The sequence below is a fragment of the Clostridioides sp. ZZV15-6383 genome, assembly GCF_020657735.1.
In the GTDB taxonomy this organism is placed as follows: Bacteria; Bacillota; Clostridia; order Peptostreptococcales; family Peptostreptococcaceae; genus Clostridioides; species Clostridioides difficile_D.
In genome coordinates, this window is record NZ_JAGWCV010000001.1 from 57,672 (window position 1) to 115,342 (window position 57,671).

Here is a 57,671-nt window from a genome sequence, read left to right on the forward strand (position 1 = left end):
ATATGATTGAAAAAATAAAGTCTTGGGAGCTTATATCTAATGATACTTATAGACAACTAAAAGCAGGCACATTAGTTATTAGAAAGGCTGTAAGTAACCCTGAAGCTAAGAAAAGACAAGAAATTGTTTTAAAGAAAATGTTAGAATTGAAATATATAAAACAAAGTGAATATGATGAAGCAATCAAAGCTAAAATAGAAATAAAATTGCCTAAATCATCAGATAAAGTTTCTTCATCTGTAGAAGACCTTATCGAAAGTGAAGTTATAAATGCTTTAATGGAACAAGGACATACAAATGATGAAGCTCAAAACTTATTCTATAATGGTGGTTTAATTGTAAATACAACTATAGACCCTAAAATGCAAGATGCTTTAGAAGAAGAATTTGATAGAAACAGCAATTTCCCAGGACATATGGTCGGCTCTGATGGAGTTAGTCAACCACAAGCTGCAATGGTAATCTTAGATTATAAAAACGGCGAAATAAGAGCACTAGCTGGAGGAAGAAATATAAGCGGTAGAAAAACTTTAAATCGTGCTACTAACCCTCATCAGCCGGGTTCTTCTATAAAACCTCTAGCAATATATACACCAGCTATTGATACTTTAAAAATCACACAATCAACTGCTCTAAGTGATTCTAGAGGAGGGTATAAGTTTGAAGAAAATAATAAATGGAATCCAAGAACTACTACTGCTGGTCATGGTTCTATGAGTTTACGTAGAGCACTTGCTAAATCTTCAAACACAATAGCTGTCAAGACTGCTGAAATGCTTGGAGATTCTTATGATGAATGTGTAGATATAATGATGGATTACTTAAAGAACTTTGGTATAACAACTTTAAAAAATAATCACTCAGGTTCATCTGAAGCAAGTGATAGAAAATTCCCATCATTGACACTAGGTGGTATGGCGAATGGTATTACTCCACTTCAAATGGCTGCTGCTTACGGTACATTGGCAAATCAAGGTGTTTATGTAGAACCTTCTATCTTTACTACTATAACTACTTTTGATGGTCAATTATTAGTTAAAAACGCTCCTGAAGAACATAAAGTTGTAGAACCTGAAGTAGCGTATGTTGTTACAGATATGTTAGAAAGTGTAATTACTGAAGGTACTGGTGGTGTCGCAACACTTCCAAATGGAATGCCTGTAGCAGGTAAAACAGGTACTACAAATAGTGCATATGATGCTTGGTTTGTTGGTTACACTCCTTATTATGTTGGTGCAACTTATATTGGAGATGACGCTGGTAGAAAAGATGATTCTGGTAATACTATAAAACGTAGAGAAGTATCACGTGGAAGTACTACTACTGCAAAGTTATGGAAAAAAATTATGGAAAAAATACATGCTAATTTGACGGTTACTGAATTTGAAGTTCCTAAAAATGTATATTTTACAAAAATTAATTTGGAAGATGGAGGAAAGCAATCTTCTGGCTCTAAAGCAGCATTTATTGAAGGTACTGCTCCTACTAGAGTAAGTGCTCAACCATCATCTGAAGATACAAAAAAACCAGATAATAATCAACAAGAAGAAAATAACAACAACAATAATTCAGGTAATAATGGTGGTGGTTCCACTCCTCCTGACAATGGTGGTAACAACAATAATGGTGGTGGCTCTACTAATACTCCTGATAATGGTGGCAACAACAATGGTGGTGCCTCTCCACCTCCTGATAATGGTGGCAATAACAACGGTGGTGCCTCTCCACCTCCTGATAATGGTGGTAATAACAACGGTGGTGCCTCTCCACCTCCTGATGCTGTTGAAACTCCAACACCTTAGCTTAACAAAAATCGAAATTTAAATAAAAATATAAGAAGTTGTCTCAAAGTGATTTTTAAAAATCATTTATGAGACACTTCTTTTTTTGTAATTACATCATATTATTTGTTTTCGTAAAAAAGAGAATCCTGATAAACAGAATCCTCCTTTCTTATATAAACAAATAAATATTTTATTTTTAAAGTTTTTAACTAAATATTTTATTCCTAGTTGTTTATATATTATAGATAGTTGTATCACAAAATTATATAAACTTAATATTTTTCTAACTACTGTATACCAAATGTCTGAAATCTATTTAATTTTCCATATCTTTTAATAAGCTCTTCCCACTCTTCTTTATCATAGAAGTTGCACTTATTTCTACCAAATAGCTTGGCAACTTCAATTGCAAATCTACCAGCTGAATCTAAGTCACTAAAATTAGTTGCACCTGTAGCACATCCAGCTACAGGCATCTCTGTAGTAATCGCTACTCCTACTACTGGTGCATCTATAGCAACTGCTGGCTGTAAAATACTATTTAAGTGATACAGATTATTTCCATATGGTGTTATATCTTGAATTGATAAAGGGAATACAAATGGAGATTTTCCAGTTACAGTCTGCATAATATCCAAAAGGTCGTCACTAGTTCTTAATATGTAGCCTTCTTTAACAGTTGGCGATATTGCAAATCCTCTATTGTTGATTATTCTATTTCCTTTAGTAGTATCTATAGAAAGTATTGCATCACAGCTATTATCAACTTCATTTTCATTCATAGTCATCATATCAATTGGAGAATCCATAAAAGGTGTAGGATAATGTTCTTTAGTTGGAGCATCTGGACAAATATGAGTTGAAATTACAACATCACCATCTAATACATCTCCTTTTTGTTGCATATCTAAAAGTTTAGCAGCAATTGCAATTGCTACCAATGCTCCATCACCATCTGAAACAAAACCTATTACTTCTGGTCTTGCTCCAATACCTCCTAGTCTACCTAAAATACCAAGAGTAGGAGCATCTCCACCTTTTGATTTTCCATTCTTGCCAGGAATTGTAAGCTTGACTAAATCTGTTGAACCCTTACTTGAGGACAATTCTTTTACAGTTATATCTACCTCCCCATAACCTTGTAAATAAGTTTTTACTTCTTCTCCATTAGCAGTTGCTTTATCTAAAATGTCATAAACCTCTATTACTTGTTTTAATATCATGTCTAATCTAATTTCCTTTCTTAATACATTTTAAAATTATATATTATTTACTATACAAAACATCTACTCCACACATTGCTAGCACCTTAATTGCTTTTATAAGTGCTACTCTACCTTCTTCACCACCAGCTGCAACAGCAGAGCTTGTACCTATAATAATGATGCCTTTTTCTCTTCAGATAATGACTTTATTTCCTCTTTAATTTTTCAACTTTAGGTCCTGCATTGATTCCAAACATTATTCCTAATGGATATAGTGTTAAAGATAACAAATATGGAGACACATTTATTTCATTATCCCTTATAAACTTTTTTAAGGCTGGTATAACTCTCCCTAATAAATGAGGAGAAACGGCCATCCCTATAAATATAGCCCATAATATATTAAGTAAAGTTACATTAATTCCCATAACTTTAAATGAAATAGGACCAATTAATTCTGTTGTAATTATAAAAGATGCTATTATGGCGTTTCTAATCCCTACTTTTTCTTTCGTTTCTATACCTCCTTGTAATTTTTATAATTTTCTTATAATATAATTGTTAGTGATTTTATTATATAACCTATCATTAATAATGTATAATATATATTTATTCATCATTTTTATATACTTTTAGTTATTAATCAAAAGAATATTCTGTAGATTCATGATATAAAATGCAAGCAGTTTATTGATTTATATTATTTAGATAATAAATTTTGAACCATTGGATAAAATTATTTATTCATTTTATAAAGATTTTTTCAATAAATAAAGTAGTACAATGTACTGACATACACTTACTCCTTTTTATTTTGATTTATATTATTTTCTAGATTACTCCGTAGAAACTATAATATCTTTAATACAGTTTCTACACCTAAAAACTTGCTATTTTATTCTTTTAACACTATTTCGTATTATTAATCTTGGATATAGTTTTCTTGGAATATGTTCTGTGCTCTTTTTATTTATTATATTTACCAAACTATCTACTCCATTTTTTATAACTTGTTCTCTTGGGTCATCTATTGTTGATAAATGTGACCTAAAGTATGATATTAATTCAATATTATTATACCCTATTATAGAAATATCTTCTGGTACATTTGTACCATAAGTAGTTTTTAACTCTTGTATTATAGAAATCGCTGGTACATCTTGTTGTACAAATATAGCTGAAGCTTTTTTTATTTTATCAATATATTTTTCTAAAAATTCAACTTGAGATTCAAAATCCATTTTAGATTTAATAACTTCAGTATTTAAATTTGCCTCTTCCATAGCATTCAAATATCCCTTAGTTCTATCTTCATGCATTTTTGAACTCTTATCATCTGAGGTTACTGTTATTATATCTTTATGACCATGGTCAATTAAATGTTTAGTAGCTATATAGCCTCCATATACATTATCGTCCCAAAAGAAATTGTCTACTTCCCCTATAAAAGATGGTTTAAAATATATAAATACATGTGGAAAATTATTGTCTTTTAAAAAGTCATACTCTTCTTTTTTTATTGATTGAGACACAATTACTAATCCGTCAACCATTTGTCCATTTACCATTTTATATACATTACTATCCCCACTAATATTATTATTAGGTTGTATTATAAAATCGTATTTATTAGTCTCAATAGAATTTATAGAACTGTCCATTATATCACTAAAAAATTTTCTAGTATCTTGGTGATTAAAATTATTTGAAAAGATTACCCCTATTCTGTTGGTTTCTTTTTTTGCTAAATTTCTTGCATTTACATTAAAATGGAACCCTAGCCTATTTGCCTCTTCTACTACTTTCTTTTTTGTTTTTTCAGATACATTAGGATTATTGTTTAAGCACCTAGAAACGGTTGAATAACTGATACCTAGATTCCTTGCAATATCTTTAATAGTTACCATTTTTATCCCCTACTTCACTTCATTATATTTTGATAATATAATACTACACTATGTTGTAAATAATTGTCAACTTCAATTATGTAAACGTTTCTTTATATAAAAAATGGAGATGATTAAAAATAAAAAATCGATTGTCATATGTTATAGCTTAATAGTTTATTAGATTCATTTTTTATTCAAACACAGCTAATATTACCATCTAATTTAATATAGTAAAAATATTATTTAAATAAAAATCCTGTATCATAATAACACAGGATTTTTAAACATCTAAATTTTAATATTAATTAGATAAATCATTTTTTATCAAAGATGTACTTTACCACCTATACCATCATTATCAAAGTAATATCTAATACCATCAATAACGAAATATCCTCCAGCTGCAGCTATAGCAGTCTCTGGTATAAAGTAATATAGATTACCATTGATAGCTTGCCATCCAGTAAATGCTTTTGAATTATTACCAAAGTAATATTTTTTACCATTTAAAATTAAAAATTTATTTTGATAACGTATAGACTGACCTTCTATGTTATTGTTAGAAGTATTAGCAGGTGCAAAGTATTCAAATCCATTAGGTCCTTTAAACACACCTATCTGAGGTAAACCATTTTCAAAGTAAAAGTTTTTATTATCAATAATTTTATAACCATTTGCACCTATAGCTGTATTAGGCTCAAAGTAATACTTCTTACCATCAATAGTTTGCCATCCAGTTACTGCAACAGCAGTATTAGGATTAAAATAATATTTTTTACTATCAACAGTTTTCCATCCAGTTACTGCTTTTGAGTTACTTTCAAAGTAATATTTTTTACCATCTAAAGTTAAAAATTTATTTGCGTAAAATATAGCTTGACCTTCTAAGTTATTATTAGAAGTATTAGCAGGTGCAAAGTATTCAAATCCATCAGGTCCTTTAAACACACCTGTCTGCATAATACCATCATTATTAAAATAAAAATGTTTACCATCTATAATTGTATAACCAGTTGAAACTATGAAAGTGTTAGGATTAAAGTAATACTTCTTACCATCAATTGTTTGCCATCCAGTTACTGCAACAGCAGTGTTAGGATTAAAATAATATTTTTTACTATCAATAGTTTTCCATCCAGTTACTGCTTTTGAGTTACTTTCAAAATAATATTTTTTACCATTTATAGTTAAAAATTTATTTTGGTAAAGTATAGCTTGACCTTCTAGGTTATTATTAGAAGTATTAGCAGGTGCAAAGTACTCAAATCCATCAGGTCCTTTAAATACTCCTGATTGTATAATGCCATCATTATTAAAATAAAAATGTTTACCACCTATAATTGTATAACCAGTTGAAATTACAGCAGTGTTAGGATTAAAGTAGTGTTTTTTTCCGTCAATAGTTTGCCATCCAGTTACTGCAACAGCAGTACTAGTATTAAAGTAATACTTCTTATCATCAATAGTTTGCCATCCAGTTACTGCAGCAGCAGTATTAGGATTAAAGTAATACTTTTTGCCATCAATAGTTTTCCACTCAGTAACTGCTTTTGAGTTATTGTTAAAGTAATATTTTTTACCATTCAAATTTAAGAATTTATTTTGGTAAACTATAGCCTGACCTTCTATGTTATTATTATAAGTATTAGCAGGTGCAAAATACTCAAATCCATTAGGTCCTTTAAATACTCCTGTTACCATTTTAGAATTGTTATTAACATCAAAATAGAAATTATTTCTTTCAATCGTAATATATCCATTTTGAAGAACTCCATCATGGCTAAAATAATACTTGTCATTATTAATAGTATATAGATGAGTTGTAGCAGTAGCATTATTCGGATTAAAGTAATATTTTTTACCATCAATAGTTTGCCATCCAGTTACTGCTTTTGAGTTGCTACCAAAGTAATATATATTACCATCAAAATTTAAAAATTTATTTTGATAAAGTATAGCTCGACCTTCTATGTTATTGTTAGAAGTATTCGCAGGGGCAAAGTATTCAAATCCATTAGGTCCTTTAAACACACCTAACTGTATAATACCACTATCATTAAAATAAAAATGGTCACTATTAATAATAGTATAACCAATTGAGGCTATGGAAGTGTTAGGATTAAAATAATATTTTTTACTATCAATAGTTTGCCATCCAGTTACTGCAACAGCAGTATTAGGATTAAAGTAATACTTTTTACCATCAATTGTTTGCCATCCAGTAGCTGCAATAGCAGTATTAGGATTAAAGTAATATTTTTTACCATCAATTGTTTGCCATCCAGTTACTGCTTTTGAGTTATTATCAAAGTAATATTTTTTGCCATTTATAGTTAAAAATTTATTTTGGTAAACTATAGCCTGACCTTCTAGGTTATTATTATAAGTATTAGCAGGTGCAAAATATTCAAATCCATTAGAGCCACTAAATACACCTATTTTCATTATACAATCACTATCAAAATAAAAATGTTTACCATCAATAGTTTTATAACCAGTAAAAGCAATAGCTGTATCAGTATCAAAATAGTATCTACTACCATTAATAGTCTGCCAACCTTTTGAGATGATAGCAGTGTCAGGATTGAAATAATACTTATTGTTATCAATTACTTGTAATCCGACTACAGCAATGCTGGTACTAGGGCTAAAGTAGTATTTCTTACCATCAATAGTTTGCCATCCAGTTACTGCTTTTGAACTAGAGTTGAAATAGTGTAGATTTCCATTAAAAGTTAAGAATTTATTTTGATAATTTATAGCTTGACCTTCTGTGTTACTAGCCGTATTAGCAGGAGCAAAATACTCAAATCCGTTTGGTCCTTTAAATACACCTATCTTCATTACACCATCACTACCAAAATAATTGTGTCTACCACTAATGGTTTTATAACCAGTATAAGCTGCACCGCTATTGATATCAAAATAATATTTTTTACCACTTATAGTTTTCCATCCAGTTACTAAGTTAGATTCTATAGGATCAAAGTAGAATAATGAATTATTTATATTGATTAATCCTTTAACCAATTTACTAACTTCATTATAGTAATAAGTTTTATTACCTATTGTTTTAAACCCTAAATGGTCTCTATCTAATTCATTTTCAGAATTAAATGATTTAAAATTACTCATTATATATTCTAAAGATAAGTCTTTAATATCTTTAAAATCTATACTCATTTTATTAAATGACTGAACGTTAGATAAAATATCTTTAAGTCTTATTTTTTGTAATATTTTTTTATTACTTTCTTCTAAATATCTAGATAAAATAAAGTCACATCCTTCTGTAGACCATTCATACTCAAAAGAAGAACTATCCAAATTTATATTTACTTTTTTGTGGAATGTATTAGGGTTAAGAACTATAATCTCAGGGTAGTAATCATTTGAATAATAATTAGTTTTAATATTTATTAAACTTGTATATAAATTAGGGGCAATCAATATTTTATTGATGTATCTATCTATTCCATATAGAGGTTCATAAGAAAAATCTAGTGAAGTAGATATATCTTCACCTGTATCAATATTGTATATAGGTTCTACTACAAGGTTTTTACCATTTCCACTAAATATAGAGCTTTTAGATGCTGCTGTTTTCCATTGCCCAAAATATATGTCTATATTTTTATTATTGTCACAAATAAATTCTACATATCCAAGATTAGTTTTTCCATTAAGAACAAAGTATTTATCAACTACAAAGTTTATATTCTTAACTCCAAATAATTTCCAGAACTGTATCTTATCCAAAAATAAGTTCATAAAATTAGAAGTATTGTAGTTTCCATCTGAATTTTTTACAAAATCAAGGAAAGATAAGTATACAGATTCATCTAAATATAATCCATTTACTTTTACTTTATTTTTACCTATTAAGGAAATAGAGAACTCTATACTTTTATCAGTATTATTATCAACATAGTATTTTCCTGTTATAGTATTAATATCATCTTTTATAAATACATTTATATTCTCTGCAACAAAGTCTTTACTGTTAAACTCTAGTGTACTGCCATTATAAGATTCTAATATATTTTTATTGTCTTTTTTATAATGTATTATGCTTTTTTGGCTTGTTCTAGATATAGCTCCAAAATATTTATTATTAGATTCATCAGTGTAATTGTACGCTATATTCTTAACATCTAGACCTAGAATATTAATTTTCTCAATAGTATTAGATAAATTAGATATCAAATAATCTTTATCTCCAGACAATAATAAACTATAAGATTTTGCAACAAGGTTTACTTCTATCATTAAGCTAATTTTATCGTCTAACTCACAAGTCAAGAATATATATCTCTCTTTATTGTCTATATCCCCTGAAAAATCTATTGTTTGATTACCTATAATAAGTTTATTTTTATTTATATCAATTTTACTTAAAACATCTTTTCTTAAGTTTCCTTTTTTAATAGTTCCGTTTTCTATAGATATTTCTCTTACTTCATTATCAATATTAAATATCCATAAATCATCTTTAGATAAATTTATATTCGTTGATATTGGATATGAAGATAATAATAAAGAGTAAGTTCCTCCTGCTCCCTCAAATGAATAAGATAATTTGTTTCTAATTTCGTCAGTAGTTATAGTTGGCATTATGAAGTTTCTAGTATCTTTATCTAATTTAATTTTAACATTTGTATCTTCATACACTGGTTTTAATGTAGTTATTGCAAAATCGAAAAATGCATAGAATCTCCAGTAAAATTTGCCTGGATTTAAATCTCTTATTGAATCAAGTAATTTAGTTCCATTATTTTCTAATGACCTTAAACCTGGAACTGCTCCAGTTTCCCACCAAAATAATCTTGAAGGAGCATTAGGTAACATCATTAATTTTTTTGAAAAATCTAAATTTTCTGTTTGCATACCTATTGCAGAATAAACTGATAATGGAGGAATATAAGAATTTATATATGGAGATGAGAAAAAGTGGTCTATATTACCAGTTACTGTGTGTCCTGAGCCACCCTCCATTGATAATATATTACATGTTCCTAATTTTATTGCATTAGTATTAAAATCTACTTCTGATATTACTAAATCATCAATAGGAACTAAAATTTTATCATCTTCTGTTTTAAAAGGACCATATTTTTTAGATTCAGCCAAATGGTTAAAATAGTTTACTACTGAAGTTGCCTTATCATGTAATATTAATTCATTATTAACTAATGAAGGTATTCCTGCAGATATACCAGCTATAGGTAATAAGAAAATAGTAAATTCAGCACCTATTCCAATAATTGAAGATATTGTTGCAGCAATAGATAGTGACATATTTACTGCCAAAACACCTACCTTAGCCTCTAGCTCTTTTTTTAGCAATGGGTCATGTTCGTCTAATAATTCCTTAATTGCTGCACCTAGGTTTACTCCATCTAATATAGTAGATACAATAGGTATCCCCTCTGTTATAGTAGGTAGTACATTTATAGTCTCATTTACTGCATTTGATATTAAGTTTAATAATTGGATAGAGTCATATATAGTGTTTAACCCTGTACTAAATAGTTGAGCATAGAGTTGAACCTTAACTGAAGTACTTAAACCATTTAATACATCTTTATTACTACTATAATCTATTAATGATTGAATAAAAAATGCTGCATTTAATGTATTAACTTGAGATACATGGTCTAATTCTACATTATATATTAAATTACCATTAACATCTGCAACTATACTATTTTTTATAGTACTTATCTCTTTTGTAATATGCTCGCTATATTCTGAAAAAATTTCTTTTTCTGTCTGTACATAAACTGATTCACCATTACTTTTGTTAATAAATCTTACAGAGTAAGTTGAATTATTTTTTAAGATATCTTCAAAAGATATTAAATACCTATCATCTAAATTATTTAATTTTTTTAATTCATGTAATTCATCAGATACATTTTCAAGTAGATTGAACTCATTTATTAAATCATCTATAGAGTTGTGAATTATATTTCTAACAGGTTCTAATTTTTCATAATAAATATGATCTCCAATAGAGGACTCAACATCAAGTTTAAGATTACTTAAGATAGATTTCACATCAGGATTAATACTTGTATCAAGTAACAATGTTTTTATATCCTCTGATATTGATGCTAATTTTGGAATATTTTTAGATTTTGCTTTTAGTTTATTATCTATCGGATCTAGGAAGATATATTCTTTACTAGATAAATCCCTCATAATAGCTTCCTCTTTATTTACCCATTTACCTGAATGAGCCAGTAGTTCTTTCCTTCCCTTGCTATTAATCCTTACTTCATATTGATTTGCTCCTATAGTAATAGAATCTTTATTTACACTAGGTAAAGTGGAAGTAATTTTGTCCATGATTCTTAATAGTAATTTGCCAGGATAAGTTTCTCCAATATTAACATCATAACTAAACATATTACATCCAAGCAGGTTTACTTCTACACTTTTAGGCGATATATCTAATTTTATGATATCTAAAAATGAACTTATCTCATTAGAAAGTGAATCCACACTTAATTTAGCAAATTCGTTTGTGTTAAATTCGTCTTTACCATGTCCAATAAAGGTTACTTTTATTTTTTCCTTATTTTTTAACCTTTCAGGTATTCTATATTTATTTAATTCTAAAATAGATTTTCCATCATCACTTAAAAAGTAACTTTTTGCACTTTCATTCATATTTCGTTGTATTATAATGCTATTTTCAGGATTTTTAGAAAATAGATTACATGCTGATTCGTAACTTATATCATCTCCTTGTAGTTGTATGATATAGTGAACATAATTTTTACTTCCAGTTTCTTTTATATTATTTGATGGAATTTTATCATTTAATAAATAGCTTTTGTTAATAATAGTATTTTTATTAAAATCTATTCCACTATCTTCAGAAAGAGAGCCTTGAGTATAATCTCTTACATATTTCTCAAATTCATATTTTACATCTGCATGCTTAAGTCTCCATAAACTATCTGTTTCCTGTTCTGTAAGTTGGGATATACTATCTGCTGGGAATTTAAATTCCATTATGCCTGGTTTTAATACACCTGCTTCTACAGTGTTTTCTTGGAATTCCATAAAATCATAGTAAGCTGTTACGTAAGCTCCTGGACCACTTAAACTTATTGTAGAGGTAGCACCTGGCATAAAACCTACTTCTAAATATCTTGATATTTTATTTAAAAATGTATAGTTTTTTTGAAGCTCTGAATTAGCTAATGACTTATTGAAAATTGTATTCGTCTCAGAGAAGTTAGTGCCAGATTCTATAGCTGGGTTAAGGTGTTTATTTAAAATTTGATATCTGTTTTTTATTTGTTCTATTACTAGGTTGGTAAGATATGAATCTTTTTTTGATATCAATCCTTGATTTATAACACTGCTGAAAACGAAAGTTGCTTTAAGGTCAATATCAGATAAATTTAAATTTCCTAACTTGGAAAATATCTCTGATTTTTCACTTTTACTTTCTATAATGATTTTAAATTTATCTTTTAATTGTTGATCAAGTTTATCAAAATTTGCTGATGTATAATTATTTATATATTTCTTATACTTCATAATAGCCTCTAATTTTATCTGTTCCCAAGTGTCTGATGCTATAGAATCAGGTCTAGATATTGTCTGAAATAAATCAGATTGTATACCTGGAAGCATATCAACATCTAAATATACTCCTCCAAATTTCTTTAAGACTAATAATCTTACTACATCAGATGCTGCAGCTAGATTTCCATGATTTAACAATTCCTGATTATAAATACTTAATAACTCTTGTTCTGTAAACAAGTTATTAGATCTGATATCTATCCCATTGTTACTATTTATTTTTTTCAAAGAATTTGTTCTATAGGATTCTAGTACACCTGCGTCTTTACTATATTCATCTACTAGATGAGACTTTATAATATCATCTATTGTAGGTACTGTAGGTTTATTGATTTCAGATTTATAATAAGCTATGAATCTCTTTTGTCTATCATATATAAATTCCATTCTTTTTTGGTAAAATAGCATATAATCAAATTGAGGATCTTGAATATCTTTTTCTAATAACTGTAATGCTTCAATGGTAGAAGACTCAACTATAGCCTTTTTTAGTGTATTAACTAAAAATGCTTCGCCATCATACCATAGTTTAGTACTATATTCTGCATTAATATCAGTCCATTGCTTTATATATTCAAGAGCAACATCACTGACTTCTCCTCCTATCCATACAAAATGTAAATTCTTTTCTACAGGACTTGTATTTGAATTTTTAATGAGGATTACTTCCTCTGATATATCTTCTTTTAAATCAGAGAGTGCTTTATTTCTACTTGAATTCTCATATTTCTTCATGAAAACATCAATTGATTCACTTAATTTTTTTAATTGTAGATATTTTTCCTCACTATTGTTTGTAACTAACTTATTATATTCATCTAAATTGTTTAATATAGTTTTATACTCATCTTCTTTTGCTTTAACGCTAAATGCTAGTAGTATTAACTCTGTTCTAGATATTAAAGGCATAAGAACCTCCTCGTATTATTATTTTTGATAAAGTAAAGTATATCATTTGGCTTTATATTGTTAAAATTTTCACATCTCCAAATAATAACTCATTAATTAAATAAAGTATCCATGTTTTAAGCCTACTTTAAATTGATTTTCTTGTTTTAAACTTTGAAAATAAATCTTATACACTTCTTGTGTTGATGCTAATTTCAAAATATCACTTTCTGTTATAACAACTCCTTTCTATTTAAAAAAATAAATTAATATTAATTTTTTATGATTTAAGTTTTCATATTTAACTCACTTCCTAACATTTTAATCTAAAGACACTCAACTAGTTAATTGACTCTTCTATTATATAAAGAGGTTATCTTATAGAAATCTGTAAACCTATTTTATATTTTTTTAATATTTTTTATTTCTTTATATATTTTTTCTGTAACTTTTAATCTATCAGTTAAATCCTTTATTAAAATTTGATAATTATTTTCTCTATTGCTTTGCCTTTCATCAAATATTTTTTGTGTTTTTATTATATAAAAAATTAAAAAAATACTTAAAACAGACCATATACCTTGCGTTGATGCTAATTTCAAAATCTCACCTTCCATTATAACAACTCCTTTTTATTTCCTTAAAATCTCTGTTTTTTCTAAATAAGCATTAAGATACATTATATTTCCATAATATTCTATAAATTAAAACTTTTCTTTAGAATGTTTTTTTAATTAACTAACTTTTTTCAATAGTGTCTCAAAACAAATAAAAATTCTTGTAAATCATTTACTGAATTACTTTTTGATAAAATAATTAATTCATAAAAGGACTTTTCATATAATCACCTCTCTTATAGTTATAATGATGACTTTTTTTGAATTTTGACAACATGTATTAGAAATTAAGCATTATAATTGTAAAAAATATAAAATAAAATTATTTAAAAATACATTAATTTAAATGATTTAAAAGACAATTTTGTTTAATTCATATGTTATAAGTATTAAAATATTCTGTTACTGTAAAAACATAAAAAAGGTGAACTACTGTGGACTCATTGTAGCTCACCTTTTTATTGGTAAATCTCCTTACTAGATAGAACACTTTATAAAAATATATTCATATCAAGCCTTTTATAATTTAAGTTTTCATATCTATTCACTTGCCAATATTTTAATTTGAAGATATTTGGTTAGTTAACTTGCTCTTCCATTAAATAAAAACGTACTTTGATACAAGTATGTAAATCTAATTTAGGTTTTTATATATATCTTCTATATCATTTTAGTCTATTGGTTAAATTAACTATTAAAATTTGGTATTTATTCTCTCTATTATTTTATATATTTCAAAATATTTTTTTGCTTTTATCCTATAAAAAATTTTTAAATGTAATACAAACTTTGTGTTAATGTTAGTTTCAAAAATTCTTTATCTATACATTTAAATATTTTTTATAATCATTTTTTATTTTTTTAAAGGCTCTATTTTTAGCCTTATTAACAGCTTGTCTTGATATCTTTAATTTCATAGATATTTCTTTGTCAGAATAGCCTTTTAGATATTTATAAAAAATAACTTTCCTTTGAATGCCAAATAATTCTTTAAAAATGTATTCATAGAAACAAATACTTTCTTCAAAACAACATTTATCTAACTGAATATTAATATTCAATATATTTTCATCAAATTCTACAAATTTAAATTTTGTTTTAGAATATTTTTTAGACAACTCAAAGGTTTTATTAAGCAATGATTTATGAATATATTTGACTATTACACCGTCATTTTTCATATTAAATTTTTCTAAATCCATTTTTTTTAGTAGTTCAATAAAAAATATTATTAAATCTGTATTCCCTTCTTCATAATGTAAAAATTTACTAAGTTTTTTCAGTAATGGCTCAAAAGTAAATAAAATTTCTTGTAAATCCTCTACTGAATTTCTTCTTGATGAAATAATTAGTTCATAAAAAGATTTTTTCATATAATCACCCCTCTCGCACTTATTAAGGATGATTTTTTTTGAATTTTGACAACATATATTCAAAATTAGTTATTACATTTGTAAAATAGGAATAATATCTTGCAAAAAATATAAAAATTAAAATATTTGAAAATACATTAATTTAAAAGTTTATTTTGAAATACATTATTAAACTAATAAATAAGTCATATGAGAATAGTAATGAGATTATATGAAAACAATAAATAAATTATATATGAATAATAAAGATATTATATGAAAATAATTATTTTTTAAAAACACTACAAAAGTAAAATTTTTATTGATGTAGTATAAAAGGTTTATATTATGTAAATATATGAAAACTATTATTTTTCTTGATTTTCAATTTTTATTGTAAATGGTGAATTGTTATGAATAGATATATTATTATTTGATAATGATACTAGTTTTTGAATAGAGTTAAAAAATAGGATAAACAATGTATTGTTAAATGAAGAATTTGAGATGGATACCACAGAAGAAAGAATAAGAGATTATATTAAAATTTAAGGTATTAATTAAAAAAGAAATAATAAAAAATAGCATCTAAAAATCTAAAAATGGAGTTGAACTTAAAATTTGATTAGAAAAAATCAAATTTAAGTCAACTCCATTTTATAAAAATTTATTATTCTATTAAGTTATATTTATGGTTTTGCTTTTGGAGTAAATACTACTGACATAAGATAGCCAAAAAATATAGCTGCGGCTATTCCACCAGCTGTAGCAGTTGTACCTCCTAGAAAAATACCTAAAAATCCATCACTTTGAATTGACTTTATTACCCCTTTAGCAAGTGAATAACCAAATCCTATTATAGGAACTGTTGCACCTGCTGATGCAAACTTAACTAATGGCTCGTAAAGACCTAGAAAAGTTAAAACTACACCAGTTGTTACATATGTTACCATAACATATGGAGTTTGCATTTTAAAATAATCCATCATTACTTGGGCTATTAAACATATAATTCCACCTACAATAAATACTCTTACATAGTCCATTAACATATATATCACTTCCTACTCGTTTACTATTACTACTGCATGTGCAACACATGGTATTGTCTGCTTTTGTAGTGTACTTGTTGGTGAAAGTAGTGCTCCTGTTGATACAAGCATTACTTTGTTAAATTCTTTTTTTCTCAACTTCTCATATATATATCCTGCAAATACTGTAGCTGAACATCCACATCCACTTCCACCACAATGGACATCTTGTTCTTTAAGATTAAACATTTCTATACCACAGTCAGTATAACATTTTGATATATCTACGCCCTTTTCTTTTAAAAAGTCTTCTGTTATCTGCTTTCCAAGAGTACCTAAATCTCCAGTAGCAATTATATCAAAGCTATTTGGGTCATCATTCGTGTCTTCAAAATAAGAATATATGGTATCTATTGCTGCTGGAGCCATAGCTGGTCCCATATTATTACCATCATCAATACCTTTATCTATTACTTTACCAACTGTAACATACTTCACCTTTGGACCTTCTCCATTAGAAGCTAATAATACACTTCCTGCTCCTGTAACTGTCCATTGAGCTGTCATTGGCTTTTGATTTCCAAGTTCTAGTGGAAATCTAAACTGTCTTTCTGCTGTACAATAATGGCTTGATGTACCTGATAGTACTAAATCTGCAAAACCACCATCTATAAGCATAGAACCTATACAAAGACCTTCTGCCATTGTAGAACAAGCTCCATATATACCTAAAAATGGAATGGCTAATTCTCTTGCTGCAAATGATGCTGGTACTATTTGATTTATTAAATCTCCACCTAGCATATAATTTACATCTGTCAGTTTCTTTCCTGCCTTTTGTATAGCTTTTTGAGATGCAGTTTCTACCATTTTACTTTCAGCTAATTCCCAAGTTTTTTCACCATATAAATCGTCAGTCATAATCATATCAAAATAATCCTTTAGTGGCCCTTCACCTTCCTTAGGACCAACTATAGTTCCAGTTGATATTATTGTTGGTTTATTTTCTAACTTGACTGTTCTTTTTCCAATTCTTTTATTTTTCATATTTTCACACCTTTTTAATTTTGCATTTTACTATTTAATTTTTTAATATTAATTAAAATCTGCATGTTTATTGTCTAATTAACTACTTTCATAGTTATTCTTTACCTTTTATAGCTTCTTTGTAATTAATAAAATTTAAATTAAATAATACTCCTCTAAAACATCTTAAAAATATAATAAATAATTCCACATAAAATAGAAGAGCCTATACCATAAACTAAAACTGGCCCTGCAATTTTAAATAAGTTTGCACCTACACCTAACACATAACCTTCTCTTTTATACTCCATTGCTGGAGATACTATAGAGTTAGCAAAACCTGTTATTGGAATTATAGAACCAGCTCCAGCTCTTTTTCCTATTAGGTCATAAACTCCTAGCCCAGTTAAAAATGCCCCTATAAATATTAGTGTTATTGATGTTGCAGAACTAGCACCTAATTTATCAAGACCTCCTACTTTCATGTATAAATCATTTATTGCTTGCCCTATCATACAAATAATTCCACCTACAATAAATGCAAGTGTATAGTTTTTTAAATATGTAGGTTTTGGGCTTATTTGGTCTACATATTTTTTATAATTTTTATCCATACTAAACACCTCTCTAAAGTATTATTTGTTAATTTTAAAAAAATAAACCTATTATTTATTTTGACTGTTTAAAGTTTTGTCAAAAAATAAAAAAGATGCCTGATAAAGAAAAAATTTATTTTCTCATAAAGACACCTTATTTTTATTATTTTTTATTAATAATTTAAAAACTTAACATAAAAAGTTATTACAACTTATTTTAGTAATACCTTTATTATTTTTTGTTATTCTACACATCCTTGTTATTCTACATATCATAAGTACTCTCATGATATATATTCTTTTAACTTAGACAACACTTTTTTCTCTATCCTAGATACTTGAACCTGTGATATATTAAGCATTTCTCCTATTTCACTTTGAGTCATATCTTCAAAGTATCTGAGAACTATTATTTGGCGTTCTCTCTTATCTAATCTTCCAAGTATGTCTTTTAACAATATATTATCCACTACTTTTTCTTCTTCACTTTCTCCTTTCATGCTTATTTTATCAATAAGACATATTGGAGAACCTTCCTCTTCATGAATAACTCCTTGCAAATACTCAACGTTGAAATTAGCTTCCATAGCCATTACTAAATCTTCTTTTTCTACATCTATTGCTTTAGCTAATTCTTCTATACTCGGTTCTCTACCTAATTTTTTGGTTAAAGCTTCACTTTCCATCTTTGCCTTTACAGCTATTTGCTTTAAAGACCTTGATACTTTTATCATACCATCATCTCTTAAGTATCTCTTTATTTCACCTAAAATCATTGGTACTGCATAAGTAGAGAATTTTACATTAAATTTTGGGTCAAATTTATATATTGATTTTATTAAGCCTATAGAACCTAACTGAAATAAATCTTCTCTATCATATCCTATATTTAAAAATCTAGATACAACGCTCCTAACTAGACCTAAATTGCTTGATATTAATATTTCTTTTGCCTCTTCATCTCCATTTTGAACTTTTTCAATAAGTTCTAGAGTCTCTTCATGACTAAGAAGAGGTTTTTTTTCTTCTCTGGCAACAGTTACTTCCATAATAAAACCTCACTTTTGGACTTTATTTAGGCACATTTATTTTTTTAGTCATTTCAATTCTAGTCCCATTATCTTTTACAGAACTTACCTCTACATCGTCCATAAAGCTTTTCATTACTGTGAATCCCATTCCTGATCTATCAAGTTCTGGTTTTGATGTATAAAGTGGTTCCATTGCCTTCTCCACATTTTCTATTCCATACCCTTCATCTTCAACTATAATCTTTATAGTATTTCCTTCTATCTCACATCTTAAGAAAACAAACTTAGAACTGTCCTCTTCATATCCATGTATTATAGCATTTGTAACAGCCTCAGAGACAGCAGTTTTTATATCTACTAATTCATCTACTGTTGGGTCTAACTTAGCTGCAAAGGATGCTACTATAACTCTTGCTAAACTTTCATTTTCAGATATTGCCGAAAATTTAACTTCCATAATATTATTCATCACATACTCCTCCCTACAAAGAACTTAGAGCTTCTTCATACGTATCATAAATGCCAATAATTTTATTTAACCCAGATAAATCAAAAATCTTCTTAACTCGTGAACTTATATTAATTACTGAAACTCGTCCCCCTTCATTAGAAATCTTTTTATATCTACCTATGATGACACCTATACCTGAAGAATCCATAAAATTAATATTTTCAAAATTAAATACAACATTTTTAACTTGATTTACACTTAATAAGTTATCTATTTCTTCCCTTATTTCATTGGCTACATGGTGGTCTAGTTCTGAGCACATAAATTCTATGTATAGATTCTTATGTTCTAAGGAATAATTTACCATCAAAATCCCTCCTTCAATAGTTTTGTAAAAATAGTAACTTTTAATCAATTCTATAATTGTATTTCTATTCCTTCAATGAAATTTAACTAGTTTTGTCGTATTATTTCTACCATGCTTTCATTATATGTTACCTGACCACCAAAATCTGATATACCAGTATCTGTCAAACTATTAGGATTCCCATGTTTCTTCCACCAACCAACATACATTTTTACTATATAATTACCTACTCCATCATCTATACTTATTTGTACATTTAATTTTGATTTTTTTGACCTTAACATCACAATATCTTTATCCTTAATACCTATTTTTTTAGCCATGCTTTGATTTATATATGCTTGAGCTATAGATTCTTTATCCATAAAATGTTGGCTAAATAAAGTATCTGCATGATGATTAGTTAATAATCTAAAAGAAATATTTTCATTTTTCTCTTCTATTTTTTTAGGTTTATTACTTATATATACTGGTGTTGGACTTATTCCCAAATTTTTTATCCTTTCTGAATAAAGCTCGTATTTTCCAGATGGAGTCTCAAACTTCTTATCCTCCCAAGCAACAGGATTATGTATAGTAAAATAACTATTTTTAAGTTTTTCTATATCTATGTTTTTATCAAAATGTTTAAGTGGTTCAATCACTTTCTCTAGATATTCTTTCTTCTCTACAAATGGATAATTTTTTATTCCCATCTTTTTAGCTAGTTCCATAAAGAAGTAATATTCATCCATCAATTTATGTGCTGGCTTTACTGCTCTTTCATTATAGGTTATATATGGATTAGCCATTGAGCTATAAATTATATCTTCACTCTCTAGTGTATTTGTACAAGGTATAAACAGGTCACATAAAGTAGCTGTATCAGTCATAAACAAATCAAAACATACTTTAAATTCAATTTTTGAAAACACCCTCTCCAATTCTACTAAATCTGGCAGTTGATTCAGCATATTACTTTTAGTTATCACAGCCATCTTTATAGGAATATTATCTTTGATTGACTTATTAGATAAATTATACAATTCATTTGATATATAATCTGTTTTATTTGATGTTGTATCAAGTTCATCTGATACATGATTCACTTTATTTAATGCCCTATTAAGTTCATCTGATACATAATTTATTTTATTTGATGTATTTTTTAAAGATTCTTCTATAAATTTACTGATATTACTTACATAAAACTCCCTATCTTCACCATATGATTGGCTATTGTAAGGGTCAGAATTTATAACACTTGGATAAACTTTATTAGCATAGTTTACCCCTCCACCACTAAATCCGATTTGACCAGTTATAGCTCCTAAAGCATCTATAGCTCTTATTGTATTTCCACCATTTTTATATTTTTGAAGCCCATATCCAATGTTTATACTCGAATATTTGTTAGTATATAAAGCAACTAATTCTCTTATATCATTCTCTTTAACACCACATTCATCAATTAAAAAACTTAATTCCAATGAACATAAATATTTTTTATACTCTTCAAAACCAATAACATATGAGTTTATATATTCTTCATCATATAATTTATCTTCTACTATAATTTTTGCCATAGCTATAGCTAAAGCCCCATCTGTTCCAGGATTTACCTGTATGTATTTATCTGCTATTTGAGCTGTTTTTGTATATATAGGGTCAACCACTACTATCTTTATACCTTTTTCTTTAGCTTTTTTAATTATTTGCATAGTATGAATTGTAGTATATGCTGGATTTTTTCCCCACACAAATATGCTTTTACTATTTAACATATCTTCTATAGAATGACCCTTAGCTACTCCAAAATCATACTTTTGAGCATGCATCCCTGCACTCCAACATGGACCACCCTTATGTCTGCTAACACCTCCGTAAAAATTAAAAAATATATCTCCTATGTATTTTAATACAGACCCACTTCCATATTGGTCATAATGCATGACAGACTTTGATGTATACTTTTCTTTATAGTATGTAAGTTTTTCTGCCATTATTTCTAGAGCCTTATCAAAAGAAATCTCTTTCCATACTCCATCAACTTTAAGCATAGGAGTCTTTATCCTATCCTTATGATTTAATCTATCTAAATGAGCCATCCCTTTTTTGCATATAAAACCTTTTGTGTAAGGATGATTTTTATCCCCTTCAATTTTTATTACATTATTTCCTTTAGTGTAAACATTAAATTTACAACAATCATAGCAATCTAATGTACATCCATGACTTAATTTTTTTATTATATCCATAAAATATCCTTCTTTCTATTTTCTTACCTTATTAAAAATTAATATATATACCATAATTTATTAAATTTTATATATTCAAAACTACAGTATATAAAACAAGAAAAGCCTTATGCTGTTAACTCTTACAGATTATCTACTATCTGTTTTGTAAACACATCAGGCTTTTTAAATATCCAATATACTATTTTATATATTTTTGTATACTATACATTATTTTTTCTTTTTATTTGCTTTTTCTATATTAATCTTATTACCTTTTATCTTAATGTCTTTCATCTTTTCAATTACTGTTTTTGCATCTTTTTTAGGTATTTCAACAAAAGTATATTTATCATATATATCTATAGTACCTACTACTTTACCTGGTATTCCAACTTCTCCAGCTATAGCACCAACTATATCTTTGGCTTGTACTCTTTGATTTCTACCAATATTGATAAACAATCTAATCATACCATCTTTAGCTCCAGTTCCACCTTTTCTATCTCCATATTCTCTTCTAGGTCTTTCTTCTATTATTTCTTCCTTCATTTCTTCACCTAGAGATAGCTTCACAAGTGCAGCAGCTATATCAACCATTGCATAGTCTTCTTCATTACAGAAACTTTCTAACCATTGTAATTGTTTAGTTAAATGTCCTTCTTCTATAGTTTGTTTAACTTGTGCAAAGAAAGTACCTACTTTTTTCTCTTCAACATCAGTTATTGTTGGTATATTATGCTTTATTAATTTAGATTTAGTATATCTTTCTATATCTTTCATCTTTCTCATTTCTTTTCCAAATACAAAAGTAAATGACATACCTTCTCTACCAGCACGACCAGTTCTACCAATTCTATGAACATAATACTCTTCATCTTGTGGTAAATCATAATTGAATACACATTCAACATCATCAACATCTATACCTCTAGCTGCAACATCAGTAGCAACAAGTATATCTATTGTACCATTTCTAAACTTATCCATTACTATATCTCTTTGAGTCTGCTTTAAATCACCATGTAATGCATCTGCAAAATATCCTCTTGCTTGTAAATCTCCTACCAATTCATCTGCTTTTCTCTTAGTATTACAGAAAACAACAGATAATTTAGGGTCATACACATCAACTAATCTACATAATACTTCTAATTTATTTGATGACCTAGTTTCTATATAGTATTGTTTTGTATTTGAAACTGTAAGTTCTTTTCTAACAACTTTTATATGTTCTGGGTCTTTTTGATATCTCTTAGTCAATTCTAAAATTCCTCTTGGCATAGTAGCTGAAAAGAAAGTTGTTTGTCTTTCTTCTGGAATCTTACTTAAAATCATCTCTATATCTTCTCTAAATCCCATATCTAGCATTTCATCTGCTTCGTCTAATATAATCATTTTTACATTATCCATTTTTAATGTTTTACGATTTATATGGTCTATTGTACGTCCAGGTGTACCTATTACAACTTGCACACCACTCTTTAGAGATTTTATTTGTCTATCTATTGGTTGACCACCATATATAGGTAATGTCTTTATTCCGTACGAATACTTAGCTAGTTTTCTTATTTCTGTTGATACTTGTATTGCAAGCTCTCTTGTTGGACAAAGTACTACAGCTTGTAAACTTCTATTATTTGGGTCTATTGTTTCTAGTATAGGTATACTAAAAGCGGCTGTTTTTCCCGTACCAGTTTGAGCTTGGCCTATAACGTCTTTACCTGACAAAATCGCAGGTATAGACTGTGCTTGTATAGGAGATGGTTCTTCAAACCCCATTTCAGCTATCGCTTTTTTTATTCCCTCACTTATTGGTAAATCTTCAAACTTTGTTATATTCATATATTATTCCTCTCCGTTATCAATTAATCTTAACCTATCCATTATACACTTTTTTAGGATATTCTGCAATTAATATTTTAAACAGTTTAGTTAAATAATATACATAAAATACAAAATTGATATGTACAGAAAATATGTGAATAACATCAATATTCCTTGTATTCTGCTAAGTCTATTCGATTTAAGTGTTGGTATTATTACTATTAATAGCAACAATATCATAAATGGTATATCTAGTTGTCTATTTTGAGATAGTATTGGTATGTTATTTGGTATTGCTGATATAGCTATTACTGACACTATATTTAATATGTTTGCACCCAAAATATTCCCTACTGATATTTCATGATGATTTTTTCTTATAGCAGTAATTGATGAAACTATTTCTGGCAGAGAAGTTCCAAGTGCTATTATAGTCAAACTTACTATACCTTGAGGTATATTTAAAAAGCTAGCTATTCTCACTCCACTCTCTATAAGGATTTGTGAGCCTATTATCATCATTATCAAACCTGTAGCAAAAAGTAATAGTATTTTCACAATTTCTACTACAGAAAAACCTCTATAATTTTTACCTTTTTTAGTAGATATATCTTTAATAGCGTCATTTTTGATATTTCTATTTTTAGTATTGGATTTCCCAACGACACTTCTATAATTATTAACCATATAAAAGATTAATATTATTATAAGTAATAATGAATCCCCTCTTGTTATAACTCCATCTAAACTCAATAAAATTAAAACTATAACAGACACTATTAATAGTAAGGACTTAGAAAAAAACATTTTTTTATCTACATTAAATGGACTTAGAAAAACAACCAACCCTAATGCTAATCCTGTATTACATATTATAGAACCAACTGCATTTCCTAAACTCATAGTAGTGTGCCCATCAATAGAAGCAAGCAAAGACACTGTAAATTCAGGTAATGTTGTCGCAAAACTAACTATAGTTGCTCCAAGTATAATTTCTGATATATTCGTTTTTCTCCCTATCTCTACAGTACAATTTATAAAGATATCTGCGCCTTTAGTAATTAATAGAAAACCTACTAAAAATAATATCACTGTGATAAACAATATATCACCTCCCCCTATTAAATAAATATTCAATTTGTAAAGATGTATGCTTTTTCTTTTTTCTATAATAAGATTTATTTATTCTAAACCCAAAATAAAGAAATACATTCCTATTAATTAGTTATTTATTTGTTTCATTTCATTTATATATGGGTATAATTTCATCACATTATTAACATATAATTTGTTTTACACTTTAAAACGACAATTTTTTATTTTTTGTGTATACAGGATACGAATAATATGTTATTATTATATTAGAAAATATATTTTTAAAAAAATATATAAAATAAATTAAGTATATAAAAATTAATTTTAATAGTATTATTTATCATTTAAATCTAAGGAGGAAACACTTAATGAATGCATGGCAAGGATTTAAAACAGGAAGATGGACTAAAGAAATAAACGTTAGAGAATTTATACAATTAAACTATTCTCCATATGAAGGAAATGACTCTTTCTTAGCTGGTGCTACTGAAAACACTAAAAAATTATGGGACAAAGCAATGGTCTTATTTAAAAAAGAAAGAGAAAATGGTGGTACTTTAGATGTTGATACAAAAACTGTTTCTGGAATAGCTGCATATGCTCCAGGATATTTAGATAAAGGATTAGAAACAATAGTTGGGTTACAAACGGATGCCCCTTTAAAAAGAGCTGTTATGCCATATGGTGGTATCAAGATGGTTGAGAATTCATGCGAAGCTTTTGGATATGAATTAGACCCAGAAATAAAAGATATATTTACTAAATACAGAAAAACACACAACCAAGGAGTTTTTGATGTTTATACTCCAGAAATGAGAGCTGCTAGAAAATCAGGTATAATAACAGGTCTTCCAGATGCTTATGGTAGAGGAAGAATAATTGGTGACTACAGAAGAGTTGCTCTATATGGTGTTGATGCTTTAATAGAAGATAAAAATGAGCAAAAGAAATCATTAGAAGTTTCTTGCATGGATGAAGAAGTTATCAGATTAAGAGAAGAAATAACTGAGCAAATATCAGCTTTAAATGAACTTAAAAAGATGGCCAAGTCTTATGGATTTGATATATCAAAACCAGCAACTAACTCAAAAGAAGCTGTACAATGGTTATACTTTGGTTATTTAGGTGCTGTTAAAGACCAAAATGGTGCTGCTATGTCTTTAGGTAGAACATCTACTTTCTTAGATATATACTTTGAAAGAGATTTAAAAGCTGGAATCGTAACAGAAGAAGAATTACAAGAGTATATGGACCATTTTGTTATGAAATTAAGAATGGTTAAATTCCTAAGAACTCCTGATTACAATAACCTATTCTCTGGAGACCCAACTTGGGTAACTGAGTGCATAGGAGGTATGGGAATAGATGGTAGAACATTAGTTACTAAAAACTCATTTAGAATGTTAAATACTCTATATACATTAGGACCTTCTCCAGAACCAAACTTAACAGTTCTATGGTCAACTAAACTACCTCAAGGATTCAAAGATTTCTGTTCTAAAGTATCTATAGATACAAGTTCAGTACAGTATGAAAATGATGACTTAATGAGAGCATACTGGGGAGATGACTATGGTATAGCTTGTTGTGTATCTGCAATGAGAATTGGTAAACAAATGCAGTTCTTCGGAGCTAGAGTTAACTTAGCTAAAACTTTATTATACGCTATAAATGGTGGTGTAGATGAAAAATCTGGTGTTCAGGTTGGACCAAGATTTGAACCTATAACTTCTGAGTACTTAGATTATGATGAAGTTATGAGTAAATTTGAACCATTCACTGATTGGTTAGCAACATTATATGTAAATACTTTAAATGTAATACATTATATGCACGATAAATATTCTTATGAAGCATTAGAAATGGCATTACATGATAGAGATATATTTAGAACTATGGCTTGTGGTATGGCTGGATTATCAGTTTGTGCAGACTCATTATCTGCTATAAAACATGCTAAGGTTAAAACTATTAGAAATGAACAAGGAATAGCTGTTGATTTTGAAATAGAAGGAGATTATCCAAAATACGGAAACAATGATGATAGAGTTGACAGTATAGCTGTAGAGTTAGTTGAAAGCTTTATGAATAAAATAAGAAAGAATAAAACTTATAGAAATTCTTATCCAACTCAATCTATACTTACAATAACTTCAAATGTTGTTTATGGTAAGAAAACTGGTAATACACCAGATGGTAGAAGAGCTGGTGCTCCATTTGCTCCTGGTGCTAACCCAATGCATGGTAGAGACACTAATGGTGCTTTAGCTTCATTATCTTCAGTTGCTAAATTACCATATGAGCATGCTCAAGATGGTATATCTAATACTTTCTCTATAGTACCTGCTGCTTTAGGAAAAGATATGACTGAAAGAATAAATAATCTTTCTGCAATGATGGATGGATACTTCTCTCAAAATGCTCATCACTTAAATGTAAATGTATTTGATAGAGCTACTTTAGAAGATGCTATGGAACATCCAGAAGAATATCCACAATTAACTATAAGAGTATCTGGATATGCTGTTAACTTCATAAAATTAACTAAAGAACAACAATTAGATGTTATAAACAGAACATTCCACGGTAAAATGGCTTAGTCTTTAAATTTTTATACTTTAACTAAGATTACTACTGTGTAGAAAATAAAAATAAAAGGCTATCTTATATTTGAATTATTTCTGGTATAAGATGGCCTTTTTTAGAGAAATATTATAACTATTAATAAGGTTATTAAAATATATTGTGAGGTGAACTCTATGATTAAGGGAAAGATACATTCCATAGAAACTTTTGGTACTGTAGATGGACCAGGAATAAGATATATATTATTTTTTCAGGGGTGTCCTCTTAGATGCAAATACTGTCATAACAGGGATACATGGGATATTAAATCAGGAAAAGAATATACAGTTGATGAAATAATAACGGATGCTCTTAAGTATACTTCTTTTATGAAGTTTTCTGGTGGAGGTATAACTGCCTCTGGTGGAGAGTCTACTCTTCAGCCAGAATTTTTAAGTGAATTATTTAAAAAGGCAAAAGAAAATGATATACACACTTGCTTAGATACATCTGGATTTGTAGATATAGAAACTATAGACCCAGTTTTAGACAATACTGATTTGGTTTTGCTTGATTTAAAACATATGGTTGAAGAAAAATCTATTGATTTGACTGGTGTTGGTATGGATAAAGCGTTAAAACTTGCTAGACACTTAGAATCAAGAAATATTCCTGTATGGATAAGACATGTTTTAGTTCCTGGCTTTACTGATGATGTAGATAATTTAGAAAAACTAGGTCAATTTGTAGCTACATTAAAAAATGTTGAAAGATTTGAATTACTACCATACCATTCTATGGGAATACACAAATGGGAAAATCTAGGTATTGATTATGAACTAAAATATGTTCCTGATGCCACTAAGGAAGATGTTAAACAAGCTAGTGAAATAATCTCTAAATTTGGAGTAAAAGTATATAATAGTTAGTTTATAAAATTCAGAGGCATTTACAGGTCTTCCAAATAAAAATCCTTGAATAATATCTACACCTAGACTTTTTACTATATCATATTCTTCATAAGACTCTATGCCCTCAACACAAACTTTTAAATTAATAATATGAGCTAATTTAATAATATACTCGAGGAAAGTATATTCACAACTATTATATCTGAAACTCCCACGCCTAAAGGTGTGGGGTTCTTAGGTACTACATGAATTTCTACAATACTCTCAGTTATAATAAATCATAACCTACAACATATTATCACTAATCATATTCCCTAAGACTTTTATTAACAAAGTATCTGTCGACACCATTAACGTTAATATTAGGCTCGTTTCTCAACCTATATAGTTTTTATATCCCCATACTAGATATTAAATTTATAACCATTTAATTTTAATTCTTTTAACCTATCTATATTATTAACATTAGGAGCTAACTCCAATAACTTAACATCACATTTACTAGATATAGCTATAGTTTGAGTTCCAATATCTATACCTACATTACCTAAACCAATTTGTCCTTTTATTTCTTAAATATTCTACAATACTTTATTTTATCTTGAATTGCTCTTTGAGCATAGTTGTCATTATTCTTTATTATTACTAAATTATGAAGTGAATACTCTGTTAAATTATATTTCTTATTAATATCATTAAATATTCTACTTCTATCTTTACCCTTATATTTACAATTTGCTTGATGCTCCTTAGATTCTATCATGTGGTTATATCTTTTAAATAGCTCTGATAAACATGAATTATATACTTTTCTATACTTATTAAAAGTATTATATATAATATCTTCTTGAAACTTTTCTGTTTTTAATTGTAATGTTAATATATAATTTGACATAGTGTTCACCTCACTTTTTAATATCTTGTTTTCTGGTTTTCTATATATATTTAGATTATACTATTTTACTAATTTCTTTATCTCATCAAACACATCTTCATTTCCATTTCCTCCTACCTTAGTTATCTTATCAAATTTCTTACTCTTAACTAAGTTTTTTTGAGATTCATCAAGTGATTTTTCTACAATCATTACTGGTGATTTATTTTTACCTGCTAAAACACCTACTGTTAAAGCATCTATTAAATCATTTTCTCTTAGGATTCCATTTTTTGTTACATAAAGATTTCTTAATTCTTTATCTTTATAAAACTCTTCTATTACTTTTGAATTTGTTTTATTTCTATCTTCTCCGCCTATTCTCTTTGGATTTGGAAATTGTTTTTCTATAGATTTTGGCAAAGAAGTTTCTCCTCCTATAATATAAGATTTTGATATTTCTTCATCATCTATAAATTTTTTAATAGGAGTTATGTCATTTTTTATATTTGTAAGAATTATTGGAGCTTTATTTTGTGCTGAAATACCACCAACACTTATAGCATCTGCTAGTCCAGCCTCTCCATTAGCTACAAATACTTTTTCTAAATCTACTATTTTATCTATTTCTTTAGCAATTCTTAGAGAAGTTGAATATCTATCTACTCCACCTATTCTTATAATAGTAAAACCTTTTAATTTTAATTCTTTTTCTAAATCAGAGCTTATTGTATTTTCTCCACCCATTATATAAATATTTTTTGCTTTTAATCTTTTTATCTCTTCTTCTGTATTTACATTTAATTTATCCTTTTCAGTTAATAAAATAGGTGCATTTTTAATATATGAAAATGGAGTTGCTGATAAGGCATCTGGGATTGATGTACTATTTACTAGTATTACATTTTCAGCTGACTCAAAACCTCTTTTACTTATTCTTGTAGCAGTTTCATATCTGTCATTACCTGTTAAATTTTCTACTGATGGGCTAGTTGTATCAGTGGATGAACCACCACTTCCACCACTACTACTTCCACCACTGTTTCCATTGTTATTTCCACCTGAATTGTTATTACCACCTTGATTATCAGGTATCTTTTCCCACTGAGCATAAAGTACTATATTATCATCAACATTAAGAGTATCACTTCCATCTCCTTTATATGAAATCCCACTCCCATCTTGTTTTGTATTCCATCCTATAAATTTATATCCATCTCTATTAAGATTTCCTGTATTTCCTTTTACAGTTGCACTAGTATTCTTGTCAAGTAGTTCATCTTCTGGTACATCACCTTGTCCACCATTACTATCGTATTTAACTCTACATTTGTCTGTCCAAAATGCATAAAGAGTCGTGTTTTTATCTTTTATATTAAACTTCTCTCCATCTTTATATCTGCTACCTGTACCATCTGCTTTTGTGCTCCAGTAGAAATTTCCACTTTTACCAGCAGGTGCTACTAAACCATTGTCTCCAAGTACAGTAACTTCATCGCCCTCTCCATATGTATTATTGTCTACTGGAGCTGTTCCAGTACTTCCATTTTTATCATATGTTACTCTACACTGCTCTTTCCATTGTGCATATAAAGTTGTGTTTTTTGTAAGATTAAATTTATCCCCATCTTTGTATGAAATACCTTTACCATCATTTTTTGTGTTCCATCCCTTAAATATTGCCCCAGATTTAGATGGTATCTGACTTGTAACAGTTACTTCAGTACCTTTTTTATGTTTTTCTTCTGGTATAGTTCCTGAGCCTCCATTTAAGTTATAATCTAATTTATATCCCCATTGCGCATATATTGTATTCCCTGCGATATTTGGCGGAATAGGGTCACCTTCTTTGAAAGACGTTCCACTTCCATCTTCTTTTGTATTCCACCCTATAAATTCTTCATCACCATTAACAAGTCCACCTTGACCTGGAAATTTATTGTCTTCTCCCGGCTTTGGTAAGTCTGGAGTTGTACCTGCTCCTCCATTTCCATCCAATTGTAAATCATACTCCCATTGTGCATAAAGATTTATATTAAGATCACTAAATTGTGTTAAATTAACATTAAAATCCGAATTTAATTCATATGATTTTCCTGTACCATCAGCTTTTGTATTCCATCTTACAAGTTTATAATTTGTTTTTTTAAGATTACCTTCATTCCCCTTAATTGTTAGCTTCTCATTATTATTATACTTTTTTGAATCTAATGGTACACTACCTGAATCATTCCCATTTCCATAGTAATTCACTTGTATAAAATTTGGGAACCAAGCGGCATACAAAGTTATATCATTTGTAATATCAGTTGAAATTATAACCGTCCCATCTGCATATGGGCTAGTGGTACTAGATAGATGATCACTTGAAAGACTCCACCCTCCAGCATGGTAATTTGGTCTTATAAGATTTGTACTTACTGCTAACATAGAGTTGTCAATATCATCAATGTCATATACTTGTGGACCACTTATTACTGCACCAGGTGCAATAGTTCCAGAAGAATAATCTGCTTTGTTTATTGTTCCACCAGTAGCTCCATTTTCGTCATAAGTTATTGTAATATAATGAGCTCGTCTCAAAGTTTTCCCCTGAATTGACTTATTAAACGTTTTAATTAAATAATTCTCAGCAAAAACACTTGAATAGTTTAAAGGAATTATAGCAAGTGCAAGTATACATGTTGTTAATTTTTTTAAATTTTTATTCATTAAGTCCCTCCTATTCATTTTTACAAAAATTAAACATTTTTTAATAAATAATAAGATTTTATTAAAGTAAAGAAATACTGATAAAATATATATCAGCATTTCTTACGACTATCAATTCATATTCATTATTTAAATATCAATTATATTAAATTAAGATTATAAGTTACAATGTTAACTTAATTTATATTATTAATTTTTTTGCCATACAGCATATAAAATGATATTACGTTCTTCCATAGTAATTGTTCCAGATACAATTGTTGATTCATCGTTTTTAACTGTACTCCAACCTACAAATGTATAAGTATCAGCAGTAAGACCACCAGTATTTCCAGAAACAGTTATATTATCCCCTTTTTTGTATTTTATTGGATCATATGGAGCTGAGCCAGAAACTGCTACTCCTACTGGAAAATTTGCGTTATAAACTACTCTGTAAGTTTTTTCAGCTACGGTAAAATAAATTGTATTTGGAGTAATTCCAGAAGAATCAAGTGTAACTGTTTGAGATTGACTTGATGGGTCTAAGTTGTATCCACTTGGAATCTTTGTAGAATCTGGAGTTATGGTATGGTCTCCAAATACAGCATTAACAACTTCTGTATATGTACCTCCAACTACATTACCATCTTTATCCTTAAATCCAATTGTTAAAGTACGTTCTGCCTCTGAAGGCATCTTACTTACTGTAAAGTAAACTGTATCTGGTACAAGAGAATTTACACTAAGATTTACCATTTCAAATTGATTATCTGGATTAAGTACATATCCATTTGGTACTTTTGTAGAATCAGATTCAACTCTATGATTTCCATATTCAGCTGGTAGTGTAACTGTATATGGGTCACCTACTATTGCTCCACTATCTTTATCTTTAAAGTTAATAGTAACTACACGATTTACAAGTGGAATATCAGGGCTTACTGTAAAATAAACAACACTCTTATCAAGGCCTGTTGGTTGAAGATTGACAGTTTGAGTTTGATTAGAAGGGTCAAGTTTATACCCATTAGGTCCTTTTGATGTGTCTGGGGTTATATCATGTGAACCTAATACATCTGGAATTTCTTCTATATAAGTACTTCCAACCTTATTTCCATTTTTATCTTTAAATCCAACTATAAGGACACGATTTTCTTCTGGCACTCCTGCCTTATCAGGAATAACTGTAAAATTAACTTCATTTGGATTAACACCATTTTGAGTAAGATTTACCACTTTAGATTGGCTTGTAGGGTTTAATTTATATCCTGCAGGAATTTGTGCCATATCAGGCGTAACTGTACTGTTTCCATATTTAGCAGGTACTTTAGCTGTATATGATGCAACTATAGCTCCTGTTTCTTTATCTTTATAATTGACTTTAAGAGAAAGTTTTGCATTTGAAATCTCAGTAGATGCATATGATATTTTTGTAGCTCCTCCACTACCTGTATTAGGTGATGTATAGCTCCAATTTACACCAGACATATCTCGATTTGTAACAAAAGAATAAACTCCTGTCATCTGACTTCCTGTTATACCTGCAGATGGTATCCCATTTGGAAATCCATAGCTTGTTCCATAAATAGTTGAAACTTTTTCTCCATTAATTTGTAATATCCACCCCTCTTGAGAACCCCCCTTTGGGTCAGTTCCCCACACATACTTTACATTTAATGATTTTCCACCACTTGGTACAAACAATGAAAACATTGTTACATATCCATTACCCATATTTGCACGAAAATCTACTTGATATCTTCCATTCATATCATATCTTTTCTCTGTAAATTGTTGTGCTACATTACTAGTTTTATCTGGCAAAGCCTGTGCATATGATGGCATTGCTACACTAGCAACTAAAGTTGACATCAAAACAAATGATGCTAATTTTCTTAACTTGTGTTTCATATAAGAATCCCCCTATAGTAATTTTTATTTTAAATAGATTTTCCATATCTTATTTTATAGATTCTTAAACTATCTATTTAGAGTTTGGTTAATCTATTGTAAAATCTAACTTAAAAATCGAATTTTTTATATGGTGTTCAATATTCAATTTATTATTTTATAGTCCAATGTAAAATATATTTGAAATTTATATGAAAATATTAATATGCTACAAAGTAGAATATCAAACATTTTATTGTTATAGAATAAAACGCATAATTTAAAAACATCCCTCTGTATTTTACAGATTTATGTACTTTAAAATATATATCTTTGTTTTTATTGATTTTGTAAGAACTAGTAAAAAGTATTATTACGCTACAAGGTTAAATTTTCAATGTTTATCAATATAAAATAATATTTTTTATTTTAATTATTGCTTCCATAATTTCCATTTGTTGTAAAAAAGTTACTATTTGTTGAAATTGGTATATTTTTTAAAAGATTATCTATGATTAATAATCAAATTTATAAGCATTTCTTTATTTTTTGTATTAGGATATTTCTTAGAAATGAAATATTTCTTAATTTGCTTTGATATGCATATTTTTATAGCTATTTTATTGCAAAAAAAATAACCCTTTTACAACTAAGGGCTACTTTTTTTCTCTGTTTTTTTTATTATATCATTATTTTTTCTTTATTTCAATATTTTTACATTTTTTCCATTATATTGAAAATATATCTTAAGTTTTCCAAATTTAATAAACTTTATAGCGCATACTTAAAATTAACACGTTTGGTTTCTATTTTATTACACTTAATTCTTACTTTTATCATTTTACAAAGCCAAAATAATAAAGAATAAGATAATAAATAAAATACTTATTATCTTATTCTTTATTTAATTATTTTACAAAGAAAATTTAGATTATTTTTTAAGTGACTTCTTCTTTCATTAATTTATTTAAATATTACTGGTTTTAATTTTTCAAGTAATTATTTTAAATACTCTAGCCTAAACTCTAGAAACCTTATAAACTACATCTTTAGCCTTTGGTAGATTTCCATCTGGAACCCCTACAGCAATACCAAATGGTACAGAATATCCTTCTGGTATATCAAGTAACTCTCTGTATTTTTTATTTGTATTAAACTCCATCTTTATTGACTCTGATTCTTTTACATCATCTTCAGCCAACACACTCACAAGACCTACAATATCCCCTTGCTCAACAGGTGTAAACAACCCTCTAACCATTCCTATTATACAACTTCCAAGCCCTAGTGCTTGTGCAGATGTTGTTATATTTCCTGTAAGTATTCCTATATCATATGGAGCCCATGAGCTACTTTCATCATAAGAAATAAATAAAACGGTTGGTGCACCATAAAATAACTTAAAGTTTTTATTTATCTCAACATTACTGACCTCATGAATTCTAGATAGAGTATCATCACTAATCTCTTTTAAAAGTTTTTGGTCCTGTACAACAGTTATATGCCATGGTTGTTTATTGCATCCAGAAGGTGCTGCAAATGCACAATGTAACAATGTATCTAGTTGTTCATCACTAATTTGTTCTGTTGTAAATTTTCGTATACTTCTACGACTTTGTATCAATTTTATTGTTTGGTTATCTTGAAAATCATTAATCATATCTATTCCCCTTTTTATGTATTTCTTAGTATAAATACTAAATCTTCAGAAAATTAATGTTGCAATTAAATTTCTTCATACTCTTATTATAGTTATTTTTAGTTTATATGTGAAGACTTAAAAGTATAAACTCTTTGACATATATTTTAATCATACCTATAAATAAAAATCTGGTATTAGACATCTATAGAAACTACTCTTTTCTATAATTTAATCAATACCAGATTAATAAAACACGCTATATTAATTTAAAGGACCCCATCCATCTTTAGTATGAATTTCTTTTTTTACAGATATAGCTGTATCTGTATCAACATCCCATGACCTACCTGCAACAGAAATACCATTTTTACCTTTATACCATCTACCTTCATCATAATCGTAAACTAAGGAAGTGTACCAATTACCTCCAGTCTTAGTATTTGCAAATACAACTACAGTAGCATCAGATTTAATAGGATTATATGCATATGGTTGTATATATAATGTATCTTTATTTAAATTATATTTCTTTTTAAATTCATCTGGAATTGTAGGCCATCCATTTTTATATTTGTTATCTAATAAATATTTTCTAAAATCATCATTACTTTTTGAAGCTCCTGGTATTATAGAAGGTTCCTCTGCAAATGATGCAATTAAATCTTTCATACTTTGATGTACATCCCTAGCCATTTCAACACCATCTGGATGCTCTGTACAAGTAACATACACTTTTGCAATACTTTCTTCTCCAGTTATTCCATCATAACCATCATCAAATTCTGCTGAATATGTTCCACCTGACTTACACTTTGGCTCTGTTTCAAAGTACTTCCCATCTTTATTTTTCAATACATCTTTTATAACTTCATTCTTATCTTTGCTTGGTTCCTCAGCCATTGCAATAATAATTTGAGTCTTTATATTTTCTCTATTTGAAAGACATGTAACTGCCTTACTTTTTTCTATATTTCTAAATAGTGCTGGTACTGCAACTATAACTAAAATTCCTATTATAGATATAACTACCAATAATTCAATTAGTGTAAAACCCTTTTTATTCATAATAATCATTCCCATTAAATAAAATTATAGTCCTTACTTTAATATGCTATATAGCAATAAAGTGTCTACATAAAGCTCTTCCAACAAAAACTCCCAAAATACTTAATGTAAAGTTAAAAAGTATATTTAATCCAAACAATATATAATTCCCACTATCAAAAAACTTTACAGTTTCAAAACTAAAAGTAGAAAATGTAGTTAGTCCTCCCATTAAACCAGTTGTCAAAAATAATTTTAAATTATTAGAAATAGAATCTGTTCTTATACTCATTTCCATCACAAATCCAATCAAAACTCCCCCAATAATGTTGACAACTAAAGTCCCAAATGGAAATTTAGTCCCTACAAACTTTAGAGAGATTAAATATCTTAATATAGCACCACAAAATCCACCAATACCAACATATAATGCTTGAATCACATGTAACACCTACCCCAAATAACTAAATCATTTATATATTAAAATTCTATGTCTTCAACCTCAATTCCATCAATTGCATCCTGTACTAATTTTTCAATATCAAGTGATGTTTCAGATTTTTCTATTTTTTCTAGTCTAGGTTTAGTCACAGGCTTTCTAGGAGAAAACACACTACAGCAATCTTCTTCAGGTACTATAGATGTTTCAAAAGTCCCTATTTTTTTTGCTATATCAACTATATCTGATTTATCCATTGCTATAAGTGGTCTAAACACTGGCAAATCTACAACAGCGTTAGTACAAGTAAGTCCTTGTATAGTTTGAGATGCAACCTGACCAATACTTTCACCTGTAATTAAAGCATCACAATGTCTTTTTTCAGAAAGTCTCTGTGCTATTCTCATCATAAATCTTCTTGAAAGGATAGTAGCTTCTTCTTCATTACAATTCTCACCAATTGCTTTTTGTATTTCCAATATGTTAACTTTGTGAAGTCTTACTCTTCCACAATATTTTGCCAATATTTTAGCTAAATCTTTAACTTTTTCCTGTGACCTTTCACTTGTAAATGGATAACTATGGAAATGCACTGCTTCTACTTCCATACCTCTTTTTGCAACCATCCACGTAGCTACTGGGCTGTCTATGCCTCCTGATAAAAGAGACATGGCTCTACCATTAGTTCCAAGTGGTAATCCGCCATATCCAGGGATAGTGTCACTATAGACCATAGTATGGAATTCTCTGTATTCACATTTTATTTTAACTTCTGGATTTCTTACATCAACAGAAATCTTATCTCCTACCTTTGATAATAGGTATCCACCTATATCCATACTCATTTCTTGAGAAGTCAATCCAAAAGATTTATCTCCTCTTCTTGACTCTACCTTAAAAGTTTTATATCCAGCATCTATTTTCTCTTCTAACATCTTTAAAGCAATTGCTTTTAATGTATCGTAGTCTTTTTTGGCTCTTACTCCAGGACATACGCCTACTATTCCAAACACTTTTCTAACTTCTTCGATTACTTCTTCATAATCATAATCTTCTAAATCGACATATATTCTTCCATATTCTTTATATACATTAAATTTGCCAATTGGCTTTAACATATTTCTTATATTTCTTATAAGCCTATTCTCAAATATATATCTATTCTTTCCTTTTACTCCAATTTCTCCATACTTTACTATTAATATATTATACACCATTTCACCTCTTAAACTAATTTATTCTCATTATTTGTGATTATTCTTTATTTCCTTTTCATTATTGACCTTAAGTCACAAATTGATTCTTTCAAAACTTTCACAACTTCTGACATTTCCTCTTCTGTATTCATATCAGATAAACTAAATCTTATTGTCCCATTTATTTCTTCATTTGTAAGACCTATAGCCTTTAATACATGACTCCCCTTCTTCTTAGAAGAGCATGCAGACCCAGTTGATACATAAATATTTTTTTGCTCTAAGTAATGAAGTAAAACTTCTCCCTTTGTCCCTCTAAATGATACATTTAATATATGACATACTCCATCTTCTGGAGAATTAATTTTTATATCTTCTATATTATCAATTATTTCACTTTTTAATGTATTTTTTAAGTTATTTACTTTCGAAATAATAGCATCTAAATCTTTATTTAGTATTTTAACAGCCTCTCCAAGTCCATATATTCCAGGTACATTTTCTGTTCCAGACCTAACTCCAATTTCCTGACCTCCACCTGTTAGCATAGGCTTAAGACGATTGCTTTCTTTTATATACATAAATCCAACCCCTTTTGGACCATGGAATTTATGTGCACTCACACTCATAAAATCTATATTATATTTAGATGGTCTAAAATTGATTTTTCCATATGATTGAATAGCATCAACATGGAAATAAATCTTTTCTTTTAAGCCTTTCAAACACTTTCCAACTTCATCTATCGGTTGTATAGTTCCTATTTCATTGTTAACATGCATCATACTTACTAAACATGTAGTTAACTTTATCGCATTTTTTAAATCTTCTATATTTATTTTTCCATCTTTTCCGACCTCTAAGTAAGTTACTTCAAAACCATCTTCTTCTAAGTCTTTTAATGTATTTAAAACAGAAGGATGTTCTATATTAGTAGATATTATATGATTTTTTCTCTTTTTATTTAGATTGGCAATACCTCTTATTATAGTGTTGTTACATTCTGTGCCACCTGATGTAAAATAAATCTCCTTTTCTTTCGCTCCTAGAGATTTAGCTATGGCCTGTCTTACTTCCTTTATCCCTTTTTCAACTTCCACACCTTTTCTATGGACAGAAGAAGGATTTCCATATTCCGTATTAAGTGCATAAACCATTTTATCTATGACTTCTTGATAAGGTTTTGTAGTTGCGCTATTGTCTAAGTATATTTCCAACTTAATTACACCTACCTTTATTTAAAATCTTCAACTCTAACTATTATACCACTAATTATAGTATTTTTTTTGTTAATCTTTATTAAAAAGACAATCTTAAATTTATAAAATATTATTTCATGAAAAACTAGTTTTTTCACTTTATTACAAATTTTTATAGTAAAATATAATATACTTATACTATACCCTACAAAAACACTTTATAAAATACAATATATGATAAAATAATATATTATATAAAATAAATATATTATATTATACTTGTACTTTATTTTTACTGTAAAAGTTAATTTTATAAGCTTACTTGTTATAAAAATAACTTTTATAATTTATATTAAAAAAAATATTGATTTTTGTGTCGCATTTTGTTATAATAAATTAAGGTTATCCCCCTGGTAACCCTAGTTAGTTAATATATCTATTCCCAATACCCTTTCATAAGGATATATTTTATATTTATTAAAAATCGGATTAGTAACGGAAATTAATTCGGTGGAAAAAAGAGCTTACCCCGAGCTCTTTTTTTTCTGCAAAAATTTAGAAAAATAAAGTTAATATTAATATAATTTTAATTTTAAACGTCTAATAGTCATCAATAAAAAAGGATGTATTGAATTTCTAATATCAATAACATCCTTTTTATATATTATAACACTTTTGCTAAAAATGATTTAGTTCTTTCATGTTTTGGATTTCCAAAAACTTCTTCTGGAGAATTATCTTCAAGTATACTTCCTCCATCTATAAAAATAACTCTGTCTGCAACTTCCTTAGCAAATCCCATCTCGTGAGTCACAATTGCCATTGTCATGCCTTCTTTAGCAAGTTCTTTTATAACATCCAAAACTTCATTTACCATCTCTGGGTCAAGAGCAGATGTCGGCTCATCAAATAGCATCATATCTGGTTCCATAGCAAGTGCTCTAGCTATTGCTATTCTTTGCTTTTGTCCTCCAGACAATTGTGATGGATATGAATCTTTTTTATCTAAAAGACCAACTCTACTCAACAAAACTTCTGCTTTTTTTTCTGCTTCTTCCTTAGTCATTTTTTTTAATTTAATTGGTGCTAATGTTATATTATCTAAAATAGTCTTATGTGGGAATAAATTAAAGTTCTGAAACACCATTCCTATCTTTTGTCTAACCTCATCAATATTAGTTTTTTTATCAACCAAATTTTTTCCTTCAAATATTATCTCTCCACCTGTAGGAATTTCTAGTAAATTCATACATCTAAGAAGTGTACTTTTACCAGAACCACTTGGGCCTACTATAACCATTATTTCGCCTTTAGCGATTTCTAAGTCTATATTTTTTAATACATTTAAATCTCCAAAAGATTTACTTAAATTTTTTATTGTAATCATATTATCACTTTCCTTTTTACTATTCTATGTTTTCCCTAAATGCTAAACATGCCCTCATCTAGTTAGACACAGATAGTTTCTTTTCTAATAATCCAACTAATCTTGATAGAGTAAATGTTATAACAAAGTAAATTACCGCTGCTACTATTAATGGCTCTAATGCTCTAAATGCTGCATTTTTTACTATATCCGCAGTACGCATTATCTCAACAACTCCTATTACAGATATTATTGAAGATTCTTTTACAAGTGTAATAAACTCATTTGCCAATGAAGGTAATATATTTTTTATAGCTTGAGGTATTATTATATATCTCATAGTTGACCAGTAATTTAATCCTAATGATCTACTTGCTTCCATTTGTCCATTATCAACTGATTGTATACCTGATCTAAGTATCTCTGCCACATATGCACCAGAATTCACTGACAATGCAAATGCACTAGCTATAAATTCACTTGGTATACCAAACAACATAGGGAATCTTATTCCTAATTGAGGTAATCCAAACCATACTATATATATCTGTACTAATAATGGTGTCCCTCTTAAAACCTCGATATAGATTGATGATATTGCTCTTAACACTTTACTCTTTGATATTTTTGCCATACAGATAATTATACCTATTACAAATCCAAAGCATAATGCCACAAGAGAAATTGATACTGTCACGCCTGTTCCTTCCAAAAAAGAAGTCCCAAATCTACTTAAAAAACTAAAATCTAAACTCATAATTTCATCTCCCACATAACTTTCTTACTAATTTGAAGCAGCTTCAGTAGATGCTTCATTTAAAAACTCTTCTATTTTCTTACCATCTTGTAATTCTTTTATCTTTTTATTTAATAATTCTATAAAGTCTTTGTTGTTGTCAGCTTTTTTGATTGCTGCTGCCATACCTTCTGTTACATCTTTACCAACTTCAGTATTTGCCATTTTTATTCCATCATATTTTTTAACATTTATTAAAGAAACTGCTTCATTAGTAACAACTGCATCTATGTTTCCATTTTTTAATTCTGTAATTAAATCAGGTATTGCTTTTAAAGATTTTGTAGTTGTCATTTTTAGAGTGTTAACTACATATTCTTCTTGGATACTTCCTGCTTGAACTCCAACTCTAAGTTTCTTTAAATCATCTTCAGTTTTTACTTTGTCTATATCTGCATCCTTAACTATAACTGCATTTCTACTTAAATAATATAATTCTGAGAAATCAACACTCTTTTCTCTCTCTGGTGTTGGAGACATCCCTGCAAGAATAATATCAACTTGGTCTGCATTTAAAGCACCTATTAATCCATCAAATGACATATCTTTAATTTCAACCTTCACACCAAGCTCCTTTGCAAATTCTTCAGCTAACATTATATCGAATCCTTTTATTGAATCTTTTCCATCTACTACCTTATGGAATTCAAATGGAGGAAATTCTGCACTAGTACCAACAACCAATTTTCCACTTTCTTTTATTTGTTCTAACTTTGTCTTTTCTTCTCCACCACTACATCCTACTAGTGATAATGTTAATCCTAATACTAATCCTAAACTTAATAATTTTTTAAATACTTTCATTTTAATTACCCCTCTCTTTTAATTATAATTTCCCTCAAATTTTAATACTTAAATGTTTCGACTTACAAAAAAAGCCTCTCAGTCTATAATGACTAAGAGACGACTTTACCGCGTTACCACTCTTATTGATAAATACTTATATTACTTTCAAAATTTGTGAATGTTAGCCTTTAAGCTGTATGGATACTTCAATTTTTTAAATCAAAAAAGTCCCTTAGCTTTACAGCTAAGAGACGAATTATATCCGCGTTACCACTCTTTTTGATAAGTAAGTACTTATCCTCTCAATCCCTTAAGGCGGGCAAACCAATTATCATACTAAAACTTCTGATAATCTCCTCCAGAGCTCTCTTCACATAGACTTCATTGCTAGGCTTACACCAACCCCTAACTCGCTGTAAATCCATATATGTTACTTTCTCTATCACTGGATTTGTTTCCTTAAATTGTTAATACAATTGTACTTCCTTATAATATTTTTGTCAATAAGTTTTTTATTTTTTTAATAATTTTTATTTGTAAATTATTTGAACTCTACAGTTTATATTTATTGATATTATTTGGATAATCATAAATAGTATCTTTCATATTTTTAGATATTTTTTAGATAATAATATATAATCTCTTTCATATTCTTGCTATTTCTAAACAATTATAAATAATACATTTTTATCTATCTCTTTGCCTTACACATAATAAATAATATACTTCTTGCTAGTCTATACTTATAAATAATATATTGTTTGCCTATCTAAATTTAGATTATAAATTAAATAGTATAAATTATATTCTTCAATAAGCAAGTTTTCAAATCTAAGATTCGCTCTCTATCTTTAAATTTTATTGTAAACATAATTCCATCTTTTTTAATTATTTCTCCTTCATGAAATTTTTTATGGTATACCTTATCCCCTACACCAATACTATCAATTTCTTTTTTAGTTGGAGACTTTATATCATTGATAAATAATGATTTATCAACTTTTTTCCCATATTTATTTAAAGTAGAGCTTATACATAATTTTTCTTCAGCTCTTGTAATAGCAACATACATAAGTCTTCTTTCTTCTTCTAATTGTTCTTCTTTTTTCTCTTCCTTACAAATATCATATGACTTTTCATGAGGTATTGTTCCTTCATTTACACCTATAATATAAACATTTCTAAATTCTAATCCTTTTGCACTATGCATAGTTGTAAATATGACACCATCATTCTGTTTATTCTTATTATTTTCCATTAATTCAGTCTTTACCCTATCAATATGCTCTAAAAACTCTGTCACAGTATTAAAATTAGTAGCTGAACTCTCAAGTTCATTTAATATCTCTACAAGCCCATTAGTCTTTATTTTTCTGTTACTACAATAATCTAAAACGTATCTATCATAATCAAGACTGGTTCTAATATAAGATATTGCATTTTTAGGATTTAAAGTATTTAAATAACTTAAATCTATTTCCAAATCATTTATTGTTTTGACTTGTTTCGGATGAAGATTACATTTATTTATTAATGCTGTTATAAAATCATTTTCATCCTTAACCATATTTATACTATCTTTAGATATATATCTAAATGGCTTATTTATAATTCTTAACCAATCTTTATTTGATTTTGGATTAATACCTATTCTTAAATATGCTAGTATATCTTGACTTGCCCAATGGTCATATATTGTAATTACTGAATCTTTTACTACAAATGGAATTCTCATATCCATAAACACATCTACCAATGCTCTTGACTGTATATTGGTTCTATAAATTACTGCAAAATCTGAATACTCTACATAATCTTTTTTTATTTCGTCAATTATTTCCTTGGCAATATATAAGGCTTCTTCCTCTGAATCATGTGGAGAAATATAACTAACACTTCCTCCAGTGCCTTGACTACACTTAATTACTTTTTCATATCTATTTTTATTTTTTTCTATAAGTCTATTTGCAGTATGCACTATTTCACTTTTAGACCTATAATTTATGTCTAATATTATTTTTTTAGTATTATTAAAGTATTGCTCAAATTCAAGTAAAAAATCTGGTCTAGCTCCTCTAAAACCATATATACTTTGGTCCTCATCTCCAACTGCAAATATATTGTTCAATGGATTAGAAATTAACTTTAAAACTTCAAACTGCACTTTATTTATGTCTTGAAATTCATCTATTAGTATATATTTATATACATTTCTAACCATTTCTAATGCAGATTTATTATTCAAAAGTAAATAGTAAGTTCTTATAAGCATATCATCAAAATCTATTTTATTAACTTTAGATTTTTGTTCTTCGTATAAGTTGTACACTTTTAAAAACTCATCTTTTGTTAGTACTTCTGAATTAAATTCGCTTTTATCCATCAGTTCATTTTTTACATAAGAAATTTCATTTATAACTTGCCCTATATTCTCATCATCATCAGCATTCTCTACATTTAAACTTTTTAAGATTGCCTTGATTGTCATTCGTTTGGATTTTTCATCAAATATACTATCTAAATTGTATCTTTCAAAATACCTTAGAATTTTAAAAAATACAGAGTGGAAAGTGCCATAGGTCACCTTATTAAGCCTTATATCATTACTTAAACTTAAAGCTCTATTTTTCATTTCTATTGAAGATGCCTTGGTAAAGCTTATTGCCAAGATTCTTGTTGGGGCTATGTTTTTGTTTACGACCATATTAGCTATTCTATATGTAATTACTCTTGTCTTACCTGAACCAGGCCCTGCAAGTATCATGCAAGGCCCATCTATATGTTCAACTGCTTCTAATTGATTTTCATTTAACTTTCTTATATCTATATTTGTTGTGATTATTAGCTCCACCACCTTAATTTATAATTATATTATTTTCTTTTTAATTATAAACTAAAAGTTCATAAAAATACATTTAAATTTTCCTCTATTAAACCACACCATTCCTATTTTCATGACATATCTTGAGCTCTTTTCCAATTTTGGCATTTATATCTTCAGGGATAAATGTTGGTTTACTAATATAATACCCCTGCATATAATCTATTCCAAGATTAATTAATGTTTCCATTTCACCTTTGGTCTCTATACCTTCTGCTATCACTTTAATACTTCTTTCATTAGAGTATGAGATAAGATTTTTTAATATTTTCTGTCTGTCTTCATCTTTATCAATACCTCTTACAATAGACATATCAATCTTTACATAATTTGGCATTATATACAATAATACAGCATCTCCATTGTATCCTGTCCCAAAATCATCTAAAGCAATTACTATGTTCCAATGATTTATATATGTTTTCTTTTTCTCAATAAAGTCTTCATTAATCTTATCATTCTCTGTTATTTCTAATACCACTCTATTTAAGTAATCACCATATAAATCTTCAATTTCCTCAAAATCCACTTTTGATTGATGTCAGATTTTCTGGGTCTAGCTTATAATTATCTTCCTTTTTTAAACTACATCCTGTAAGTAATAAAACAACCATTGATGTAATAATTAATTTTGTAAACTTACGCTTATTCATAAAATCTACCCCTTCAAATTTATAAAGTTTATAATAGCATTAAAACTGTAACTTCACTATTTATATTAGCTATAGAACGTTTACTGATATATTTAAACAGGATTTACAACATATTTAAAAGCAATTAAGAAACATACAATTACAAATATTGAAAATAAAGCTTTTACATAATTTTTATTTCTAAATGCACCAAACGATACTAATCCTTGTTGAATAGCTACTGTAATCACTAAAAGAATCATTATTATATTAAGTTGAACCAACTTAAACAAATAAAGTAATGAAAACACTAATAAGAGTACACATAATACAATACTAGATTTATTAATAATATCGTCAATCTTATCTACTGTCTTAGACTGTTTATTAACTTCCTTTAGTTTTTCTTTATTTAAATTCTCAATTTTTTTATTATACCTCTCTCTTGTTTTATCTTTATATTTTGAGTTTTTATTCTTATTACCCATTTATTTCCTCACCCTCTATAAAATTTTTTTAATTGAGCTTTTACATCATTTAAATATTATATATTTAAGATACCATATATTCTCACAAAAAGGTAACTTACTATTCATCTATTTTTAATTTTCGCATAAAAAAGCCATCTCCTTCTAGAAATAATTCTGTCCTGAGATAGCTTATTTAACTATTTATTTTCTCCAATATCTTCTACATTATTATATTTACTATCAACTAAAACTATATCAACTCTTCTATTTTTTGACCTACCTTCTTGAGATGAATTATCTGCTATTGGTCTAAATTCGCCATATCCTACAGCAGATAACTTATCTGGTGCTATCCCTGCATTGTCAATAAGAAGTTGAACAACATTAGTTGCTCTCATAACTGATAAATCCCAGTTTGATTTAAATTCAGAATTTTTTATAGACATATTATCTGTATGACCTTCTACCCTCATGTAACTATTCATTTCATTTAACATCTTACCTATTTGAATAATCTTATCTCTAGAATTATCCTTTATAATTGCTTTTCCAGTATCAAATAGTATTGTATCTTTAAGGCTTATTACCAAGCCTCTATCTTGAACTTTTAATGATACTGAATTATCCATACCATTTTCATTTAAATACTTCTGAATTTCTTCACCAACTTTTTTAAATTCAGCATTTTGTAAACTATCTAAATTACTACTTTCTGGTTCAACTACTGGTTCCATTTTGCTATTACCACCTTCAATAACTCCAGCAGAACCACCAAACGCAGAATTTAAAGATTGAGATAATTGTTTATATTTCTCTGCATCAACATTACTCATAGAATACATTATGATAAAGAAAATCATAAGTAGTGTTATGAGGTCTGAATAAGTTAAAAGCCATCGCTCATTATTTTCTTCTTTTTCATCTTCATCATTTAACATAAACATTCCATCCTTTTATATTATTCAGCTCTACCATCAGTTTCTTCAAGTTCAATTAACTCTTTTGAATTTAAAAATATTTTTAATTTTTCTGTCATTAAACTAGAATTATCACCCTCAAGTATAGATAGTATTGCTTCTATCACCAAAAGTCTTTCACTTATTTCTTGTTGATTTATAGCCTTAAGTTTTGATGCTATTGGTAACCATATCAAATTGGCAGAACCAACACCATATAATGTAGCCAAAAATGCGACAGAGATTTGAGGTCCTAGTGCATCAGGATTACTTGAAAGATTCCCTAAAATATGTACTAATCCCATAACTGTACCTATTATCCCCAGTGTAGGAGCATATCCTCCTGCTGAATCAAAGATTGCGATTCCTTCTTTATGTCGTTTTGATGTTATCTGTATCTGTGATTCCAAGATGTTTCTTATAGTAGCTGCATCAACTCCATCTACCATAAGTTCAAGACCTTTTCTAATAAAAGGGTCTAAATCTTCTTTCTCACTTATTTCTTTGTCAATACTAAGAAGCCCCTCTTTCCTAGCCCTAACTGCAATTTCTTTGAAATAAATTATATTTTCTATGTTATTAGATTTTTTATTTTTAAAAGCTAATAACATTATCTTTATTGACTTTTTAAACACAGAGAATGGTGTTGAAGCTCCAACAGCTCCTATAGTTCCACCAAAAACAACAAGTGCTGATGAAAATACAAATAATGCTCCAACATGTCCTCCATCAATGACAAAAGCAACTACTAAAGATGCTATTCCCACTATGAAAAAAATTAAAGTTATCATATATTTCCTCCTTTCTTTAGTTATACATAGCAAATCATTTACAGGCATTATAAAAAGACTATCTTTAACAAGAATAGCCTTTAGCAATTGGCGGAGAAGGAGGGATTCGAACCCTCGCACCGGTTACCCAGCCTAATCCCTTAGCAGGGGATCCTCTTGAGCCACTTGAGTACTTCTCCATATCTCTATACTAGTAAATTATATAATAAAATTATATTTTAGTCAATTGTTTTATAAAATTTGAGTTATTTTGAATTATTAAACATCTATTTTTACTTTTTCGCTTAAATCTAAGTTTCAAATATGGTAAAATTATTTTGCATAACACTTATAATATTATTTAACAAATATACATAAACCCTGACTTAATTGTAAGTTATGCTTAAAATTAAAATAAATGACATAATTCAAATGTTTGATATATCAATAGAAACTGCACGAAGATATTTAGCTCATATGGAGAGTGTTGGTCTTTTAAAAAGAGCTTATGGTGGTGCTATACCAGTTATAGCAAGTAGTGTAGAACTCAACTATGTTAAAAGAAAAAAATAAACTCAAATGATAAAAAACAGATTGCTATTAAATGTAGTGAGTTTATAAATACAAATGATACTATTTTTATGGATACTGGAACTACTGTTCTTGAAGTTTCAAAAAATTTAAAAGACAAAAAAATCTAACTGTAATAACCAACTCAATTTTAGTTTCAAATGAACTTATGAATACTAATATAAAAGTATACGTACTTGGTGGTTATCTTAGAGAAACTGAGGGTTCTTTCTCTGGTTCACTTACACTATCAGCTATTGAACAATTTAATGTTGATAAGGCTATTTTAGGTGCTGGAGTCATAACTCTTGAAAATGGTATCTCTGACTATCACTTAGAAGAAGCACTTGTTAGAAAAAAATGATTGAAAGGTATAGAAAATCTATAGTGGTTGTTGAACCTCCTAAGTTTGGTATAAGTTAATTTAGTAGCTCCTATAGTTCATAAGACACTCTTTTTTGTGTTAAATCAAATATATTTTCATATTTCAATACTGAAAAAGAGGCTTATCTCTATTTTGAGACAACCCCCTTTAGGTGAATATATCTAAAAAATATCGTATTTATTTATTTCCTCTGCACAGTGAGAATCTGAACCTAAAACTAATGGAATATCGTATTTTTTTACCAATTTTAACAAGTATCCATCTATATAAGATTCTTTGCAATACTCTTTTCTATTACCAGAAACATTGTAATCAAGTTCGTAACCTTTTTCTTTGACTAACTTTATTAAGTCTTCAAGAATTTTGTTTCCTTCATAATCGTATGGGAATACTTGATTAAACTTTCTAACTAAATTTAAATGACCTATTCTTTTTGGCTTATGTATTCCTAAATCTGAATTTACAGCTTTTACCAAGGTTTCATAATACTTATTATACACAGCTTCAATACTACCTAACTTGTCGATTAAATTTTGAAACTCTTCTACACTGTAATCTACACAATAATAACCATCTTCAATTTTAATTATATGCACTGATAAAAGAGAATCCTCTAACTCTTCTCCATATTTATCTAAGTTATTTTTTATCCCTTCTTCGTATCCTTCTATAAAATCTACTTCTGACCCTACATTTATCTTGATTTTGCCCTCATATTTTTCTTTCAACTTCTTAACATCATTGAAATACTTTGGTAAATCATCAATACTCATACAACTATCATTTTCAGGAGCAGGGTCTTCAAATCCATCTGCATATGGAAAATGCTCTGTAAATGTCATTTCTGTTATTCCAACATCAATTGCTCTTTGTATATATTTTTCAAAATCATCCTTACTTCCATGAGGACAATAAGGTGAATGTATATGACCATCCTTCATAAATAATTCACTCCTTTTTTAAATAAAAAACCTCATATAATCACATGAACTTTTTTTAACTTTAAAACAATATTTTTTAATCACACTAACTCTTATTATATCTAACATTGAATTAATTTTAAACAGTCTTTAGAATATCTTAACATTAATACTATTTTTAACTTAAGATTAATACTACCTTTAAATAGTAATACTCAATATATAAGTAGGGAACATTAAATAACTCCATATTATAATAAAATTTACTCATTAAAGTATATTACATACCACCTAAAAATTTCAATAATTAAATATCAAAAAACGTAAAAATCGCCTATATTAGACATATAAGCGATTAATTATATTTACATATGTTTTTTAGCCTCTAACAACATTTTATTAGCTTCTTCCATATACTCTATAGCCTTTTCAATACTCTTTGCTGTTTCTTCTTTTCCAATAGCTCTAGCTTTTTCAACCCACTCTCTAAATCCTTCTTCATGAGTTTCATTGTGATTTATCCAGTGTACTAAAAGTATTTTTAAAGTTTTTTCATCCTTAGATTCTGCTGATTCCTCGTGACTATGTTCGTGGTCATGGTCATGAGCATGGTCATGTGGATGTTCATGACATATATCTCCATGAGTATGTTCGTGACAATGGTCATGGTCATGATTACCATGATGATATCTTACAATCTCTCTATCAAAAATCATTAGTTATTCCCCCTGTTATTTTATATTAAATTCTTTTTTTATAAGATTTACAGAATCTTTTACAAGTAGTGCTAATGGTTTACCTTCTAATCCAACTAACTCTACATTTTCTGGCATAATAGGTAAAAGTATCTTTAGTGCCTCACTATCTGCAATAGCTTCACTTATATTACAAGTAACTTCTCCCATCATAGAATTAGGTATTATTACAGAAATAGGTGCAACTATTATGTTCGCTTTTTTAGCTGACACTACTATAGCATTTTCCCCTGTAGCTCCTTTATTAGCATGAGCCTTCATCATAGAACTGGTTGCTATAGAATTAGTCCCTAATGCATAAATTTCTACATATGTAGGCAATTCTTCTCTCAAAGAAGAAACTATCTGGGCTCCAATGCCTCCACCCATTCCATCTATCACTGCTATTATCATATGAAATTCCCCTATTAATTAATTTTCTTGTATTATTATCTTATGGTCCATCAATCTTATCTCTTTAATTATTCCATCTATTATCTTTTGCTCTCCTAATAAATCAGTTAAATAAATCTTTCCATCACAAGGGTCTATATTAACCACATTTTCCATAACCTTTTCTAACTCATTATTACTTTTACAAATGAAAGCTGATGATTCACACATATAAATCTCCTCCTAATATGATTTTATTAAAAATCAAAAAAAGATTTCCTTAGGTATTTCAATACACCAAAGAAATCTTCATGATTTCAGTTTTTGTATATTATTATACCTTAAGTATAGCACTTTAATTTATATAAAGTCAATTAAAGTTAACGCTTTTTGTTGTACTCTTCATTCTTGTATTTTTCATATAATTCTTTAGCTAATTGCTTCTCATAATCAGTCAAATCGTCCTCTACAAACTCAACATTAAATTGTTCAGCTAATCCCTTTACTATATTTTCTTGTAGAATATCTATATCTATTTTTCTACCAAGTTCATTTTCTATTCCACTTGCCTTCTCAGCTGTAAATTTCATAGCCCTTTCCTTCAATTCTGGTGTCTTAGTTTTTATTAATTTAAATAATTTTTCTACATCAAAATCCAGTATTATTGAACCATGTTGTAATAGAACACCATCTTTTCTACTTTGGGCACTTCCAATGACTTTCTTATTATTAATAGTAACTTCATATGATGCATGTGCATTAAAACATGCAGCTGATAGATTTTCCCTACCTATTCTCTCGCCTCTATTTAGATTATCTGTTTCTATACCACTTAAATTTAACCCTTTGACTAAACCTTCACTTATATATCTATAAGACTGGTTAATACTCTTATCAATTAAAGGATTATCTTCTCCTATAATTATACTATAAGTTAGCTCATTATCATGTAATACAGCTCTTCCTCCTGTAATTCTTCTAGTATAGTCTATATTCATACATCTACACTTATCCAAATCTATCTCATCTTCCAATTTCTGAAAATATCCTATACTCAAACAAGCTGGCTTCCATGTATAAAATCTAAGTGTTGTCCTATTATGTCCCTTCTTATATGCAGTAAATATAGCTTCATCAATTGCCATATTCATTGCACCATCATATGATTTATTATGTATAACTCTCCACTGATTCATGATTATTACGCCTCCATCTTTAGCATAAATATATCCTAGAAATCCTCTATAGATTTATTTCTCTTATAGCTAAATCTATCTCGCTTTGATTTAAAGGTCTTGAATAGTTATATATAGTACTTCCTGGTCTTTCATTATAGTATGGTCTATTGCAGTCCTTGCATCCTCTTATTTCAAAAGGATAGCCTTTGTTTATGTCTTTTATAATATCATTATTAAGTTTTATACTATCTAAGTATCCATTTTTAAATTCAAAGTACTCTTTTGAATATCCTTTATTTATCATATAAGACATTAACTGTACCCTTCTGTAACTTTCTATGTTTGGTTGACTTATATTTTCCATTTCAGTTCCTCTAACTGGAGTAAATGCAAATAAACTAATCGTTATATTATTTTCCTTTAAATAAGTATATAAGTTGTATATATCTTCATGGCTTTCACCCATACCAACTATTATATGTGTACTTATTTTATTAGGATATGATTTTGACATTTCAGTTATAAATTTTAACTTTTCGTCATAGTTATTTCCTTTTATTTTTTCATATAATTCTTTATTTGCTGCATCTATTGCTATTCCTATTTTATCTACTCCTGCTGAAAAAAACTTATTTATTTCTTCATCATTCTCTAATTTTGCAGATAACGAAATTGGCATATCTATCTTACCATTTATATAGTTTATAAAATCTAAAACAGACCTGTGTGCTTCCTCACTTGCCATTGATTGAATACATATTCTCTTTATATTTTTCCCTTTATAAGTTCTTAAAGCATCTAATATTTCCTCTTTAGAAAACGCTGGCCAAACTACTCTTGATAACTTATCTTTTCTAGTACTACTTTCTATTGATTGAGAACAAAAACTGCATCTGTTTATACACTTTTCTCCAATCATTACATATGCTGTAGTAGGAGGTATATCGCTTTTTTTGTTTAATATTCCAAGTTCTATTGCTGTCCCAGATGATAATCTAATCATAAAACGCAACACTCCTTACACACAGTTATTGTCATATTCATTTCTATAGCCTTATTCTTAGCAGACCTTGATGGTAATACTATTTTATTGACTCCACACATTATAGATAGCTGGTCTAACTCTTTTCTGTACATACCTCTTGGTCTCATGCACCCTAGATTAATTTCAGTATCTGGCAAGTTAATTCTAGCTTCACATAAAATATCTACTACTCCTTCTAGCTTAGGAGGTTCTACATTTTCATATTCAGTTCCCTTTGTTGGAATAAGAACTATAAAGGTAAGTTTATTAGGAGGATTTTTTTGTAGGTATTCTATAATCTCATATTCACCTTTTATTTTTCCTCCTTTTAAACCAATACATATATGTGGTGCTACTTCTGTATTTTCTCTTAGTGTATTATAAACTTCGATATAATCTTCTTTACTCTTTTCCATCTTATAAACTTCTCTTATAGTTTCTTTATCAAATACTAAATCAAAAGAAACTATATCTAAATACTTACACAACTCTATAATACTACATTTATCCATAAGTCCTAAATGAGCATTCAACCTGTATCCTTGCTCCTTTAAGCTTTTAATAGTCTGAATATGAGTACTCATTGGAACATCTCCCTCATAACTACAACCACCACTCAATAAAAAGCTAGTTATATTCCTTGATTGTACTTTTTCCTTATAATCCTCTATTGGCACCATATTGTTTAAATAGTGACCATTACAATGAGCACATTTCAAACTACATTGATTGCTTGTAGTACTAAGAGCTAATGTCTGATTAGGATAAGCAAACTCTATTTTATTTCCAAAATTCCTTAATTTAATATCAAATGCTATTTTCATTTTTTCAGATAGATTATTGTTCATAGTTTATTCCTTTTCAGTTACATTTTACTCTTCTAATAATTTCTTTGCTGTTGGAAACTGTTCTATATTCGTATGTGGCAAGAAACATGCAGAGATAAATTCATCCATATAGCTTGGGTATACACTAAGTTCAACATAAGTTATTTGATTACCTATTTCCTCAAGCTTATTTTTTGCATCCTTACTTATAAGAGCTAAGTAAGAACCAACAAGTGAACTATTTCCAATATAAGTAAATTTTTCTCTATCAATATCAGGAAGTAATCCTATAATTATTGAGTTTTCTATGTCTAAGTTATTTCCTATACCACCTGCTATATAAACTCTATCTAGTATACTAAAATCCATACCTAAACTGTCTACAAGAGTGTATGCACCTGAATATATAGCTCCTTTAGCTCTTATGAAGTTATCTATGTCAACTTCATTGACTACTATATCATTTTCTAAATCAAATTCTTCTTTAAATGCTAATACATACTCTCCTATCTCATGCTCATTAAATCTAACTCTCTTATTGTCCAAATCTCTATATATCTTACCTCTTCTATCTATTACACCTTTAGTAATCATTTGGCAGATTAAATCAATTATACCAGAACCACATATACCAACTGGGGCACATTCATCTATAATTTTTAATGTTGGCTCTAAAGTTTCCTTATCAATAGTTACTTTTTCTATTGCTCCTGCTGATGCCCTCATTCCACAGCTTATACCTCCACCTTCAAATGCAGGTCCTGCTGAACACGCACAGCTCATCATATAATCTTGATTTCCAAATACTATCTCTCCATTAGTTCCTAAATCTATAAATAAAACATTTTCTTCACTTGACCATATACCTGCAGATAATACACCTGCTGTTATATCTCCTCCTACATAACTTGCAACAGATGGAGCTAAGTACACATATGCACTGTCATTTACAAAAAGTCCAACATTTTCTCCCATAAGTTTTGGAGATTTCAAAAATGGTGGTATGTAAGGTTCTTGTCTTAAGAAGTCTGTATACACACCTAAGAATAAACTTGTCATAGTTGTATTCCCAGCAGCCACTAAAGTAACTACATCTTCTTTATTTATTCCATTTCTTTCGTATATTGTTTTTAATAGTGGATTTATAGTTTCCTCAACTATAGCTTTGTGAAGTGTTTCTAAGCCATTTTTCTTAGTTGAATATATAATCCTATTTATAACATCTGCTCCGTATTTTATCTGTGCATTTCCAGAAGAGGCTTTATCTACTACTTCTTTTGAATATAAGTCTACTAAACATACTACTACTGAAGTTGTACCAATATCTATTGCAACTCCATATAAGGAATTTTCTTTGTTACCTTCTTCTATATTTATGATTGTAAGTTTTTTTTGTTTTTGAACATACGTTATTGTAATTTTAAAATCACTCTTTCTAAATACTGTTGGCATCTTTCTAAGTATATCTAGCCTAAAATCTATTTCATTATATCCTAAGTTATTTCTAACATATCTTTCCAATCTATCTACATCACTTATATTATCATCTAAGTTTGGCTCTTCCATTTCTATGTATTTCTTTTTTATATTTGTTTTAAATTGAAGGTTATGTTCTTCAATTATTTTTTTAGCTCTTTCAAATATTTCTCTATCTTCTTTTTTATTACTACCTTCTATCTTCATACCATGCATAGAAGATGATACTTTAGAAGGAACTTCAATTTCTATATCTGAGATTACCTTTGTACAACAAGCCAGTATATAACCTTGCTCCCACTCATCATCCGTTATATGTCTTGTTTTTTCTGTATCAACTTTCCCATTCAATAATTTTACTTTACATTTACCACAAGACACATTTCCATTACAAGGAGCATCTATAAATATGTCTGCATTTCTTGCAACCTCTAGTAATATATCCCCCTCATTACAATAAACTTCTTTATTGTTTGGTGTAAAAGTTACTTTTATCATATTATCCTCCCAATTTGTTCTATATATTATAAAAGGAAAGTATAGCTAAATTTGCGTGCACTCAAATTTTACTATACTTTCCCCAATTATAATAATATACTAATCTTTAATTATTCTAATCCAGCCTCGTATTCTTTATCACTTAATAACGTATCAAGTTCAGCCACATCAGCTAGTTTTACTTTTAATATCCAGTTTTCATATGGGTCTTCATTTATACATTCTGGCTCATCTTCTAATTTTTCATTAACTTCCAATACCTCACCATTAACAGGAGATATTAAATCAGAAGCTACTTTAGAAGACTCAACTACTCCAAAATCTACTCCCTTAGTTACAGTATCTTCTACTTCTGGTGTTTCAACAAACAATATTTCTCCTAATTGATCTTGAGCATAGTCTGTTATACCTATATATACAATATCTCCATCAATTACTTTTACCCACTCATGATCTTTAGAGTATTTTAATTCTGGTAATAATTTCATTTCGATAGACCCCCAATATTATATTATTGATTAAATTACTTAAATCATATTAATATTATATCATATTATTTTAAATTTTCCATCAATTACATTACACTTTCCATAGCTAATGCTGGATGACCTTTTTCTTCTAAGAAAGCTAATACTCCTTCAGAATCGTCAGCTATAGTTTCATCACAAACCATATCACAGAAGTTTTCTATTCCAGTCATTTCTTTAACTGTAGCATTTAATTTATCAGCTACATAATCTTTTAATTCTTTTGGCATCCAAACGATTCTTTCTGGTCCACCTTCTGCATAAGCGAATTTTTTAGAAGATATGAAATGTCTTCCGTGTCCCATGAATCCTGGAGTTTGAACTCCTCCACCTGTCATAGAAGCAAGTTCTCCAAAAGTCATACCAACTGGAGTAACACTTGCAAATTCTCTGTTAACTACAACAAATCCATTTGCTTCTGGCATTATACCACAGATACACTCGAAACATCCACAAGAAGTCATAGGGTCTTCTAATATAGAGTATAATGTAACAGCTTCAACTGCACCTTGAGATATTTGGTTTACAGTTTCATTTACAGAGTTCCATACACCTGTTCTATCGTCTAAACATTCACCTTTTTCTATTGGTTGACAAGGACCTGTAGGGTCTAATTCTTTAGTAGCTTTAGCATCTAACCAGCTAACTGCTCCACAAAGACCAAGTCTTTCAGGAGTAACAACACAAACGTGAGCTGGTGCGAATGATTGACATAAGTTACAAGAATAGAAAGTATCAACACTTTCATCAACTAATGAAGCTAGTCTTTCATCTCTAGCATTGTACTTAGCTATTGCTTCACCTTTTAATTCTGAAACTTTTTCAGCATCTGTAATTATAGTTATTTCACACTTATCAACAACAGATTCAAATTCATCTAACATCTTAGCATATAAAACTTCTCCTATATGCTCAAGTCTAAATCCTTTATCAAATGCATCTTTAGAGATTCTTACCCAAGCCATATCTCTTTGTCCAACGTGCATTACACCTTCTATATAGTTTAAGAAGTAGTGGAAACGTCTTTCAAGAACTGGCTCGAAATCTT

The 57,671-nt window shown here is 28.5% G+C and carries 46 protein-coding genes, 1 tRNA gene, 2 pseudogenes and 1 other annotated feature (2 of these 50 cut by a window edge); of the genes and pseudogenes, 5 read left to right on the forward strand and 44 right to left on the reverse strand.

Annotated elements, in window-relative coordinates; all coding sequences use genetic code 11:
• Positions 1-1,802: the 3' portion of a transglycosylase domain-containing protein gene (locus KGF42_RS00270; protein WP_227825496.1), read on the forward strand. 895 nt of this gene lie to the left of the window's left edge; 1,802 of the gene's 2,697 nt are visible here — the last part of the coding sequence; the start codon falls outside the window, past its left edge; the stop codon is at positions 1,800-1,802.
• Positions 1,803-2,071: 269 nt separating this feature from the next.
• On the opposite strand, the gene KGF42_RS00275 is transcribed toward KGF42_RS00270, so the two are convergent.
• The 15 genes from KGF42_RS00275 to KGF42_RS00345 form a co-directional block, all read right to left on the reverse strand.
• Positions 2,072-3,007 (reverse strand): DUF1177 domain-containing protein, encoded by a 936-nt coding sequence (locus KGF42_RS00275; RefSeq protein ID WP_227823514.1) that lies wholly within the window; start codon positions 3,005-3,007, stop codon positions 2,072-2,074.
• A 188-nt stretch (positions 3,008-3,195) separates the two neighbouring features.
• A complete protein-coding gene (locus KGF42_RS00280) occupies positions 3,196-3,510 on the reverse strand; it encodes a DUF3100 domain-containing protein (RefSeq protein ID WP_308463843.1) in 315 nt (104 codons plus the stop codon).
• A gap of 369 nt (positions 3,511-3,879) precedes the next feature.
• Positions 3,880-4,896 carry a LacI family DNA-binding transcriptional regulator gene (locus KGF42_RS00285; protein ID WP_227825497.1) on the reverse strand — a complete coding sequence of 339 codons (1,017 nt, stop codon included), beginning with the start codon at positions 4,894-4,896 and terminating at the stop codon, positions 3,880-3,882.
• Between the two features lie 306 nt (positions 4,897-5,202).
• A complete protein-coding gene (locus KGF42_RS00290) occupies positions 5,203-13,392 on the reverse strand; it encodes a TcdA/TcdB pore-forming domain-containing protein (RefSeq protein WP_227825498.1) in 8,190 nt (2,729 codons plus the stop codon).
• 380 nt (positions 13,393-13,772) lie between these two features.
• A complete protein-coding gene (locus tag KGF42_RS00295; RefSeq protein ID WP_227820709.1) occupies positions 13,773-13,988 on the reverse strand; it encodes a BhlA/UviB family holin-like peptide in 216 nt (71 codons plus the stop codon).
• A gap of 821 nt (positions 13,989-14,809) precedes the next feature.
• A complete protein-coding gene (locus KGF42_RS00300; RefSeq protein ID WP_227820710.1) occupies positions 14,810-15,361 on the reverse strand; it encodes a sigma factor-like helix-turn-helix DNA-binding protein in 552 nt (183 codons plus the stop codon).
• A gap of 668 nt (positions 15,362-16,029) precedes the next feature.
• Positions 16,030-16,392 (reverse strand): stage V sporulation protein AE, encoded by a 363-nt coding sequence (gene spoVAE, locus KGF42_RS00305; protein ID WP_079739934.1) that lies wholly within the window; start codon positions 16,390-16,392, stop codon positions 16,030-16,032.
• Positions 16,393-16,404: 12 nt separating this feature from the next.
• A complete protein-coding gene (gene spoVAD / locus KGF42_RS00310; RefSeq protein WP_107595560.1) occupies positions 16,405-17,418 on the reverse strand; it encodes a stage V sporulation protein AD in 1,014 nt (337 codons plus the stop codon).
• A gap of 155 nt (positions 17,419-17,573) precedes the next feature.
• Positions 17,574-18,011, reverse strand: a complete 438-nt coding sequence (gene spoVAC, locus KGF42_RS00315) for a stage V sporulation protein AC (protein WP_003418420.1) — start codon at positions 18,009-18,011, stop codon at positions 17,574-17,576.
• 266 nt (positions 18,012-18,277) lie between these two features.
• Positions 18,278-19,042: an RNA polymerase sporulation sigma factor SigF gene (gene sigF / locus KGF42_RS00320; protein ID WP_003418417.1), complete on the reverse strand. Its 765-nt coding sequence runs from the start codon at positions 19,040-19,042 to the stop codon at positions 18,278-18,280.
• A gap of 22 nt (positions 19,043-19,064) precedes the next feature.
• A complete protein-coding gene (gene spoIIAB, locus KGF42_RS00325; RefSeq protein WP_003418415.1) occupies positions 19,065-19,493 on the reverse strand; it encodes an anti-sigma F factor in 429 nt (142 codons plus the stop codon).
• 13 nt (positions 19,494-19,506) lie between these two features.
• Complete coding sequence (gene spoIIAA / locus KGF42_RS00330) at positions 19,507-19,842, reverse strand: anti-sigma F factor antagonist (RefSeq protein ID WP_003418414.1); 336 nt, start codon at positions 19,840-19,842, stop codon at positions 19,507-19,509.
• 86 nt (positions 19,843-19,928) lie between these two features.
• On the reverse strand, positions 19,929-22,079 hold the full coding sequence (locus tag KGF42_RS00335; protein ID WP_227820711.1) for a molybdopterin-dependent oxidoreductase: 2,151 nt from the start codon (positions 22,077-22,079) through the stop codon (positions 19,929-19,931).
• A 210-nt stretch (positions 22,080-22,289) separates the two neighbouring features.
• The gene (locus tag KGF42_RS00340; protein ID WP_227820712.1) at positions 22,290-23,903 is read right to left on the reverse strand and encodes a DEAD/DEAH box helicase; all 1,614 of its coding nucleotides are present in this window, start codon (positions 23,901-23,903) and stop codon (positions 22,290-22,292) included.
• 90 nt (positions 23,904-23,993) lie between these two features.
• Positions 23,994-24,989 (reverse strand): calcium/sodium antiporter, encoded by a 996-nt coding sequence (locus KGF42_RS00345; protein ID WP_227820713.1) that lies wholly within the window; start codon positions 24,987-24,989, stop codon positions 23,994-23,996.
• A 359-nt stretch (positions 24,990-25,348) separates the two neighbouring features.
• Here KGF42_RS00345 and pflB point away from each other — a divergent pair, with 359 nt between their 5' ends.
• Positions 25,349-27,580: a formate C-acetyltransferase gene (gene pflB, locus KGF42_RS00350; RefSeq protein WP_107595556.1), complete on the forward strand. Its 2,232-nt coding sequence runs from the start codon at positions 25,349-25,351 to the stop codon at positions 27,578-27,580.
• Positions 27,581-27,739: 159 nt separating this feature from the next.
• A complete protein-coding gene (pflA, locus tag KGF42_RS00355) occupies positions 27,740-28,474 on the forward strand; it encodes a pyruvate formate-lyase-activating protein (RefSeq protein WP_227820714.1) in 735 nt (244 codons plus the stop codon).
• On the opposite strand, the pseudogene KGF42_RS19745 reads toward pflA, so the two are convergent.
• From KGF42_RS19745 to KGF42_RS00450, 19 genes and pseudogenes are all read right to left on the reverse strand, one after another.
• Positions 28,466-28,657: pseudogene (locus tag KGF42_RS19745) on the reverse strand (EAL domain-containing protein); the annotation flags it as partial. The gene pflA and the pseudogene KGF42_RS19745 overlap by 9 nt on opposite strands.
• A gap of 364 nt (positions 28,658-29,021) precedes the next feature.
• Positions 29,022-29,351 (reverse strand): hypothetical protein, encoded by a 330-nt coding sequence (locus tag KGF42_RS00365; RefSeq protein ID WP_227820715.1) that lies wholly within the window; start codon positions 29,349-29,351, stop codon positions 29,022-29,024.
• A 60-nt stretch (positions 29,352-29,411) separates the two neighbouring features.
• Complete coding sequence (locus KGF42_RS00370; RefSeq protein WP_227825499.1) at positions 29,412-32,042, reverse strand: cell wall-binding repeat-containing protein; 2,631 nt, start codon at positions 32,040-32,042, stop codon at positions 29,412-29,414.
• A gap of 189 nt (positions 32,043-32,231) precedes the next feature.
• A complete protein-coding gene (locus KGF42_RS00375; protein ID WP_227820717.1) occupies positions 32,232-33,935 on the reverse strand; it encodes an InlB B-repeat-containing protein in 1,704 nt (567 codons plus the stop codon).
• A gap of 997 nt (positions 33,936-34,932) precedes the next feature.
• Positions 34,933-35,574, reverse strand: a complete 642-nt coding sequence (locus KGF42_RS00380) for a nitroreductase (RefSeq protein WP_227820718.1) — start codon at positions 35,572-35,574, stop codon at positions 34,933-34,935.
• A gap of 243 nt (positions 35,575-35,817) precedes the next feature.
• A complete protein-coding gene (locus tag KGF42_RS20085) occupies positions 35,818-36,621 on the reverse strand; it encodes a prepilin-type N-terminal cleavage/methylation domain-containing protein (RefSeq protein ID WP_285891569.1) in 804 nt (267 codons plus the stop codon).
• A gap of 46 nt (positions 36,622-36,667) precedes the next feature.
• A complete protein-coding gene (gene crcB, locus KGF42_RS00395) occupies positions 36,668-37,042 on the reverse strand; it encodes a fluoride efflux transporter CrcB (RefSeq protein ID WP_054272696.1) in 375 nt (124 codons plus the stop codon).
• Positions 37,043-37,080: 38 nt separating this feature from the next.
• Positions 37,081-38,256: a tRNA uracil 4-sulfurtransferase ThiI gene (thiI, locus tag KGF42_RS00400; RefSeq protein WP_227820719.1), complete on the reverse strand. Its 1,176-nt coding sequence runs from the start codon at positions 38,254-38,256 to the stop codon at positions 37,081-37,083.
• A gap of 44 nt (positions 38,257-38,300) precedes the next feature.
• Positions 38,301-39,452: a cysteine desulfurase family protein gene (locus KGF42_RS00405; protein ID WP_227825500.1), complete on the reverse strand. Its 1,152-nt coding sequence runs from the start codon at positions 39,450-39,452 to the stop codon at positions 38,301-38,303.
• Between the two features lie 646 nt (positions 39,453-40,098).
• Positions 40,099-40,821 carry an amino acid ABC transporter ATP-binding protein gene (locus KGF42_RS00410; protein ID WP_054272693.1) on the reverse strand — a complete coding sequence of 241 codons (723 nt, stop codon included), beginning with the start codon at positions 40,819-40,821 and terminating at the stop codon, positions 40,099-40,101.
• 58 nt (positions 40,822-40,879) lie between these two features.
• On the reverse strand, positions 40,880-41,557 hold the full coding sequence (locus KGF42_RS00415) for an amino acid ABC transporter permease (RefSeq protein ID WP_227820721.1): 678 nt from the start codon (positions 41,555-41,557) through the stop codon (positions 40,880-40,882).
• 27 nt (positions 41,558-41,584) lie between these two features.
• Positions 41,585-42,400 carry a transporter substrate-binding domain-containing protein gene (locus tag KGF42_RS00420; RefSeq protein ID WP_054272691.1) on the reverse strand — a complete coding sequence of 272 codons (816 nt, stop codon included), beginning with the start codon at positions 42,398-42,400 and terminating at the stop codon, positions 41,585-41,587.
• A gap of 226 nt (positions 42,401-42,626) precedes the next feature.
• Positions 42,627-42,837 (reverse strand) — a binding site (T-box leader).
• Positions 42,838-43,169: 332 nt separating this feature from the next.
• Positions 43,170-45,236: an ATP-dependent helicase gene (locus KGF42_RS00425; protein WP_227825501.1), complete on the reverse strand. Its 2,067-nt coding sequence runs from the start codon at positions 45,234-45,236 to the stop codon at positions 43,170-43,172.
• 76 nt (positions 45,237-45,312) lie between these two features.
• Positions 45,313-45,792, reverse strand: coding sequence for an EAL domain-containing protein (locus KGF42_RS00430; protein WP_227820723.1), 480 nt, complete (start codon positions 45,790-45,792; stop codon positions 45,313-45,315).
• Positions 45,782-45,916, reverse strand: coding sequence for a hypothetical protein (locus KGF42_RS19750; protein WP_255643195.1), 135 nt, complete (start codon positions 45,914-45,916; stop codon positions 45,782-45,784). Before KGF42_RS19750 ends, KGF42_RS00430 begins: the two co-directional genes overlap by 11 nt.
• Before the next feature lie 92 nt (positions 45,917-46,008).
• Positions 46,009-46,383, reverse strand: coding sequence for a hypothetical protein (locus tag KGF42_RS00435; RefSeq protein WP_227820724.1), 375 nt, complete (start codon positions 46,381-46,383; stop codon positions 46,009-46,011).
• A 179-nt stretch (positions 46,384-46,562) separates the two neighbouring features.
• Positions 46,563-47,303 (reverse strand): flagellar motor protein MotB, encoded by a 741-nt coding sequence (locus tag KGF42_RS00440; RefSeq protein WP_227825502.1) that lies wholly within the window; start codon positions 47,301-47,303, stop codon positions 46,563-46,565.
• A gap of 20 nt (positions 47,304-47,323) precedes the next feature.
• The gene (locus tag KGF42_RS00445; RefSeq protein WP_227820726.1) at positions 47,324-48,112 is read right to left on the reverse strand and encodes a flagellar motor protein; all 789 of its coding nucleotides are present in this window, start codon (positions 48,110-48,112) and stop codon (positions 47,324-47,326) included.
• Positions 48,113-48,200: 88 nt separating this feature from the next.
• Positions 48,201-48,291, reverse strand: a tRNA-Ser gene (locus KGF42_RS00450).
• 199 nt (positions 48,292-48,490) lie between these two features.
• Between KGF42_RS00450 and KGF42_RS00455 the strand changes: the two genes are divergently transcribed.
• Together KGF42_RS00455 and KGF42_RS00460 are read left to right on the forward strand one after the other, a co-directional pair.
• Positions 48,491-48,664 carry a DeoR family transcriptional regulator gene (locus KGF42_RS00455; protein ID WP_227825503.1) on the forward strand — a complete coding sequence of 58 codons (174 nt, stop codon included), beginning with the start codon at positions 48,491-48,493 and terminating at the stop codon, positions 48,662-48,664.
• Between the two features lie 44 nt (positions 48,665-48,708).
• Positions 48,709-49,025 (forward strand): annotated as a pseudogene (locus tag KGF42_RS00460) (hypothetical protein).
• Positions 49,026-49,207: 182 nt separating this feature from the next.
• On the opposite strand, the gene hisJ reads toward KGF42_RS00460, so the two are convergent.
• The 10 genes from hisJ to acsB all read right to left on the reverse strand — a co-directional run.
• Positions 49,208-49,987 (reverse strand): histidinol-phosphatase HisJ, encoded by a 780-nt coding sequence (hisJ, locus tag KGF42_RS00465; RefSeq protein WP_227825504.1) that lies wholly within the window; start codon positions 49,985-49,987, stop codon positions 49,208-49,210.
• Between the two features lie 344 nt (positions 49,988-50,331).
• A complete protein-coding gene (locus KGF42_RS00470) occupies positions 50,332-50,682 on the reverse strand; it encodes a zinc transporter (RefSeq protein WP_107595797.1) in 351 nt (116 codons plus the stop codon).
• A 15-nt stretch (positions 50,683-50,697) separates the two neighbouring features.
• A complete protein-coding gene (locus KGF42_RS00475) occupies positions 50,698-51,114 on the reverse strand; it encodes a DUF3842 family protein (RefSeq protein ID WP_003418377.1) in 417 nt (138 codons plus the stop codon).
• A gap of 18 nt (positions 51,115-51,132) precedes the next feature.
• A complete protein-coding gene (locus KGF42_RS00480; RefSeq protein WP_003418375.1) occupies positions 51,133-51,324 on the reverse strand; it encodes a CooT family nickel-binding protein in 192 nt (63 codons plus the stop codon).
• A gap of 149 nt (positions 51,325-51,473) precedes the next feature.
• Positions 51,474-52,289 (reverse strand): lipoate--protein ligase family protein, encoded by an 816-nt coding sequence (locus tag KGF42_RS00485; protein ID WP_227825505.1) that lies wholly within the window; start codon positions 52,287-52,289, stop codon positions 51,474-51,476.
• A 46-nt stretch (positions 52,290-52,335) separates the two neighbouring features.
• On the reverse strand, positions 52,336-53,274 hold the full coding sequence (locus KGF42_RS00490) for a radical SAM protein (RefSeq protein WP_227825506.1): 939 nt from the start codon (positions 53,272-53,274) through the stop codon (positions 52,336-52,338).
• Positions 53,271-54,143, reverse strand: a complete 873-nt coding sequence (locus KGF42_RS00495; protein WP_227820732.1) for a radical SAM protein — start codon at positions 54,141-54,143, stop codon at positions 53,271-53,273. Before KGF42_RS00495 ends, KGF42_RS00490 begins: the two co-directional genes overlap by 4 nt.
• A gap of 24 nt (positions 54,144-54,167) precedes the next feature.
• The gene (acsV, locus tag KGF42_RS00500) at positions 54,168-56,096 is read right to left on the reverse strand and encodes a corrinoid activation/regeneration protein AcsV (RefSeq protein WP_054272674.1); all 1,929 of its coding nucleotides are present in this window, start codon (positions 56,094-56,096) and stop codon (positions 54,168-54,170) included.
• 110 nt (positions 56,097-56,206) lie between these two features.
• Entirely contained in the window at positions 56,207-56,584 is a 378-nt protein-coding gene (gene gcvH, locus KGF42_RS00505) for a glycine cleavage system protein GcvH (RefSeq protein ID WP_227820733.1), read from the reverse strand.
• A gap of 86 nt (positions 56,585-56,670) precedes the next feature.
• On the reverse strand, positions 56,671-57,671 hold the 3' portion of the coding sequence (gene acsB / locus KGF42_RS00510; protein WP_227820734.1) for an acetyl-CoA decarbonylase/synthase complex subunit alpha/beta. It continues 1,126 nt past the right edge of the window; the window shows 1,001 of its 2,127 coding nt (coding positions 1,127-2,127); its start codon lies off the right edge, out of view — the gene reads right to left on this strand; the stop codon is at positions 56,671-56,673.

Bases quoted from the DNA above. Each gene is read 5' to 3' on its own strand.
- KGF42_RS00440 (WP_227825502.1), bottom strand. From the start codon at position 47,303: ATGTTAAATGATGAAGATGAAAAAGAAGAAAATAATGAGCGATGGCTT.
- KGF42_RS19750 (WP_255643195.1), bottom strand. From the start codon at position 45,916: ATGAATAAGCGTAAGTTTACAAAATTAATTATTACATCAATGGTTGTT.
- spoIIAA (WP_003418414.1), bottom strand. From the start codon at position 19,842: ATGGTAAATTATTCCTTAGAACATAAGAATCTATACATAGAATTTATG.
- KGF42_RS00470 (WP_107595797.1), bottom strand. From the start codon at position 50,682: ATGATTTTTGATAGAGAGATTGTAAGATATCATCATGGTAATCATGAC.
- KGF42_RS00290 (WP_227825498.1), bottom strand. From the start codon at position 13,392: ATGCCTTTAATATCTAGAACAGAGTTAATACTACTAGCATTTAGCGTT.
- spoIIAB (WP_003418415.1), bottom strand. From the start codon at position 19,493: ATGAATAATATTATGGAAGTTAAATTTTCGGCAATATCTGAAAATGAA.
- hisJ (WP_227825504.1), bottom strand. From the start codon at position 49,987: ATGAAGGATGGTCATATACATTCACCTTATTGTCCTCATGGAAGTAAG.
- pflA (WP_227820714.1), top strand. From the start codon at position 27,740: ATGATTAAGGGAAAGATACATTCCATAGAAACTTTTGGTACTGTAGAT.
- KGF42_RS00295 (WP_227820709.1), bottom strand. From the start codon at position 13,988: ATGGAAGGTGAGATTTTGAAATTAGCATCAACGCAAGGTATATGGTCT.
- KGF42_RS00375 (WP_227820717.1), bottom strand. From the start codon at position 33,935: ATGAAACACAAGTTAAGAAAATTAGCATCATTTGTTTTGATGTCAACT.
- acsV (WP_054272674.1), bottom strand. From the start codon at position 56,096: ATGATAAAAGTAACTTTTACACCAAACAATAAAGAAGTTTATTGTAAT.
- KGF42_RS00410 (WP_054272693.1), bottom strand. From the start codon at position 40,821: ATGATTACAATAAAAAATTTAAGTAAATCTTTTGGAGATTTAAATGTA.
- sigF (WP_003418417.1), bottom strand. From the start codon at position 19,042: ATGGAAGTAACTGTTGCCAGAGAAGAAAAAAAACCTCTTCTTAGTCAT.
- KGF42_RS00485 (WP_227825505.1), bottom strand. From the start codon at position 52,289: ATGAATCAGTGGAGAGTTATACATAATAAATCATATGATGGTGCAATG.
- KGF42_RS00340 (WP_227820712.1), bottom strand. From the start codon at position 23,903: ATGAATATAACAAAGTTTGAAGATTTACCAATAAGTGAGGGAATAAAA.
- KGF42_RS00490 (WP_227825506.1), bottom strand. From the start codon at position 53,274: ATGATTAGATTATCATCTGGGACAGCAATAGAACTTGGAATATTAAAC.
- pflB (WP_107595556.1), top strand. From the start codon at position 25,349: ATGAATGCATGGCAAGGATTTAAAACAGGAAGATGGACTAAAGAAATA.
- KGF42_RS00415 (WP_227820721.1), bottom strand. From the start codon at position 41,557: ATGAGTTTAGATTTTAGTTTTTTAAGTAGATTTGGGACTTCTTTTTTG.
- KGF42_RS00275 (WP_227823514.1), bottom strand. From the start codon at position 3,007: ATGATATTAAAACAAGTAATAGAGGTTTATGACATTTTAGATAAAGCA.
- KGF42_RS00455 (WP_227825503.1), top strand. From the start codon at position 48,491: ATGCTTAAAATTAAAATAAATGACATAATTCAAATGTTTGATATATCA.
- KGF42_RS00285 (WP_227825497.1), bottom strand. From the start codon at position 4,896: ATGGTAACTATTAAAGATATTGCAAGGAATCTAGGTATCAGTTATTCA.
- KGF42_RS00435 (WP_227820724.1), bottom strand. From the start codon at position 46,383: ATGGGTAATAAGAATAAAAACTCAAAATATAAAGATAAAACAAGAGAG.
- KGF42_RS00445 (WP_227820726.1), bottom strand. From the start codon at position 48,112: ATGATAACTTTAATTTTTTTCATAGTGGGAATAGCATCTTTAGTAGTT.
- KGF42_RS00480 (WP_003418375.1), bottom strand. From the start codon at position 51,324: ATGTGTGAATCATCAGCTTTCATTTGTAAAAGTAATAATGAGTTAGAA.
- spoVAD (WP_107595560.1), bottom strand. From the start codon at position 17,418: ATGAAAAATAAAAGAATTGGAAAAAGAACAGTCAAGTTAGAAAATAAA.
- spoVAC (WP_003418420.1), bottom strand. From the start codon at position 18,011: ATGGATAAAAATTATAAAAAATATGTAGACCAAATAAGCCCAAAACCT.
- KGF42_RS00475 (WP_003418377.1), bottom strand. From the start codon at position 51,114: ATGATAATAGCAGTGATAGATGGAATGGGTGGAGGCATTGGAGCCCAG.
- KGF42_RS00420 (WP_054272691.1), bottom strand. From the start codon at position 42,400: ATGAAAGTATTTAAAAAATTATTAAGTTTAGGATTAGTATTAGGATTA.
- gcvH (WP_227820733.1), bottom strand. From the start codon at position 56,584: ATGAAATTATTACCAGAATTAAAATACTCTAAAGATCATGAGTGGGTA.
- KGF42_RS00365 (WP_227820715.1), bottom strand. From the start codon at position 29,351: ATGTCAAATTATATATTAACATTACAATTAAAAACAGAAAAGTTTCAA.
- KGF42_RS00300 (WP_227820710.1), bottom strand. From the start codon at position 15,361: ATGAAAAAATCTTTTTATGAACTAATTATTTCATCAAGAAGAAATTCA.
- KGF42_RS00495 (WP_227820732.1), bottom strand. From the start codon at position 54,143: ATGAACAATAATCTATCTGAAAAAATGAAAATAGCATTTGATATTAAA.
- KGF42_RS00370 (WP_227825499.1), bottom strand. From the start codon at position 32,042: ATGAATAAAAATTTAAAAAAATTAACAACATGTATACTTGCACTTGCT.
- KGF42_RS00380 (WP_227820718.1), bottom strand. From the start codon at position 35,574: ATGATTAATGATTTTCAAGATAACCAAACAATAAAATTGATACAAAGT.
- spoVAE (WP_079739934.1), bottom strand. From the start codon at position 16,392: ATGTTAATGGACTATGTAAGAGTATTTATTGTAGGTGGAATTATATGT.
- KGF42_RS00335 (WP_227820711.1), bottom strand. From the start codon at position 22,079: ATGGATATAATAAAAAAATTAAGTCATGGATGTACATTAGATTGCTAT.
- thiI (WP_227820719.1), bottom strand. From the start codon at position 38,256: ATGGTGTATAATATATTAATAGTAAAGTATGGAGAAATTGGAGTAAAA.
- KGF42_RS20085 (WP_285891569.1), bottom strand. From the start codon at position 36,621: ATGAATAAAAAGGGTTTTACACTAATTGAATTATTGGTAGTTATATCT.